At 71.9% G+C, this 57,671-nt stretch carries 45 protein-coding genes, 10 tRNA genes, 1 other RNA gene and 2 pseudogenes (1 of these 58 running past the window's edge); 34 read left to right on the top strand and 24 right to left on the bottom strand.

All coding sequences use genetic code 11. From position 1 onward, the window contains the following. The 5 genes from ABZT03_RS00290 to ABZT03_RS00270 all read left to right on the top strand — a co-directional run. Window positions 1-1,939 carry the 3' portion of a penicillin acylase family protein gene (locus tag ABZT03_RS00290; RefSeq protein ID WP_356031382.1) on the top strand. 164 nt of this gene lie to the left of the window's left edge, so 1,939 of the gene's 2,103 nt are visible here — the last part of the coding sequence; the start codon falls outside the window, past its left edge; its stop codon occupies window positions 1,937-1,939. After that, on the top strand, window positions 1,932-2,549 hold the full coding sequence (locus ABZT03_RS00285; RefSeq protein WP_356031379.1) for a GNAT family N-acetyltransferase: 618 nt from the start codon (window positions 1,932-1,934) through the stop codon (window positions 2,547-2,549). Before ABZT03_RS00290 ends, ABZT03_RS00285 begins: the two co-directional genes overlap by 8 nt. Beyond that, complete coding sequence (locus tag ABZT03_RS00280; protein ID WP_356031377.1) at window positions 2,546-3,025, top strand: cupin domain-containing protein; 480 nt, start codon at window positions 2,546-2,548, stop codon at window positions 3,023-3,025. Before ABZT03_RS00285 ends, ABZT03_RS00280 begins: the two co-directional genes overlap by 4 nt. Further along, window positions 3,022-3,822: a glucose 1-dehydrogenase gene (locus ABZT03_RS00275; RefSeq protein ID WP_356031374.1), complete on the top strand. Its 801-nt coding sequence runs from the start codon at window positions 3,022-3,024 to the stop codon at window positions 3,820-3,822. Before ABZT03_RS00280 ends, ABZT03_RS00275 begins: the two co-directional genes overlap by 4 nt. A 230-nt stretch (window positions 3,823-4,052) precedes the next feature. Continuing rightward, complete coding sequence (locus tag ABZT03_RS00270) at window positions 4,053-5,954, top strand: copper resistance protein CopC (protein ID WP_356031939.1); 1,902 nt, start codon at window positions 4,053-4,055, stop codon at window positions 5,952-5,954. Between the two features lie 23 nt (window positions 5,955-5,977). Here the strand turns inward: ABZT03_RS00270 and ABZT03_RS00265 are convergent, their stop codons facing one another. Beyond that, a complete protein-coding gene (locus ABZT03_RS00265; RefSeq protein WP_356031937.1) occupies window positions 5,978-6,844 on the bottom strand; it encodes a DUF72 domain-containing protein in 867 nt (288 codons plus the stop codon). Window positions 6,845-7,160: 316 nt separating this feature from the next. On the opposite strand from ABZT03_RS00265, the gene ABZT03_RS00260 reads away from it, so the two are divergent. Then, the gene (locus ABZT03_RS00260) at window positions 7,161-7,631 is read left to right on the top strand and encodes a VOC family protein (RefSeq protein ID WP_356031372.1); all 471 of its coding nucleotides are present in this window, start codon (window positions 7,161-7,163) and stop codon (window positions 7,629-7,631) included. 457 nt (window positions 7,632-8,088) lie between these two features. After that, on the top strand, window positions 8,089-8,283 hold the full coding sequence (locus ABZT03_RS00255) for a hypothetical protein (RefSeq protein ID WP_356031369.1): 195 nt from the start codon (window positions 8,089-8,091) through the stop codon (window positions 8,281-8,283). Window positions 8,284-8,698: 415 nt separating this feature from the next. On the opposite strand, the gene ABZT03_RS00250 is transcribed toward ABZT03_RS00255, so the two are convergent. Further along, window positions 8,699-8,998, bottom strand: coding sequence for a hypothetical protein (locus ABZT03_RS00250; protein WP_356031367.1), 300 nt, complete (start codon window positions 8,996-8,998; stop codon window positions 8,699-8,701). 463 nt (window positions 8,999-9,461) lie between these two features. On the opposite strand from ABZT03_RS00250, the gene ABZT03_RS00245 reads away from it, so the two are divergent. After that, a complete protein-coding gene (locus tag ABZT03_RS00245; protein WP_356031364.1) occupies window positions 9,462-9,923 on the top strand; it encodes a hypothetical protein in 462 nt (153 codons plus the stop codon). Window positions 9,924-10,244: 321 nt separating this feature from the next. Here ABZT03_RS00245 and ABZT03_RS00240 read toward each other — a convergent pair whose 3' ends face one another. After that, window positions 10,245-10,538, bottom strand: a complete 294-nt coding sequence (locus ABZT03_RS00240) for a hypothetical protein (protein ID WP_356031361.1) — start codon at window positions 10,536-10,538, stop codon at window positions 10,245-10,247. A 426-nt stretch (window positions 10,539-10,964) separates the two neighbouring features. Between ABZT03_RS00240 and ABZT03_RS00235 the strand changes: the two are divergent. Further along, a pseudogene (locus tag ABZT03_RS00235) lies at window positions 10,965-11,989 on the top strand (tyrosine-type recombinase/integrase); the annotation flags it as partial. Between the two features lie 79 nt (window positions 11,990-12,068). Here the strand turns inward: ABZT03_RS00235 and ABZT03_RS00230 are convergent. Then, window positions 12,069-12,156: transfer RNA gene (locus tag ABZT03_RS00230), tRNA-Ser, on the bottom strand. Between the two features lie 72 nt (window positions 12,157-12,228). Here ABZT03_RS00230 and ffs point away from each other — a divergent pair. The 6 genes from ffs to ABZT03_RS00200 all read left to right on the top strand — a co-directional run bounded on the left by ffs (window position 12,229) and on the right by ABZT03_RS00200 (window position 21,163). After that, window positions 12,229-12,323: signal recognition particle sRNA small type (gene ffs / locus ABZT03_RS00225), an RNA gene on the top strand. A 62-nt stretch (window positions 12,324-12,385) separates the two neighbouring features. Next, window positions 12,386-14,794, top strand: a complete 2,409-nt coding sequence (locus ABZT03_RS00220) for a DNA polymerase III subunit gamma and tau (RefSeq protein ID WP_356031359.1) — start codon at window positions 12,386-12,388, stop codon at window positions 14,792-14,794. 135 nt (window positions 14,795-14,929) lie between these two features. After that, window positions 14,930-16,195, top strand: a complete 1,266-nt coding sequence (gene purD, locus ABZT03_RS00215) for a phosphoribosylamine--glycine ligase (RefSeq protein ID WP_356031356.1) — start codon at window positions 14,930-14,932, stop codon at window positions 16,193-16,195. Between the two features lie 300 nt (window positions 16,196-16,495). Continuing rightward, on the top strand, window positions 16,496-18,325 hold the full coding sequence (locus ABZT03_RS00210) for a hypothetical protein (RefSeq protein WP_356031934.1): 1,830 nt from the start codon (window positions 16,496-16,498) through the stop codon (window positions 18,323-18,325). Window positions 18,326-18,676: 351 nt separating this feature from the next. Then, on the top strand, window positions 18,677-20,179 hold the full coding sequence (locus ABZT03_RS00205; RefSeq protein ID WP_356031353.1) for a N,N-dimethylformamidase beta subunit family domain-containing protein: 1,503 nt from the start codon (window positions 18,677-18,679) through the stop codon (window positions 20,177-20,179). A gap of 84 nt (window positions 20,180-20,263) precedes the next feature. After that, on the top strand, window positions 20,264-21,163 hold the full coding sequence (locus ABZT03_RS00200; RefSeq protein ID WP_356031351.1) for a phosphoribosylaminoimidazolesuccinocarboxamide synthase: 900 nt from the start codon (window positions 20,264-20,266) through the stop codon (window positions 21,161-21,163). Window positions 21,164-21,211: 48 nt separating this feature from the next. Here the strand turns inward: ABZT03_RS00200 and ABZT03_RS00195 are convergent. The 8 genes and pseudogenes from ABZT03_RS00195 to ABZT03_RS00160 all read right to left on the bottom strand — a co-directional run bounded on the left by ABZT03_RS00195 (window position 21,212) and on the right by ABZT03_RS00160 (window position 25,967). Beyond that, window positions 21,212-21,284, bottom strand: a tRNA-Gly gene (locus ABZT03_RS00195). A gap of 23 nt (window positions 21,285-21,307) precedes the next feature. After that, window positions 21,308-21,919: a response regulator transcription factor gene (locus tag ABZT03_RS00190; RefSeq protein WP_356031348.1), complete on the bottom strand. Its 612-nt coding sequence runs from the start codon at window positions 21,917-21,919 to the stop codon at window positions 21,308-21,310. Continuing rightward, entirely contained in the window at window positions 21,916-23,142 is a 1,227-nt protein-coding gene (locus tag ABZT03_RS00185; RefSeq protein ID WP_356031346.1) for a histidine kinase, read from the bottom strand. The genes ABZT03_RS00190 and ABZT03_RS00185 overlap by 4 nt, the downstream gene beginning before the upstream one ends. A 17-nt stretch (window positions 23,143-23,159) precedes the next feature. Then, a complete protein-coding gene (locus tag ABZT03_RS00180) occupies window positions 23,160-23,936 on the bottom strand; it encodes an ABC transporter permease (protein WP_356031343.1) in 777 nt (258 codons plus the stop codon). Window positions 23,937-24,223: 287 nt separating this feature from the next. Then, window positions 24,224-25,150, bottom strand: a pseudogene (locus tag ABZT03_RS00175) (ABC transporter ATP-binding protein); the annotation flags it as partial. A 149-nt stretch (window positions 25,151-25,299) separates the two neighbouring features. Beyond that, a tRNA-Gly gene (locus ABZT03_RS00170) sits at window positions 25,300-25,372 on the bottom strand. Between the two features lie 80 nt (window positions 25,373-25,452). Beyond that, window positions 25,453-25,524, bottom strand: a tRNA-Gly gene (locus tag ABZT03_RS00165). A gap of 125 nt (window positions 25,525-25,649) precedes the next feature. Beyond that, window positions 25,650-25,967, bottom strand: a complete 318-nt coding sequence (locus ABZT03_RS00160) for an Lsr2 family protein (protein ID WP_356031341.1) — start codon at window positions 25,965-25,967, stop codon at window positions 25,650-25,652. Between the two features lie 340 nt (window positions 25,968-26,307). Here ABZT03_RS00160 and purS point away from each other — a divergent pair, with 340 nt between their 5' ends. From purS to purM, 7 genes are all read left to right on the top strand, one after another. Further along, on the top strand, window positions 26,308-26,571 hold the full coding sequence (gene purS, locus ABZT03_RS00155) for a phosphoribosylformylglycinamidine synthase subunit PurS (RefSeq protein WP_266399704.1): 264 nt from the start codon (window positions 26,308-26,310) through the stop codon (window positions 26,569-26,571). Next, window positions 26,568-27,248, top strand: a complete 681-nt coding sequence (gene purQ / locus ABZT03_RS00150; RefSeq protein ID WP_356031337.1) for a phosphoribosylformylglycinamidine synthase subunit PurQ — start codon at window positions 26,568-26,570, stop codon at window positions 27,246-27,248. The genes purS and purQ overlap by 4 nt, the downstream gene beginning before the upstream one ends. Beyond that, on the top strand, window positions 27,245-29,503 hold the full coding sequence (purL, locus tag ABZT03_RS00145) for a phosphoribosylformylglycinamidine synthase subunit PurL (RefSeq protein WP_356031334.1): 2,259 nt from the start codon (window positions 27,245-27,247) through the stop codon (window positions 29,501-29,503). The genes purQ and purL overlap by 4 nt, the downstream gene beginning before the upstream one ends. 155 nt (window positions 29,504-29,658) lie before the next feature. Further along, window positions 29,659-30,456: a sterol carrier family protein gene (locus tag ABZT03_RS00140; RefSeq protein ID WP_356031331.1), complete on the top strand. Its 798-nt coding sequence runs from the start codon at window positions 29,659-29,661 to the stop codon at window positions 30,454-30,456. Between the two features lie 40 nt (window positions 30,457-30,496). Beyond that, complete coding sequence (locus ABZT03_RS00135) at window positions 30,497-31,315, top strand: META domain-containing protein (protein ID WP_356031329.1); 819 nt, start codon at window positions 30,497-30,499, stop codon at window positions 31,313-31,315. 73 nt (window positions 31,316-31,388) lie between these two features. Next, window positions 31,389-32,918, top strand: a complete 1,530-nt coding sequence (gene purF / locus ABZT03_RS00130; protein ID WP_356031326.1) for an amidophosphoribosyltransferase — start codon at window positions 31,389-31,391, stop codon at window positions 32,916-32,918. A gap of 44 nt (window positions 32,919-32,962) precedes the next feature. Then, window positions 32,963-34,063, top strand: a complete 1,101-nt coding sequence (gene purM / locus ABZT03_RS00125; RefSeq protein WP_356031324.1) for a phosphoribosylformylglycinamidine cyclo-ligase — start codon at window positions 32,963-32,965, stop codon at window positions 34,061-34,063. A 100-nt stretch (window positions 34,064-34,163) separates the two neighbouring features. Here purM and ABZT03_RS00120 read toward each other — a convergent pair whose 3' ends face one another. Together ABZT03_RS00120 and ABZT03_RS00115 are read right to left on the bottom strand one after the other, a co-directional pair. Next, window positions 34,164-34,415, bottom strand: a complete 252-nt coding sequence (locus tag ABZT03_RS00120; protein WP_356031320.1) for a DUF3073 domain-containing protein — start codon at window positions 34,413-34,415, stop codon at window positions 34,164-34,166. A 298-nt stretch (window positions 34,416-34,713) separates the two neighbouring features. After that, on the bottom strand, window positions 34,714-35,808 hold the full coding sequence (locus ABZT03_RS00115) for a Glu/Leu/Phe/Val dehydrogenase dimerization domain-containing protein (RefSeq protein ID WP_356031317.1): 1,095 nt from the start codon (window positions 35,806-35,808) through the stop codon (window positions 34,714-34,716). A gap of 223 nt (window positions 35,809-36,031) precedes the next feature. Between ABZT03_RS00115 and ABZT03_RS00110 the strand changes: the two genes are divergently transcribed. Beyond that, window positions 36,032-36,883 carry a hypothetical protein gene (locus tag ABZT03_RS00110; protein WP_356031314.1) on the top strand — a complete coding sequence of 284 codons (852 nt, stop codon included), beginning with the start codon at window positions 36,032-36,034 and terminating at the stop codon, window positions 36,881-36,883. A 516-nt stretch (window positions 36,884-37,399) separates the two neighbouring features. Beyond that, window positions 37,400-37,606, top strand: coding sequence for a developmental transcriptional regulator BldC (bldC, locus tag ABZT03_RS00105; protein WP_003949541.1), 207 nt, complete (start codon window positions 37,400-37,402; stop codon window positions 37,604-37,606). 461 nt (window positions 37,607-38,067) lie between these two features. Here bldC and ABZT03_RS00100 read toward each other — a convergent pair whose 3' ends face one another. From ABZT03_RS00100 to ABZT03_RS00065, 8 genes are all read right to left on the bottom strand, one after another. Next, window positions 38,068-38,259: a DUF6274 family protein gene (locus ABZT03_RS00100; RefSeq protein ID WP_356031311.1), complete on the bottom strand. Its 192-nt coding sequence runs from the start codon at window positions 38,257-38,259 to the stop codon at window positions 38,068-38,070. 248 nt (window positions 38,260-38,507) lie between these two features. Continuing rightward, a tRNA-Asp gene (locus ABZT03_RS00095) sits at window positions 38,508-38,582 on the bottom strand. Between the two features lie 94 nt (window positions 38,583-38,676). Then, the gene (hrpA, locus tag ABZT03_RS00090) at window positions 38,677-42,633 is read right to left on the bottom strand and encodes an ATP-dependent RNA helicase HrpA (RefSeq protein WP_356031308.1); all 3,957 of its coding nucleotides are present in this window, start codon (window positions 42,631-42,633) and stop codon (window positions 38,677-38,679) included. Between the two features lie 82 nt (window positions 42,634-42,715). Next, on the bottom strand, window positions 42,716-43,210 hold the full coding sequence (locus ABZT03_RS00085; protein WP_356031306.1) for a hypothetical protein: 495 nt from the start codon (window positions 43,208-43,210) through the stop codon (window positions 42,716-42,718). A 119-nt stretch (window positions 43,211-43,329) separates the two neighbouring features. Then, window positions 43,330-43,403: transfer RNA gene (locus tag ABZT03_RS00080), tRNA-Phe, on the bottom strand. A 24-nt stretch (window positions 43,404-43,427) separates the two neighbouring features. Then, a tRNA-Asp gene (locus ABZT03_RS00075) sits at window positions 43,428-43,502 on the bottom strand. Between the two features lie 40 nt (window positions 43,503-43,542). Beyond that, a tRNA-Glu gene (locus ABZT03_RS00070) sits at window positions 43,543-43,615 on the bottom strand. Between the two features lie 209 nt (window positions 43,616-43,824). Further along, on the bottom strand, window positions 43,825-45,318 hold the full coding sequence (locus ABZT03_RS00065; protein ID WP_356031304.1) for a metallophosphoesterase: 1,494 nt from the start codon (window positions 45,316-45,318) through the stop codon (window positions 43,825-43,827). A 93-nt stretch (window positions 45,319-45,411) separates the two neighbouring features. Between ABZT03_RS00065 and ABZT03_RS00060 the strand changes: the two genes are divergently transcribed. The 8 genes from ABZT03_RS00060 (at window position 45,412) to ABZT03_RS00025 (ending at window position 54,981) form a co-directional block, all read left to right on the top strand. Further along, a complete protein-coding gene (locus tag ABZT03_RS00060) occupies window positions 45,412-45,762 on the top strand; it encodes a metallopeptidase family protein (protein ID WP_356031301.1) in 351 nt (116 codons plus the stop codon). A 189-nt stretch (window positions 45,763-45,951) separates the two neighbouring features. Continuing rightward, window positions 45,952-46,488, top strand: coding sequence for a hypothetical protein (locus tag ABZT03_RS00055; RefSeq protein WP_356031298.1), 537 nt, complete (start codon window positions 45,952-45,954; stop codon window positions 46,486-46,488). A 214-nt stretch (window positions 46,489-46,702) separates the two neighbouring features. Next, window positions 46,703-48,889 (top strand): DEAD/DEAH box helicase, encoded by a 2,187-nt coding sequence (locus ABZT03_RS00050; RefSeq protein ID WP_356031295.1) that lies wholly within the window; start codon window positions 46,703-46,705, stop codon window positions 48,887-48,889. 189 nt (window positions 48,890-49,078) lie between these two features. Then, window positions 49,079-51,178 (top strand): VCBS repeat-containing protein, encoded by a 2,100-nt coding sequence (locus ABZT03_RS00045; protein WP_356031293.1) that lies wholly within the window; start codon window positions 49,079-49,081, stop codon window positions 51,176-51,178. A 48-nt stretch (window positions 51,179-51,226) separates the two neighbouring features. After that, window positions 51,227-52,762, top strand: coding sequence for an amino acid permease (locus tag ABZT03_RS00040; protein ID WP_356031290.1), 1,536 nt, complete (start codon window positions 51,227-51,229; stop codon window positions 52,760-52,762). A 108-nt stretch (window positions 52,763-52,870) separates the two neighbouring features. Next, a tRNA-Lys gene (locus ABZT03_RS00035) sits at window positions 52,871-52,943 on the top strand. A gap of 248 nt (window positions 52,944-53,191) precedes the next feature. Beyond that, window positions 53,192-54,343, top strand: a complete 1,152-nt coding sequence (locus ABZT03_RS00030; protein ID WP_356031287.1) for a histidine kinase — start codon at window positions 53,192-53,194, stop codon at window positions 54,341-54,343. Beyond that, window positions 54,331-54,981: a response regulator transcription factor gene (locus ABZT03_RS00025; protein ID WP_356031285.1), complete on the top strand. Its 651-nt coding sequence runs from the start codon at window positions 54,331-54,333 to the stop codon at window positions 54,979-54,981. The genes ABZT03_RS00030 and ABZT03_RS00025 overlap by 13 nt, the downstream gene beginning before the upstream one ends. A 7-nt stretch (window positions 54,982-54,988) precedes the next feature. Here ABZT03_RS00025 and ribA read toward each other — a convergent pair whose 3' ends face one another. After that, window positions 54,989-55,615: a GTP cyclohydrolase II gene (gene ribA, locus ABZT03_RS00020; protein WP_356031282.1), complete on the bottom strand. Its 627-nt coding sequence runs from the start codon at window positions 55,613-55,615 to the stop codon at window positions 54,989-54,991. Window positions 55,616-55,752: 137 nt separating this feature from the next. Beyond that, window positions 55,753-56,268: a MarR family transcriptional regulator gene (locus ABZT03_RS00015; RefSeq protein WP_356031280.1), complete on the bottom strand. Its 516-nt coding sequence runs from the start codon at window positions 56,266-56,268 to the stop codon at window positions 55,753-55,755. Window positions 56,269-56,374: 106 nt separating this feature from the next. Here ABZT03_RS00015 and ABZT03_RS00010 point away from each other — a divergent pair, with 106 nt between their 5' ends. Next, window positions 56,375-57,502 carry a dihydrofolate reductase family protein gene (locus ABZT03_RS00010; protein ID WP_356031277.1) on the top strand — a complete coding sequence of 376 codons (1,128 nt, stop codon included), beginning with the start codon at window positions 56,375-56,377 and terminating at the stop codon, window positions 57,500-57,502. Between the two features lie 82 nt (window positions 57,503-57,584). Further along, window positions 57,585-57,658 (top strand) — tRNA-Met (locus ABZT03_RS00005). The last annotated feature ends 13 nt before the right edge of the window (window positions 57,659-57,671 follow it).

Here is a 57,671-nt window from a genome sequence, read left to right as displayed (position 1 = left end):
CACCGTCGCCCTGCCCTGGGACCGTTTCGCCAGACGGGCCCGCCTCGACGACACCGCGCGACGCTGCTTCGCCGCCCTGGCGGAGCGGGACCCGCAGACGGCGGACTGGGTCCGCGCGTACACCGACGGCGTCAACGAGGGCCTGGCCGGCAACGCGGCCCCCGAGTTCTCCCACCTGGACCTCGCCCCCGGCCGCTGGGAGCCCTGGACCCCCCTCGCCGTCTGGCTCGGCACGCACATCCTGTTCGCCGGTTTCCCCGCCAAACTCTGGCGCGAGCGGGTCGCCGAGCACCTGGGCGAGGAGGCCCTCGGCCTGTTCGCGGCCGACGGCCCCGCCACCGCCGGCAGCAACGGCTGGCTGGTGAGCGGCGAGCGGACCACCACCGGGCAGGCCCTGATCGCGGGCGATCCGCACCGCTTCATCGAGGACCCCGGCGTCTACCAGCAGATCCGCCTGTCCTGCCCGGAGTTCGACGTCGTCGGTCTCGCCGTCCCCGGCGTCCCCGGCATCGCCCACTTCGGCCACACCGGCACGGTCGCCTGGGCCATCACCAACGCGATGGCCGACTACCAGGACCTCTACCGCGAGCGGCTGCGGCGCACCGGCGCGGGCGTCGAGGCGCTCGGCCCCGACGGCCGCTGGCGGCGCGCCACCCGGCACACCGAGACCGTGGAGGTGGCGGGCGGGGAGCCGGTGGAGGTCGAGGTGATCGAGACGGAGCGGGGCCCGGTGATCGCCGGCGGCCCCGAGGGCCTCGACGACGGCACCCCGGTCGCGCTCAGCCTCCGGCACCCGCCCCGCGTCACGGCCGACCTCGGCTTCGGCGCCCTGCTGCCGCTGCTGCGGGCCCGCCGGGTCGCCGACGTCGACCGCGCCTTCGACGCGTGGGCCGAACCCGTCAACGTGGTCCAGGCCGCCGACACCGAGGGCGGCCTGCTGCACCGGGTCGCGGGCCGGGTGCCGGTACGCGCCGAGGCCAACCGCGTCCGGCCGGTGCCCGCCTGGGAGCCGGGCCACGCGTGGACGGGCTGGCATCCGATGCCCCGCGCCGGTCTGACCGACGGCGTCGCCGTGATGGCCAACCAGCGGGGCCCGGCCGGCCCCCTCGGCGTCGAGTTCGCCGCGCCCCACCGCGCCGGCCGGATCACCGCGCTGCTCGCCGGGAAGGACCACTGGTCGGCCGGTGACATGCCGGCGATCCACACCGACACGTATCTCGCCTCCGCCGCCCCCCTGCTGGACCACCTGGCCGCGCTCGGCCGGCTGTCCCCGCCGGCCGCCCGGCTCCGGGAGTCCCTGCTGCGCTGGGACCGCCACATGGACGCGGGCAGCGCGGACGCGGCGGCCTACGCGGCGGTGCGCGGCGCGGTCGTACGCCGTCTCGCCGCGCACCCGGCGTTCGCCGCGCTGACCGCCCCGCCCGCCTGGCCCGAGGTTCTCCTGCCCTGGCTCGCCCTCGTCCCGCGGATCGGCTTCGCCCTCGAACACCTGCTGCGCGCCGAGGAGTTGTACGGCGTCGACCGCCCCGCCGCGGTCCGCGCCGCCGTGGAGGAGGTGGCCGCCGCACCGCCCGCCGGCACCTGGGGCGACACCCACCGCCTGGTCCCCTGGCGGGCGCTCACCGGCCCGTCGTACGACGCCTACCGCGCGCGCCACGCGCACCCCGCGGCCGAGGACCCGCCGCTGTCCGGCGACCACGACTGCGTGCTGTGCACCTCCGCCGTGCCCGGCCTGACCGACCTGGCCGCGCGCGGACCCGCCGCCCGCTACGTCTGGGACCTGGCCCGCCGCGAGGACAGCCGGTGGGTGGTCCCCCTCGGCGCCTCCGGGCTGCCCGGCTCGCCCCACCACCGCGACCAGCTCCCCCGGTGGCTCCGGGGAGACCTCGCCCCCGTGGTCACCGACTGGAACCTGCTCACCAAGGAGACCGATGTCTGACCGCCGTCCGCAGCCCGCCGCCCGCGAACCCGTGCACGAGCGGTTCGCCGAGGGCTTCGGCATCCTCCGCGTCCTGCCACTGGACCCGCACGCCGACGCCCGCATGGTCCACGCCTGGGTCAGCGAGGAGCGGGCCTCCTTCTGGGGCATGAACGGCCTGACCGAGGACGAGGTCGCGGAGATCTACGCCCACCTGGACACCCTCGACACCCACCACGCCTTCCTGCTGACCCGGGACGACGAACCGGCCGGCCTCCTGCAGACCTACGAGCCGGAGGCCGACCGCGTCGGCGAGTCTTACGCCGTCCGGCCCGGGGACATCGGCGTCCACGTGCTGCTCGCGCCCGCCGCGGCGGACGGCCCGCGACCCGGCTGGTCGTCGGCGCTGCTCACCACCGTCGCGTCCTACGTGCTGCTGGGCCTGGACCGCACCCGGATCGTGGTCGACCCCGACGCGCGCAACGAGAAGGCGATCGCCCGCTTCCTCAAGCAGGGCTTCGAGGCGGGACCCGCCGTCGTCCTGCCCGGGATCGACCTCCCGGACGTCCAGCTGCCCGAGAAGCACGCCCAACTGGCCTTCCTCAGCCGGGAGGTAGCCTTCCCCGGGTGACCCCCGAAGACCTCGTCGCGCACTACGACCTGGAGCCGATCCCGCGCGAGGGCGGGCGCTTCCGCCGCACCTGGGCAGGGCCCCCGGGCCCCGACGGACGCCCCGCGGGCTCGGCCGTCGTGGTCCTGCTCACCGCGGAGCCCGACGACTTCTCGGCCCTGCACCGCCTGCCCGACGACGAGATCTGGCACTTCTACCTGGGCGACCCGCTGCACCTGCTGCTGCTCGCCCCGGACGGCACGTCGAGCTCGCCCGTCCTCGGCCCCCACGTCCTCGGCGGCCAGCAGCCGCAGCTCACCGTGCCCGCCGGCACCTGGATGGGCGCGCGGGTCGCGGCGGGCGGCGCGTGGACGTTCTTCGGCTGCACTTCGGCACCCGGCTTCACGTACGAGGGCTACGAGCACGGGGACGCGGCCCGGCTGACGGCGCGCTATCCGGCCGAGGCCGCCCGGATCGTGGCACTGTGCCGGCCATGACACAGCCGACGGCACGGCCGCCGCGAACGCCCGCGGGACTCCTCGAAGGACAGGTCGCCCTGGTCACGGGCGCGAGCGGCGGCCTCGGGCGCGGGATCGCGCTGCGCCTGGCCGCCCAGGGCGCGGACCTCGCCCTGCACTGCCGTACGGCGGTGGCGGCGGCACACGAGGTCGCCGCACGGGTCCGGGCGCTGGGCCGCCGGGCCGTCGTCCTGCCGGCCGCGGACCTCACCGACGAGGACGCCGGCCGGCGGCTGGTCGCCGAGGCGGCCGAGTGGGGCGGCGGCCGGCTGGACGCGCTGGTCAACAACGCGGGCGTCCAGCCGACGCGGGACCTCGCCGGGATGACGGCGGCCCACTGGCGGGCGGTCGTCGACACCAACCTGTCGAGCGTCTTCGCCTGTACGCAGGCGGCGGCGGAAATCATGCGGGAGCGGGGCGGGGGCACGGTCACCCACATCGCCTCGATCGAGGCGAGCCGCCCGGCCCCGCTGCACGCGCACTACAGCGCGTCCAAGGCCGCCGTCGTCATGCACGCCCGCTCCGCGGCCCTGGAGTACGGCCCCTACGGCATCCGCGTCAACACGGTCTCCCCCGGCCTGATCGACCGCGAGGGCCTGGCGGAGACCTGGCCCGACGGCGTCCGCCGCTGGCGGGAGAACGCGCCGGCGGGACGGCTGGGCAGCCCCGAGGACGTGGGTGACGCCTGCGTGTTCCTCGCCTCGCCGCTCGCCGCCTGGATCACCGGACACGACCTGGTGGTGGACGGCGGCATGTCGGCGCGGCCGGGATGGTGAGGCTTTCGTCCGGCACCGGCACCGGCCGCGGTGGTGGTGCTCGGGGCGTGGCCGGGGCGGGGCGGGTTTCGTCCGGCCGTGCCGGACCGGGTGAGCAGCGGAGGGCCACCGTCCGTACGTATTCCTCAGAGGCGAGCCGAAGACGGGAAAGCGACGTGCAGCGACGGCGGATCGAGGGACGGGACGATGCCCGGAGAGAGAGCCGGGGACGACGCGGACTCCAAGGGGTGGTGCTGCTGGGCGCCGTGCTGGTCTTGCTCGTCCTCGGCGGCGCCGCGCCCGCGTCGGCCCACGCCGCCCTCCGCGGCACGGACCCCGGGGACGGAACCGTACTCAAGTCGGCCCCCCGCTCGGTCACCCTGACCTTCACCGAGTCCGTCGGCCTGCTCGACGACTCCTTCCGCGTCCTGGACCCCGACAACCGGCGGCTGCGCATCGGCGAGGCGCGGCACGTGGAGGGCCGCGCCGACACCGCAGGCGTGCGCCTGCCCACGAAACTTCCCCAGGGCACGTACGTGGTGGCGTGGCGCGTGGTGTCGGCGGACAGCCACCCGGTGTCCGGGGCCTTCACCTTCTCCGTCGGCAAGGCATCCCCCACGGCGGCGGTCCTCGACACGGGCCCGTCCGAGGACCCGGCCACCACCAGCCTCTACAACATCGCCCGCTACCTGGCCTACCTCGCCGCGGCCCTGCTCATCGGCACCGCCGCCTTCGTGGCACTGTGCCGCCCACCGGACCCGGGCCCCCTGCGCACCCCCCTGGTCGCGGGCTGGTGGACGCTGCTCGGCACCACCCTCGCCCTGCTGGTGCTGCGCGCCCCGTACGAGACGGGCACCGGCCCGGGAAGCGCCTTCGACGTCTCCGCCCTCGGCCACACCCTCACCACCCGGCCGGGCACGGTCCTGCTCGCCCGCCTGGCGCTGCTGCCCCCGGCGGCCCTCTTCCTGGTACGGCTGTCCCGGCACCGCGAGGCGGAACGCCCGCCCCGCCCGCTGCTGGCGGCGGGCGCCGTCCTGGCCGTGTGCCTGGCCCTGACCTGGGCTGCGGCGGAGCACGCGTCGGCGGGCATCCAGGTACCGGTCGCCCTGACCTCCGCGGTCCTGCACGTGCTGGCGATGGCGGTCTGGCTGGGCGGCCTCACGGCCCTGCTGACGACGCTGTACCGCTCGTCGTCCGCTCCGGCCGCCATGGTCACCCGCTTCTCCCGGCTGGCCTTCACCTCCGTGGCCGTCCTGGTCGTCACCGGCGTCTACCAGTCCTGGCGCGGCCTCGGCTCCTGGAACGCGTTCACCGACACGTCGTACGGCCGTCTCCTGACCGCCAAACTCGCCGCGGTCGTCCTGCTGTTGGCGGCGGCGGCCTGGTCCCGGAGGTGGACGGCACGGCTGGTGGCTGCGGAGACGGGGACCGAGTCGGAGTCCGGGCCGGAGTCCGGGTCGGAGCCTCAGTCGGAGGCGGTGGGGGAGCGGGTCCCGGAACAGGCGTCCGCGTCCGCGTCGGTGTCCGCGTCGGCGACTGCCTCGGCGCGGAGGCCGGTGCGGAAGTCGGTGACGGTGAAGGAGAGGGCGACGGAGCCGGAGACGGAGCCGGCGCCCGTGCCCGCGGAGACGGGTGCTGAAGCGGGCGGGGGTGCGGGCGGGGACGCGCACCGCCGCGGTCTGCGCCGTTCCGTCCTGGCCGAAGTGGCGGTAGGCGTCGCGGTGTTGGTGATCACGACCGTGCTCACCGGCACACTGCCCGGCCGCGCGGCGGCGGAGGCGGCCGAGACCGCGCCCGCGACAGGGATGCCCGCCGCGTCCGTCACCACGATCCCGTTCGACGTCGGCGGTCCCGGCGGCCACGGCAAGGTGCAGATCACGCTCGACCCGGGCCGGGTCGGCGACAACTCGGTGCAGGCGGTGGTCTTCGGCGCCGACGACGGCCTGGCGGCCGTCCCCGAACTCCGGCTCTCCTTCACCCTCCCCGCCCAGCAGATCGGCCCCCTGGACGCCAAGGTGACCGACAAGGGCGGCTATTGGGCCGCGAACGCCTTCACCCTGCCCATCGCCGGCGACTGGACGATGAAGGCGACGATCAGGGTGTCGGACCTGGACCAGGTGAGCGTGACCCGGACGGTACGGATCGTGCGCTGAGGGCCGTTGCCGGGAAGGCGCTCCTAGGACGTCTCCTCCGGGGACAGCAGCCCGGCCATGGTCTCGGCGGCCCTGACGGCCGCGTCCCCGCAGCAGTTGTTGAACAGGACGTGCACCTGCCCGCGGGGTCCGACCCGCTCGGCCAGGGCCCGCACCCGCGGCACCCACTCCCGCAGTTCGGCGGGCCGGTAGTCGTGCCGGAAACGGTCCTCCTTGCTGCCGGTGCCCCAGGCACTGCTGCGCCCGTGGAACCGCACGACCGACAGCCGGGGGGAGGTGACGGGGGTGACGGGCGGCACGGAGGAGGGCAGCGTCTGCGCCATGTCGACGGCGACGGCGGCCAGCCCGTACCCGGACAGCAGCGCACCGGTCGCCTCCGCCCGCTCCGCCCGCCACCAGTCCGGATGCCGGAACTCCACGGCGACGGGCCAGCCGGCGGTCCGGACCGCGCACTGCTCCAGGAACTTCTCGGCCCGCGTCCCCGGCCGGAACCACGGCGGGAACTGGAACAGCACACTCCCGAGCCGCCCGGCCGCACGCAGCGGCTCGATCCCGGCGCGGAACCGGTCCCACACCTCGTCCAGCACCGCCGGGTCACCGGCGTCGGCGGGCAGCCCGGCGGGGACGGCGGCGTCCCGGGTCGGATGCCCGGTGAGCAGCGAGAAGGCCTTCACGTCGAACACGAACCCGTCGGGCGTCCGCTCCACCCACAGACGGCTGTTGCGCTCGCTCGGCAGGGCGTAGTAGCTCGCGTCCACCTCGACCACCCCGAACCGCTCGGCGTAGTACCGCAACCGCCCCTCGGCGTCCCGCCGCCCCGCCGGATACCACCCACTCCCGACCAGCGCCCGATCGGTCCACGAACACGTCCCCACCAGAACCCCGCCCAACACGTCACCCATGCGCAGCGGTTACCCAGGCGAGACAGGCGCTCACGACACCGGCGGCCTTCGGCCCTTCCCGCGGTCGGCGCGCAGTCGGACGCCTTCGACCGGGAGGTCGTCGGCGAGGCGTGGGGCGGCCTCAGCACCGCCGTCCGGAACGGCCACAACCCCGCGCGTGGGGGGCATCGGCTCGGCGGGGGGCCCGGAGCAACGCGTTGAACGCGTCGAACGCGTACCCGGCCGGCGGAGCCCACCGATGAGTTCCGCCGACCGCGCCGGTCTACCAGGACGTACGCCATCGAACGCCGACTGGAGACCCACCATGACGACTCCCGCACACCCCGGCCGCATGCTGTTCGTGAACATCCCCGTCGCCGACCTGGAGCGCAGCAAGGCGTTCTTCGCCGGTCTCGGGTTCGGTTTCAACCCGAAGTTCACCGACGAGACCGCTGCCTGCATGCCGGTCGGCGAGCACGCCTTCGTGATGCTGCTCAGCCACGAGAAGTTCGCGCAGTTCTCGAAACTGCCGATGGCCGATCCCACCACGCACACGCTGGCCCTGTACTGCTTCAGCGTGTCGTCCCGCGACGAGGTCGACGCGGTCAGCGCCGCCGCACTCGCGGCGGGCGGCTCCGAGGCGGACGGCGCCGAGGACTACGGCTTCATGTACTCACGCAGCTTCTTCGACCTCGACGGCCACGGCTGGCAGGTCATGTGGATGGACCCGGCCGCGGTGGAGCAGGGCCCCGAGGCCTTCGCGGCCTCCACCCAGAACGCCGACACGCCGGCCTGACCCACCACCGCGATCCCGCGCCCAACGACGAAGGGCCCCGCCGCGAACGGTGGGGCCCTTCGACATCGTGCCCGGTGAGGCACTGGCGGAGGATACGAGATTCGAACTCGTGAGGGGTTGCCCCCAACACGCTTTCCAACTGTGGGGGTGGGGCGGTGGTTCGCATACAGGGGCGTTCACCTGCGTTCACGGGTGGTTGAGCACTCTCTCACCGACGGCCTCCGGTCTCCCCTGCACGTCCGTGAACGGTGCTGAATGAGACGGAAATTGAGACGGACGACGGAGCCGGACTCGCTAGCATCGCTGCCGTGGAGGAGGGGCCATGGCACTGAGCCGTAAGGGATCACGGCCCATCGTCGTAGGCGGCACGCCCTACCGGTGGCGGCTCCGACGTAGGCCGACGTACTTTCAGGCGCTGGCCTGGATGCCGTGCACATTCGCGGTTGAGCATGCAGACGTGCGGGGCGCGACACTCGTGGTCACCACCAACCAGCCGCATCCGAGCAACTGGTTCGGGCGGGACGCCAGGCCCGTTCTGCCCTCCGACGTTGCCCACGCCATCGAGCTGGCCCTTCAGGAGGGGTGGACCCCAACAGAGCCTGGCTCCCCGGTCTGCCTCGACCTGTCCGCCGGCTTCACGCCCTCACCCTGAGCAAGCCAACGAGACCTGAGCTTGGGAAGCTGAGGTGATCAAGGGGGCTCTGGTGGATTGACCTGCGGCGGAAGCATGTCGCGGCTTGGTGGGCGTGCCGTTGGGTTCCCCGGTGTTCCCCGTGGTTCCCCGTACGATCTGCCACGCGTCTGGCACGGCCTCTTGCGAGCGCCGCTGTCCCAAGCCAGCGATGTGCCTGGGACCTGCTAACCACCCCCAAGGCACTACATGGCGCCCGATGCCGGGTTTCCGGCACTGCTCCGTGGAGCGCATCCGTGGCGCCGGCACCAGAGGGTGTCCTGGGGGTGGCGGCTGAACGAAGGGCGCGAACGTGGGCTGATGCGGCATAGGAGACCGTGGATCAGCCAAGCACCTCGGGAAGCTCACGAGTGCGCCAAGCCTTGCGCTACGGGCTTCAGGACGAGGTCCACCCGTTTTGCGCCCGATCGAACTTGAGCTGTCTGTCTACCTCTTCGTTGGCTGCGCTCATGTTCCTGTTGGGTTCCGTGACTCTGTCGCTGCCGAGGACGTAGAACGTGGACTCGCGGTTGTATGCCGGGCTGAAGAGCTTGACCGCATACAAGTTCTGATCACCGTTCACGCATTCGACCGATCGGACCATCCCGTCGTAGTACACACCGTTCTTGCTCTCGCGGAAGCTTTGGATGCGAATCGCGTTGTTGGGGTCCGGCTGAAGCTCTGCGACCGTGGTCATGACAGTCTCCCTTGGTGATGAGTGAGTTCCGGCTTCGCGGCTGCTTAGGCCCATCGCACCCGGCCCCGGTGTCGGCTGCCATCGGGAAACGCCCGGACGGGTGATATTCCCTTGATCGCCAGTGCTTGCCGAGGCCCCTGTTGACGCGGACGCGACCGGCGCGCCCCTGCTTGGTTGTGATGGCGGTCGCGGGGGATTCAGCCCACCTACCCCGGCTGTACGCGCTGTTGGTCTCAGCGACCTAACAACTCCGGGAGATTTCGCTTGCTGGTGTTGCATGTGTCAAAGCAATATCTACCGGTCACTCACACAAGTGAATGCAGTTCGCGTCATGTCGTCGGCTTCACCCCGCCAATCCATGCACGGCCGGACTGGCTGGTTCTTCCGTAAACGCGAATTTATGGACAACAGGTGCGAGTGCTCCACTGTCGAGGCTGCTGCTGCCAGACCTAGCGTGACAGGTATGACCACCTCAAACACCGCCGTGCCCCAGCAGGGCGGCTCCTGGGTCCAGACTGGTCCACTCGCCTTCAGCCACAGCCTCGCCGGTGCCGACGGCGCCTACGAGCAGATCTCCGAGGTTCCGACTCTCACCATTCCCTACGCCGGGGTCTGGGAGATCGCGTACCACGCCCACGGGAACTTCGCTCTGCCCTCGAACGGCGGGGTACTGCTGATCCGCACGGCGCTGTACAAGAACGGTGTGCTCATTGAGGGCAGTGAAGCGGTGTCCGGCATTCAGTCAGCCGCGGGATTCGGCTTCCAGTCCACCGCCGGGCAGACGTTCCTGCACACCTTCGCTGCCCAGGACCAAGTGGCCCTCTACGCGCACCGCCAAGGGCCCGCCGCCGCCGTCGCTGGCGTCAGCAGCGGTGGCGACGGACGAACCGGAATCGTGGCCCACTGGGTGAGCCCGGGGTTCTGAGCTGCTATTGGGTCGACTCCTCGGCCTGAATAGCGGAGATCGGGGCGTTTCAATCACTCATTCGAGCTGTCGATGCGCCGCCCGTCAGCGAGGGCGGCGCATCGCATTCCGCAGGTTTCGGGTTCGGCCTCATCCTTATCAGGTCGATCACTGGACCTCGTAGCCCATAGAGAACTCCCTCACCTGGGTGGTGTGGTGGTCACGAGGAACCGCCGTGGTCCGGCTCTGTTCGTCGCTGTTGGTGTCAGTCATTGGTGTCAGACATCAACAGTCCCCTTGGCATGAGCGTGGCTCGGGTTCGCCACTGAGTCGCGGTCCTGGCTAGCTGCGCGCTGCCCTGATGCCGTTGACCAGGTTGATGACCACGCCCAAGACCAGGAACCAACCAACGAAGAGATACACCCGGCCCGTCACTCGCTTGCTCTTGCGGGGCGGCGCTTCGGGGAGCAGGGCATTGGCTACGCGTACGGGCCTGTCCGGATTTATGATGCTGCGCCCTGTCCGGCGCTGATGACGACCAACCGCAATGAGCGTCACCGCCACGACAAGGCAGAAAGCCGCTGTCTGAAAGTACGTGCTAGGTGACGACAGTTGCGCTGCCGCGTACCACTGCATCAAGTGGTTCCCCCTCCAAGATCCGAACTTGCGAGTGATTTCCTCACGAGGGACGACAGCACGTCAACCAGCAACTTGCTCGGCTCGAGGCGCGGTCGGCCGAAACCGTGACTGCCTTCATCACCCACCACTCACCCCCGCTTCCATCCCGTCCGCCGTCGACGCACACACCGTGGAGCGGGCGTGGTTCATGGCGTCCAGGTGGAGCGCGCCATTGTACGAACGACCTGGACGCCATGGGCCGCGTCTGCTCGGCTTTGCCTGGGTCGATGGTGGACGGGATGGGAGCTCCCCGCGCACGCCACTACGGACCCGCAGTCGGGAGCCGCGCCCCCCTCCATCCCGGTGCCGGCCGATGCCCCGCCGGAGGCATCGTCTTGACCGCTGGCCGCTCTATACGGTGATCGGCTCATGGCCACCGGTCCTACGCTCCAAGCCTGGCTTGAGCACTGGGTCGAGAACATCGCCAAGCCGTACGTCTCCGAGAACACGTACGACGGCTACGAGGTCGATGTCCGCGTCCACCTCGTCCCCGGCCTGGGCGCCCACAAGCTCGACCGCCTGGAGCCCGAGCACCTCGAACGCTTCTACGGGAAGATGCAGGCGTCCGGGAGCTCGGCCGGCACCGCCCACCACGCCCACCGGACGATCCGGGTCGCTCTCGGTGAAGCCGTCCGGCGCGGGCACGTCGCCACCAATGCGGCCGAGATCGCCAAGGCTCCGCGCCTTGAAGAGGAGGACATCGAGCCGTACACGATCGAAGAGGTGCGGAGCCTCCTCGTCGAGGCGGCCAAGCTCCGCAACAGTGCGCGCTGGGTCGTCGCCCTGGCGCTCGGTCTCCGTCAGGGGGAAGCGCTCGGCCTGCACTGGGAAGACGTTGACCTCGCCGCCGGGTACGTCCGGATCCGTAAGAACCGGCTGCGCCCCAAGTACGCGCACGGCTGCGGCCCCAACCCATGTGGTCGGAAGGCGGGCTACTGCCCCAAGCGGGAGCAGACCCGTCGCGAGCACAAGTCGACCAAGTCCCGGGCCGGACGGCGCACCATCGGCCTGCCCGATCCGCTGATCAAGATTCTGCGCCAGCACCAGGAAGCCCAGGAGCGTCAGCGGATCGCGGCCGGTGTCGACTGGGAGGGCAAGGGGTACGTCTTCGCCTCGCCGGTCGGCGGGCCGCTGAGCCCCAACACCGACTTCCACACCTGGAAGCGGCTTCTGCGGGACGCGGGCGTACGAGACGGCCGTCTCCATGACGCTCGCCACACCGCCGCGACCGTCCTGCTGATCCTCGGCGTCCCGGACGTCGTGATCGACTCGATCATGGCCTGGGAGCCTGGGAGCCTGGGGGAGCGGCCCGGATGCGCGCCCGGTACATGCATGTGACGGGGACCATGCTCCGCAAGGTCGCGCAGCAAGTCGGCGACGCTCTTTGGGAGCTCCCGAACACGAACTGAGACGGAAACTGAGACGGCCAACGACGAAGGGCCCCGCCGCGAACGGTGGGGCCCTTCGACATCGTGCCCGGTGAGGCACTGGCGGAGGATACGAGATTCGAACTCGTGAGGGGTTGCCCCCAACACGCTTTCCAAGCGTGCGCCCTAGGCCACTAGGCGAATCCTCCGCGGCAAACAATACAAGACGTTGAGGAGTGCTCGCGAACTCGTTCCTCCCGTTCAGATCCTGTAGCCTGTGCGCAGCCCCTCACGCGGCGCTATCTGACTGAACTCCCCCAGGGCCGGAAGGCAGCAAGGGTAGGTCGGCTCTGGCGGGTGCGTGGGGGGCGCCTTCGTAGGCGGGCCCGGTTCCTCGGGCGGGGCTGGTTGTCAGTGGGCGCCTATAACCTCGTATGCGTGTCGTCTCTCGCGCTGTACCGCCGCTATCGCCCGGAGTCGTTCGCCGAGGTCATCGGGCAGGAGCATGTCACCGACCCGCTGCAGCAGGCGCTGCGGAACAACCGGGTCAATCACGCGTACCTGTTCAGTGGTCCGCGCGGCTGCGGGAAGACGACGAGCGCGCGCATCCTGGCCCGTTGCCTGAACTGCGAGCAGGGGCCCACGCCGACGCCGTGCGGTGAGTGCCAGTCCTGCCGCGACCTCGCGCGGAACGGGCCGGGTTCGATCGACGTCATCGAGATCGACGCCGCTTCGCACGGTGGTGTGGACGACGCCCGTGACCTGCGGGAAAAGGCGTTCTTCGGGCCCGCGGGCAGCCGCTACAAGATCTACATCATCGACGAGGCCCACATGGTCACGTCGGCCGGCTTCAACGCCCTGCTCAAGGTCGTCGAGGAGCCGCCGGAGCACCTCAAGTTCATCTTCGCCACCACCGAGCCCGAGAAGGTCATCGGCACCATCCGGTCGCGGACCCACCACTACCCGTTCCGGCTGGTGCCGCCCAGCACCCTGCGCGAGTACCTGGGCGAGGTGTGCGGGCGGGAGAAGATCCCCGTCGAGGAAGGTGTGCTGCCCCTGGTGGTCCGGTCGGGCGCCGGGTCCGTGCGTGACTCCATGTCCGTGATGGACCAACTGCTCGCCGGCGCCGGCGAGCAGGGTGTGACATACGCCATGGCGACCTCCCTCCTCGGATACACCGAGGGGCCCCTCCTCGACTCCGTCGTGGAGGCTTTCGCCACGGGGGACGGCGCCGCCGCCTTCGAGGTCGTCGACCGGATCATCGAGGGCGGCAACGACCCCCGTCGCTTCGTCACCGACCTGCTCGAACGGCTGCGGGACCTGGTGATCCTCGCCGCCGTGCCCGACGCGGCCGAGAAGGGCCTCATCGACGCGCCCGCCGACGTCATCGAGCGCATGCAGGCCCAGGCTGGCACCTTCGGCGCCGCCGAGCTGAGCCGCGCCGCCGACCTGGTCAACGAGGGGCTCACCGAGATGCGGGGCGCCACCTCGCCCCGGCTCCAGCTCGAACTCATCTGCGCGCGCGTGATGCTGCCCGCCGCCTACGGGGACGAGCGGGCGGTCATGGCCCGGCTCGACCGCCTGGAACGCGGCGTGAACTTCGCGGCGCAGGCGGGAGCAGGAGCGGGAGCGGGGGTGGCTTCCGGAGCCGGCGGTGGCGCGGGTGCCGGCGTCATGCCGCCGGTGGGGTACGTGCCCGGCCCCGAGGCGCACAGTGGCGCGCCCGTTCCGCCCGTTCCGCCCGGTGGTGGGGCTGCCGCCGCCCGCGCGGCGGTGCGCACACCGGCTGCCGGGCCGGGCACCCCCGCACCGGTCACCCCCTCTCCGCCGACGGCCGCCGCTCCCGGCATGGGTGCGGCACCCGCCGCCGACCACCCCGCCGGTCCCTCCGCGGGCCACGGGCAGCAGGAACCCCGACAGCCCCAGTCCCAGCAGGCCCCGGCCCCCGCAGCCCAGCCCGCTCAGACCGCCCCTACCCCGGCAGCCCCCACCCCGGCCGCCTCCCCCGGTGCCTGGCCCACCGCCGCACCCACCGGGGGCGCCCGCCGCACCGGTGGCTGGCCCACGGCTTCCCCCGCCGGTGGCGGAAACCCCGCCGCCGCACAGCCCACGCCCGCCGCTGCGCCGGCACCTGTGGCCGCGACGCCCGCCGCCGCGCCCGCTCCCGCCCCGGCCCCCGTCTCCCCGCCGCCGAGCGGTGGACTCGATCCCCGGATGCTGTGGCCCAACATCCTGGAGACCGTCAAGAACCGCCGCCGCTTCACCTGGATCCTGCTCAGCCAGAACGCGCAGGTCACCGGCTTCGACGGGACGACGCTGCAGATCGGTTTCGTCAACGCCGGCGCGCGCGACAACTTCGCGAGCAGCGGCAGCGAGGAGGTGCTCAAGCAGGCGCTGGCCGAGCAGTTCAGCGTGCAGTGGAAGATCGAGGCGATCGTCGACCCGTCGGGCGGCGGCTCCGCACCTGCGGCGACCGGCGGCGGCCCCTCCGGCCCCTCCGGCCCCTCCGGCTTCAGCGGCGGCCACGGTGGCGGAGGCGGCGGTGCCGCGGGCGGCACCGGTGCGTCGGGGTCGTACGGCTCGTACGGCGGCGGCGGTACGACCGCGCAACGCTCCGCGTCCGGCCCGTCCGCGTCCGGCGGCCCGGGGTCCCCCACGGCGTCGTCCTCCGGCGCCCCCCGACCCGCTCCCCAGGCCGGCCCGCCGCAGTCCCCGCCCCCGGTCTCCATCGAGGACGACATCCCCGAGGACGACGACCCCGACCTCAACGAGTCGGCACTGTCCGGCCGTGAACTCCTCGTGCGGGAGCTGGGGGCCACGGTGGTCGAGGAGTTCACCAACGAGTAGGGAGCGCGCCCTCGCGGAGAGCGGCGGCCACCAGGTCCCGCGCCCGCTCTCGGAGGAACGCACGAACGCCCGCCTCTCGCTCCTTCGGAAGCCCGCACAAACCCGCGGGGTCCCGCTCCCGTTAGGCTGACCCCCGTGAAGGTCCTTGTCATCGGTACCGGCGCCCGCGAACACGCCCTCTGCCGTTCCCTGTCCCTCGACCCCGATGTCACCGCGCTGCACTGCGCGCCCGGCAACGCCGGCATCGCCGAGGTCGCCGAGCTGCACCAGGTCGACGCCCTCGACGGCACCGCCGTGGCGGCACTGGCCACCGGGCTCGGCGCCGACCTCGTCGTCGTCGGACCGGAGGCACCCCTCGTCGCCGGGGTCGCCGACGCCGTGCGCGAGGCGGGCATCCCCGTCTTCGGCCCGTCCGGGGAGGCCGCGCAGCTGGAGGGCTCGAAGGCCTTCGCGAAGGACGTGATGGCCGGTGCCGGTGTCCCCACCGCGCGGTCCTACGTGTGCACCACACCGGAGGAGGCCGCCGAGGCCCTCGACGCCTTCGGGGCGCCGTACGTCGTCAAGGACGACGGGCTCGCCGCCGGCAAGGGCGTCGTCGTCACCGACGACCTCGAAGCCGCCAAGGCGCACGCGGCGGCCTGCGAGCGGGTCGTCATCGAGGAGTTCCTCGACGGCCCCGAGGTGTCCCTCTTCGCCGTCACCGACGGCGTGACCGTGCTGCCCCTCCAGCCCGCCCAGGACTTCAAGCGCGCGCTCGACGGCGACGAGGGCCCGAACACCGGCGGCATGGGCGCCTACTCCCCGCTGCCCTGGGCCGAGCCCAAGCTGGTGGAGGAGGTCCTGGAGACCGTCCTCCAGCCGACCGTCGACGAGATGCGCCGCCGCGGCACACCGTTCTCCGGCCTGCTCTACGCCGGGCTCGCCATCACCTCGCGCGGAACCCGCGTGATCGAGTTCAACGCCCGCTTCGGCGACCCCGAGACGCAGGTCGTGCTGGCCCGCCTCCGGACCCCGCTCGCCGGTGTCCTGCTGGCCGCGGCGACGGGCACCCTCGCCGACCTGGAGCCGCTGCGCTGGAGCGACGAGGCGGCCGTCACCGTCGTCGTCGCCTCGCACAACTACCCCGGCACCCCGCGCACCGGTGACCCGATCACCGGCCTCGACGAGGTGGCCGCCGAGGACGCCCCGCACGCCTACGTCCTGCACGCGGGGACCCGGCTCGACGACGGCGCCGTGGTCAGCGCAGGCGGCCGCGTCCTGTCCGTCACTGCGAGCGGCCAGGACCTGACCCAGGCCCGCGAGCGGGCCTACCGCGCGGTCACCCGTATCCGCCTCGACGGTTCCCAGCACCGTACGGACATCGCGGCGAAGGCCGCCGCGGACGCCCTGCGACGACCCTGAACCGGGGGCCGGACCCGGCCCGCGATGAACCCGGAGGGCCCCGGATCCGTCTTCGGATTCGGGGCCTGGTCTTTGCCCACCGTCATCCACCTTTCCCCAAAGCCATTCCATCGAGTGACCGATGGCCTATACGGCTGACGGGGACGGGGGCCCCAACTATGGTGCGGCGCAAGCGTTCCGGCACTTGGCCCACCGGCATTGCGATGTCAGTCGTCGGTGCCACAGTGGGGGAGTGAGCAACCCCAGCAGGGCCAGGCAGCCAGGACAGCAGGGAGGGGGTGAGGTCAGGTCGTGACCGGTATGGGTGTGGAGGCAGGGGCGCAGGCCGCGCGGGCGCGGGCACTGGCCGTGCTGCGTGTCCGCAGCCGGGCCCTGGCCGTGGCGCTGCTGCCCGCGGCGGTCGCCGTGGTGCTGTTCGCCGGCGACTGGACCGGTCATCTCGTCGGTCCGGGCTGGCACACCGCCCGCTGGGTGATGGCCTGGGCCGCCGTCCTCGTGCTGCTCGCCGCGGCCGGGGTGGCGCTGGTCGTGGCCCGCGCCCGTCCCGCCGTCAGCCCCACGGTCCAGATAGCCGAGGAGTCCGCCCCCGACCTGTACCGCATGGTGCGCGACCTCGCCGACCGGCTGGACGTTCCCGCGCCCTCCGCCCTGGCCCTCACCCCGGACTGCGACAGCTGGCTGGAGGACCGCACCCACCCGGCCCACGGCCCGCCCCCGACCGAGGCCCGCGACGAGATCGCGGGTGTCCGGGGCCTCGGCGCCCCCCGGCCGCGCCGCACGGTGGCCGCGCCCGTCCTCGTCATCGGCTCCCCGTTCCTGTGGTGGATGCGCGTCGGTGAGCTGCGCGCGGTCCTCGCCCCGGTCGTCGCCGGCACGGGGCCCTCCGCGCACCCGGACATAGCCGCGGCCCGCCGTTTCGTACGCGGGCTGGACGCGGCCGTGGCCGTGGCCTCGGCGCCCGGACGCGATCCCCTCTCCCGCGCGGTCCTCGCCGGCGTCGGCCGGGTCGCCCGGCTGATGCTGCGCGGCTGCCGGGTCCACGCGGCCGAGATGGAGCGCGGGGTCGCCGCCGCGGCCGCCGAGCGCGCCCAGGCCGTGGACTACGGCCTGCGGATCGTCGCCCAGGAGCAGGTGGGGCTGGCGTACGCGGGCTGGGACCGGCTGCTGACCCGCGTCGCGCTGCCCGCCTGGCGCATGGGCCGCTGGCCCGCCCGGCTCGACGCGGGCGTCGTCGCGGCCCTCACCGAGCTGTCCCGCCGGGACCGGCTGGCCGAGGGGTTCACCTCCCGGCTGGGCGAGCGCCCCGCCTGTGACCTGCTCGAAGAGCCCGGCGCGATCGACGAGGCCGCCTCGCTCCTGGCCGCCCGCCTCTTCCACGGCGGCCCCGCCGAGACCGGTCCGGACTGGTCGCCGGTGGACTGGCAGGAGTATCCCGACGAGGTGGTCGACCGGAAGTGGCGTGTCGACGCGGCCCGGCTCCACCGGGTCCTCGACACCCTGGGTGTCCGCCGCAGCCCCGGCCCCGCCGCACCCAACCCCGTCGGCCCCACTCTGGCCCGCGTTCTCGACCATCTCGCGGCGCCGCCGGACCTCGGTGCGGACCACGCACCCCCCGCCGGAGCCACCCCCGCACCGGACGGCCCGCAGCCCGCCCGGTCCCGCGTCCCCGTCGCCTACGAGGCCATGGGCCGGGACGACGAGGACGACACGGCCTGCGGAAACGAACGCAGCTCCGCCCTCGCCGCCGGTCTCACCGCGGAGCTCGCCCGCGAGGAGGCGGCCGCTCCGGCGGACCCGGGCACGTCGGCGGGGGCGGCCGGTCAGGTCCCCGACACCGCGCTGTGGGATGTCGGCGCCCTGCCCCTGTTCCCGCTCCAGCCGCCCCGCACGGCCCGGGAGCTGCTCGCCGACCACGTCACCGCGATGGTGTGCTGCGCCGCCATGGACACGGCCGGGGCGATGCCGGGCCTCGACTGGCTCGACGGCCCCTCCCTCCTCATCAACGGCGAACGGGCGGTCGACCTGACCCCGCGCGTCCTCAGCCTCGTCGAGGACGGCGATCCGGCCCCGCTCCAGGCGTGGCTGATCGAGTCGGGGATACGTCCGGAGAAACCGGTACGACTCGTCTGACGTCGGGTGCCGACGGGACCGCCGTACCGGAGGAGCCGATTCCACTTTCGGCCAATTCGCGACGAATAGTGACCGCCTGCGTGCGGCATGTGATGTGCTGGGACCGTTCGCGCACATGGCAGGGGACTAGGCCAGGTGACCGTCCCGTCCCTGCCACCCCGGCGCGGGCGCCCCGGCACGGCACCACCGCGCCGACCGCACACCACGGCGGACAGACCCACACCAGCAGACCCACCACCAGCAGACCCACCAGCCACCAATAGATCCACCAGCCACCACCAGACCCACAACGCACCGCCGGACCACCACTCAAGACGCATTACCACGGGGGCGAGAGGGAGGGGAGCGACCATGGGCACGGGATCGGAGCACAGCCGCCGCTGGGAGTCGGGAGCCCTGGCCCACGCGGTGACGGACCCCTTCGGCCAGGGCCCCGTTCCCTGGCTCCGGGGCAGCGAGACGTACTTCGGCGACACCGGACACATGGTCCCCTGGTACGTCGAGGCGGACCCGGCCGCCGACCCGCGGGCGGACAGGCCGAGGATCCCGGCCCCCCGTGCGGCCGGAGGCCCCCGCGCCGCCGACGACGTCCGGCGCCAGATCAAGGGCTTCACCTCGACCGGCGCGGTCCAGCCCGGCGAGGCCGTCGACTTCCACATCACCGTCGACCCGCCCCAGCAGTTCAGCGTCGACGTCTACCGCATCGGCCACTACGGCGGTGACGGCGCGGCCAAGATCACCACCAGCCCCCGGCTCTCGGGGATCGTGCAGCCGCCGCCGCTCACCGCGGACCGCACGGTCTCCTGCCACCACTGGTGGCTGTCCTGGCGGCTCCAGGTCCCGAGCTACTGGAGCGCCGGCGCGTACGTCGCCGTCCTCACCACCGCTGACGGCCACCGCTCCCACGTCCCCTTCACCGTCCGCGACCACCAGCCCGCCGACCTGCTCCTGCTGCTGCCCGACATCACCTGGCAGGCGTACAACCTCTACCCGGAGGACGGCCGCACCGGGGCCAGCCTCTACCACGCCTGGGACGACGACGGCCGGCTGCTGGGCGAGTCCGACGCGGCGACGACGGTCTCCTTCGACCGGCCGTACGCGGGGGCCGGCCTCCCCCTGCACGTCGGTCACGCCTACGACTTCATCCGCTGGGCCGAGCGCTACGGCTACGACCTCGCCTACGCGGACGCCCGCGACCTGCACGGTGGTCACGTCGACCCCACCCGCTACCGCGGCCTGGTCTTCCCCGGGCACGACGAGTACTGGTCGACGGCCATGCGCCGCACCGTGGAGGACGCCCGCGACCACGGCACGTCCCTGGTGTTCCTGTCTGCCAACAGCCTGTACTGGCAGGTCGAGTTGAGCCCCTCGCCGTCCGGCGTCCCCGACCGGCTGCTGACCTGCCGCAAGCGCAGGGGTCCTGGCCGCCCGCTGCTCTGGCGGGAGGTCGACCGCGCCGAACAGCAGCTGATCGGCATCCAGTACGCGGGCCGCGTCCCCGAACCGAGCCCGCTGATCGTCCGCAACGCCGACCACTGGCTGTGGGAGGCCACAGGGGCGCACGAGGGCGACGAGATCGCCGGGCTGGTCGCGGGCGAGGCCGACCGCTACTTCCCGCGCGTCCCGCTGCCCGAGCACGACGACCGCATCCTGCTCGCGCACTCGCCGTACACCGACGCCGACGGCACGCTCCGCCACCAGGAGACCTCCCTGTACCGGGCCCCCTCCGGCGCGCTGGTCTTCGCATCCGGGACGTTCGCCTGGTCGCCGTCCCTGGACCGGCCCGGCCACGTCGACGCGCGGGTTCAGCGGGCCACGGCGAACCTCCTGGACCGCATCTGCAAACGTGACTGACCGGTCACTCCCCGGTCCCCGTGTCCGCGACGTTCCCCGCATACGGGAGAATCGAGCCACGTGACAGAACCACGGGGAGGAACCGTGTCCGGATTCGTCGAAAAGCCCGAGCCGCTCCAGGTTCCGGGCCTGGTGCACCTGCACACCGGCAAGGTGCGCGATCTGTACCAGAACGAGGCGGGCGACCTCGTGATGGTCGCCAGCGACCGCCTGTCCGCCTACGACTGGGTGCTGCCCACCGAGATCCCCGACAAGGGCCGCGTCCTCACGCAGCTGTCCCTGTGGTGGTTCGACAAGCTGCGGGACCTGGCACCGAACCACGTCCTGAGCACCGAGCTGCCCGCCGGCGCCCCCGCCGACTGGGCCGGCCGCACCCTCGTCTGCAGGTCGCTGCGGATGGTCCCGGTCGAGTGCGTGGCCCGCGGCTACCTCACCGGTTCGGGCCTCGCGGAGTACCAGGAGTCCCGCACCGTCTGCGGCCTCGCCCTGCCCGAGGGCCTGGTCGACGGCTCGGAGCTGCCCGGCCCGATCTTCACCCCGGCCACCAAGGCGGCGGTCGGCGAGCACGACGAGAACGTCGCCTACGAGGAGGTCGCCCGCCAGGTCGGCGCGGAGACCGCCGCCCACCTGCGGCAGACGACCCTCGCCGTCTACAGCCGCGCCCGCGACATCGCCCGCGACCGGGGGATCGTCCTGGCGGACACCAAGTTCGAGTTCGGCTTCGACGGAGACACCCTCGTCCTCGCCGACGAGGTCCTCACCCCGGACTCCTCCCGCTTCTGGCCGGCCGACCAGTGGCAGCCGGGCCGGGCGCAGCCGTCGTACGACAAGCAGTTCGTCCGTGACTGGCTGACCTCGGCGGAGTCCGGCTGGGACCGGGCGGCGGAGCAGCCCCCGCCGCCGCTGCCGGAGCAGGTGGTGGAGGCGACCCGCGCCAAGTACGTGGAGGCGTTCGAGCGTCTGACGGGCACCAGCTGGAGCTGACCCGCACGACGAAGGCCCCGGTCGACGACCGGGGCCTTCCTTCACACGAGCGGACGACCAGGTTCGAACTGGCGACCTCAACCTTGGCAAGGTTGCGCTCTACCAACTGAGCTACGTCCGCGCTGCGCCGTGGCGCGAGAGCAACTATACCCAACCTCGCTCCCGGGCGAGCCGCACCGCCGCATGACGGTTGTCCGCCCCGAGCTTGGAGACGGCCGACGAGAGGTAGTTCCGCACGGTTCCCTGCGACAGCGCGGCCCGGCGCGCGATCTCCGCGACCGGCGCCCCGTCGGCGGCCAGCTCCAGTACCTCGGCCTCCCGCGAGGTCAGCGGCGAGGTGCCGGCGACGATCGCGTCGGCGGCCAACTCCGGGTCGACGTAACGGCTCCCGGCGTGCACCGTGCGGATGATCTCCGCGAGCCGTCGTGCGCTGACCGTCTTCGGCACGAATCCGCGCACGCCCGCCTCCAGGGCCCGCTTCAGGTGGCCGGGCCTGCCGTGGCTGGTGACGATCAGCACCCGGCAGCCGGGCAGTTCGGCGCGCAGCGATGTGGCGACCTTCACACCGTCCGCGCCGGGCATCTGCAGATCGAGGACGGCCACGTCGGGGGCGTGGGACAGCGCCATCGCCAGCGCCTCGGGCCCGCTGGCCGCCTCCGCGACCACCACCAGGTCGTCCTCCAGCGACAGGAGCGCGGCGAGCGCGCCCCGGATGAGGTGCTCGTCGTCGGCGAGCAGCAGCCGTACGGGGTTCATGCGAGGACCTCGCTCACGGTGCGGGGCGCCGGCAGCGGCACCGTGGCCACCACCCGGAACCGGTCCTCTGCGACGGCCCCCGCCTCCAGCGTCCCGTCCACCGCCGTCAGCCGCTCCCGCAGCCCCGTCAGCCCCGAGCCACCCACTCCGGCGGGTTCGCGGGCCCCGTCGTTCTCCACGGTGAGCATGACGTGTTCCGGCGTCACCAGCAGGGCCACCGCGCACCGCTCCGCGTCCCCGTGCCGCAGCACGTTGGTCGTCGCCTCCCGGACCACCCAGCCGAGCGCCGACTGCACCTCGGTGGGCAGCCCGGCGCTCTCCCCGCTCACCTCGCACCGGATGCCCGCAGCCGTCAACACCCCCTGCGCACCGGCGAGTTCGACACCGAGATCGGCCTCCCGGTATCCCCGTACGACATCCCGGACCTCGCGCTGCGACTCCCGCGCGATGCGCTGCACCTCGGTCATCTGGTCCACGGCCTCGGGCCGCCCGCGCCGCGCCAGCTGCACGGCCAGTTCGCTCTTGAGCGCGATCACGGCCAGGTTCCGTCCCATCACGTCGTGCAGGTCGCGTCCGAACCGCAGCCGTTCCTCGGCGACGGCGAGGCGGGCGCGGGTCTCGCGGGCCTCGTCGAGCGCGTAGACCGCGTCCAGGAGCCAGACGGAGAACAGGGACGTGACGGCGAGGAATCCAGCGCCGACCAGCACGGCGAGCAGCATGCCGAACGCGCCGGGCGCGGAGAGCCCCAGCGGCAGCGCCAGGATGCCGGCGGCTGCCGCGAAGCCGCCCACGACGGCGAGCGCGCGCCACCGGTCGCGGACGCCGAGCGTGACGCCACCGGCGCCGAAGCTGAGCACGCCCATGAACAGGGCGTCGGCCGTCGAGCCGGTCACGTCGCCGGCCGGACCCAGTTCCCTGACGGCGATCGCCGTCGCCGCGATCACCAGGGTGAGTGCGGTGAGCCCCCACAGCAGACGCGTGGGCCGCTCGCGTCGTCCGCGTGTCCAGTCCAGTGCCCGTGACGCGGTGACCGCGCAGACCACCGCGTGCACGCCCACCGTCAGGAGCGGCCAGATTGCCTGCCGCGCCGGCGCCTGGCTCAGGGCCGGGAGCCCGAACGTGGCGACCTCGACCAGCATGAAGAAGTGAAACGACCACCGCGTGTACGTCTCGACCTTCGCCGGCGTGCTCTTGCCCCGCCACCATCCCACCGGAGCGCGCACCTCGCTCCCCCCGTCCGTCAGCGTCGCGGCTCCCACCGGAACCACCGCCGTACAGCAAACACTCCCGCGGCGGTCCAGGCCAGGGCGGTGAGCAGCGGTCCGAGCGTCTCGTACGCGGAGAGGTCGCCGCTCCAGCCGCCGCGCACGAGGGTGATCACCGGAGTCAGCGGCAGCAGTTCGCACAGCACGGCCGTCCGGTGGGGCAGCAGTTCCAGGGGGACGACGACCCCGGAGCCCGTCAGTGAGACGAGGACCAGCGGAAGCGAGGTGACCTGCGCGCTCTCCGCGGTCCGTGTGAAGCCGGCCGTGACCGCGGCGAGGACCGTGCACAGCACGAGGCCCGACAGGATTCCCAGCACGGCGAGTTGGGGCGCCCTGGGGGCGGGCACGTCGAGCAGGACGGCGCAGCCGACCGCCAGCAGCAGCGACTGGGCGAGACCGAGGGCGGCGGCCGGCAGGGCGGCTCCGCAGAGGATCTCCGGGTCGCGCAGCTCACCGACGCGCAGCCGCTTGAGGACGAGTTCCTCCCGGCGGGCGGCGAAGACTCCCACGAGCGTCGTGTAGACGGCGAAGAGCAGCGAGAAGCCGATGGCGGCGGGCAGCAGGACCAGGCCGACGCTCAGGCCGGCGTCGCCGAGGTCCATCCCGTCGGCCAGCGACCGCACGCTGAACGGCAGCGCCAGCGGCACGAACACGGCCGACAGGAGCGCGGTTTGGTTGCGCCCGAGGAGCGTCAGCTCGGCCCGCGCCAGCGCCACCATCCGGCCCGCGGGGGTGGTCAGCACGTCGCTCATGCCGCGTACTCCTGGTTCGTGCCCGCGCCGGACCGTTCCGCGGCGCCCGGCCCCGACGCCCCGGACCGCTCCCGTTGCTGGGCGTGCCGCCCCGGCGTCCCGGACCGGTCTCGTTCTGGGGCGTCTCGCCCCGGCGTCCCGGACCGGTCTCGTTCTGGGGCGTCTCGCCCCGGCGTCCCGGACCGGTCTCGTTCTGGGGCGTCTCGCCCCGGCGCCCCGGACCGGTCCCGTTCCCGGGCGCCTCGCCCCGGCGCCCCGGACCCGTCCCGTTCCGCGGCGCCCCGCCTCGACGCCTCCCGTGCGATCCGCAGGAACGCCTCCTCCAGCGAGGCCGAGCGCACGTCCAGCCGGCGCAGTTCCACACCCGTCTCCTCGGCCCACACCAGCAGCCGGGTGGCCGTCCGCTGGAGCTGCCCGGTACGCAGCCGGACCAGGCGGCCGTCGACCTCGTGTCCGCTCACGCCCAGCTCGCCGAGCGGCGGCAGGTCTCCCACGAAGTACCCCTCGGGCAGTTCGAAGGCGATCCGGGAGGGCTGTCCGGCGGTCACCTCGGCCGGCGTCCCGGCCGTCGCGATCCGCCCGTCGTGCAGGATGGCGAGCCGGTCGGCGAGGTCCTCCGCCTCCTCCAGATAGTGCGTGGTGAGCAGCACCGTCGTCCCCGCGTCCCGCAGGGCCCGCACCAAGTCCCAGGTGGCCCGGCGCCCTTCGGCGTCCAGCCCGGTCGTCGGCTCGTCGAGGAACAGCACCTCGGGCTCACCGAGCAGGGCGAGCGCCAGGTCAAGGCGCCGCCGCTCGCCCCCGGACAACTGCTTGACCCGTACACCGGCCCGGCGTTCCAGCCCGACCAGCGCGAGCGCCTCGCGTGCGGGGCGCGCCCCGCTGGTGCAGCCCGCCCACAGGCGCGCGGTCTCGGTGACGGTCAGTTCGGAGGGGAAGCCGCCCTCCTGGAGCATGACGCCGGTGCGGGGCCGTACGGCGGCACGGTCGGTGCGGGGGTCGTGGCCGAGGACCCGCACCTGTCCGCCGGCCGGCCGGGCCAGCCCCTCCAGGAGTTCGACCGTCGACGTCTTGCCCGCGCCGTTGGTGCCGAGCAGGGCGAAGACCTCGCCGCGGCGCACGGAGAACGTGATTCCGCGCACCGCCTCGAACCCGCCCCCGTACACACGCCGCAGGTCGGTGACCTCAATCACGTGTTCGCGTTCGCTGGTGTCCATGCCTTCAGCGTCCCGGCGCCCCGGTCCCGGCAGCAGTGCGCGCTGTCATCACTCGGCATGACAAATGTCAGACGGTCACCGGGATCGACAGGGCGACAACCGGGAGCACGACAAAGGCCCCGGTCGATGACCGGGGCCTTCATTCGCGGAGCGGACGACGAGGTTCGAACTCGCGACCTCAACCTTGGCAAGGTTGCGCTCTACCAACTGAGCTACGTCCGCATTGCCTCCGACCGGCTCTCACCGATCGGCGCGAGCACCAGCCTACCTGATCCACCACAGTGGTCAGATCGGCGGTGCAGAGCGGGTGACAGGAATTGCACACTGCGCCTTCCCCCTGGAAGGGGGATGTTCTACTACTGAACTACACCCGCGTGTACTCCGTGAGGTGGGCTTTTCGGCCTTGCCCCTCGGCGTGCTCCAGACTCTAGCTGACCAGGAGGGGTGCAGCGCAAGTCGGGTCGTCCGAGGGGCGGGTGACCGGCCGTCGGCCCACGGCTCACTGCGCCTCGGCGAACGCCTCGTAGACCTTCTTGGGAATCCGGCCGCGTGCGGGGACGTCCATCTTGTTCGCCTGGGCCCAGGCCCGGACGGCCGCCGGGTCGGGCGCGACCTCCGTCTGCCGGTACGCCTTGCCGGACCGCGAGCGCTTGCGGCCCGCCTCCAGGTATGGCTCGAGCGCCTTACGCAGTTTCTTGGCATTGGCTTGGTTCAGGTCGATCTCGTACGACTTGCCGTCGAGCCCGAAGGCGATCGTCTCCGCCGCTTCCGAGCCGTCGATGTCGTCAAAGAGAGTGACCACGACACGCTGCGCCACGAATAATCGGTCCCTTCGTGCGGCATCTCTGCGATGACGTGCCAGGACGTCTCGGAGATGCCGACTGTCCGCCTGATATTGGGCAAAGTATCGGCTATTGCTAATTCATTTGTACAGGGCCCGGCAATGCATTGTGAAGCCCGACTAAATCTGCCCGCGTGTCCTGGCGCAATGGGTATGCCGGTGTGATCCGGGATCTTTCCCTGAACTTTTCGTGAAGGCACCCCTTCGATGCCGGATCGTGATCGCCGTCACGTAGATTCCTCCAACTCTACCCGCGTAGAAATTTTGTGCGGGTAGTCTGAAGGAACCTGCTCAGCACCACACACCGGGAGTGCCAGTGGCACGCGTCGTAGTCGACGTCATGCTCAAGCCGGAGATCCTCGACCCCCAGGGCCAGGCGGTGCAGCGCGCACTGCCGCGGCTGGGTTTCGAAGGCATCTCCGACGTACGTCAGGGAAAGCGATTCGAACTGGAAGTTGACGGGCCGGTCGACGAGGCCGCGCTCGCCCGCATCCACGATCTTGCGGAATCCTTCCTCGCCAACACCGTGATCGAGGACTTCACCGTCAAGGTGGAGGAAGTCGCGGGGGCCGCGAAGTGACCGCTCGTATTGGCGTCGTCACTTTCCCCGGCAGCCTCGACGACCGGGACACCCAGCGCGCGATCCGCGTCGCGGGCGCCGAACCGGTCGCCCTGTGGCACAAGGACAAGGACCTCAAGCAGGTCGACGCCGTGGTGCTGTGCGGGGGTTTCTCCTACGGCGACTATCTGCGGGCCGGAGCCATCGCGCGCTTCTCGCCGGTGATGGAACCGCTTCTGGAGCAGGCGAGGGCCGGCCTTCCGGTCCTCGGCATCTGCAACGGATTCCAGATCCTCACCGAGGCGCACCTGCTGCCCGGCGCGATGCTGGGCAACGACCACCTGCACTTCATCTGCCGTGACCAGAAGCTGCGGGTGGAGAACGCGGACACCGCCTGGACCGCCGACTACGCGGCCGGCCAGGAGATCCACATCCCGCTGAAGAACATGGACGGCCGGTACGTCGCCGACGAGCGCACGCTCGACATGCTGGAGGCCGAGGGCCGGGTCGCCTTCCGGTACCTGGACGTCAACCCCAACGGCAGCCTCCGTGACATCGCCGGCATCACCAACGAGGCCGGCAACGTCGTGGGCCTGATGCCGCACCCGGAGCACGCCGTCGAGTCGCTGATCGGTACCGGTCGTACCGACGGTCTGCCGTTCTTCACCTCGATCCTCAAGAAGCTGGTCAACGCATGAGCCGGACTCCGCTGGACACGGTCGAGCACGCGGCCGCGACGCCGGACGTGGAGCTGCCCTGGGCCGAACTCGGCCTGAAGAAGGACGAGTACGAGCGGGTCGTGGAGATCCTCGGCCGCCGGCCCACCGGTGCCGAGCTCGCCATGTACTCCGTCATGTGGTCCGAGCACTGCTCGTACAAGAGCAGCAAGGTGCATCTGCGCCAGTTCGGCGAGAAGGCCCCGCAGTCCGACGCCCTGCTCGTCGGCATCGGTGAGAACGCGGGCGTCGTGGACGTCGGCCAGGGCTACGCGGTCACCTTCAAGGTCGAGTCGCACAACCACCCCTCCTACGTCGAGCCCTACCAGGGCGCGGCCACCGGCGTGGGCGGCATCGTGCGCGACATCATCGCGATGGGCGCGCGACCGGTCGCGGTCGTGGACCCGCTGCGCTTCGGCGCGGCCGACCACCCCGACACCAAGCGCGTCCTGCCGGGTGTCGTCGCCGGCATCGGCGGCTACGGCAACTGCCTGGGCCTGCCGAACATCGGCGGCGAGGTCGTCTTCGACGCCTGCTACCAGGGCAACCCGCTGGTCAACGCGGGCGCCATCGGTGTCATGCGGCACGAGGACATCCACCTCGCCAAGGCGTCCGGCGCCGGCAACAAGGTCATCCTGTACGGGGCCCGCACGGGCGGTGACGGCATCGGCGGCGCCTCGATCCTGGCGAGCGAGACCTTCGACGACGCCAAGCCCTCCAAGCGCCCCGCCGTCCAGGTCGGCGACCCCTTCCAGGAGAAGCTCCTCATCGAGTGCACCCTGGAGGCGTTCAGGGAGAAGCTGGTCGTCGGCATCCAGGACCTCGGCGCGGCCGGCCTGTCCTGTGCGACGTCCGAGCTGGCCTCCAACGGCTCCGGCGGCATGAGCGTCACCCTCGACGACGTGCCCCTGCGCGACTCCACGCTCTCGCCCGAGGAGATCCTCATGAGCGAGTCGCAGGAACGCATGTGCGCGGTCGTCGAGCCGGCGAAGGTCGAGCGGTTCCTGGAGATCTGCGACAAGTGGGACGTCATCGCCACCGTCATCGGTGAGGTCACCGACGGCGACCGGCTGGAGATCTTCTGGCACGGCGGCAAGATCGTCGACGTCGACCCGCGCACGGTCGCCCACGACGGCCCGGTCTACGAGCGCCCCTACGCCCGCCCGTCCTGGCAGGACGCCCTCCAGGCGGACGACGCGAACAAGCTGCCCCGGCCGGCGACGGGCGAGGAGCTGCGGGACCAGGTCCTGCGGCTGGTGTCGTCGCCGAACCAGGCGTCCAAGAAGTGGATCACCTCGCAGTACGACCACTTCGTGCAGGGCAACACGGTGCTGGCCCAGCCCGAGGACTCCGGGATGATCCGGATCGACGAGGAGACCGGCCTCGGCGTCGCCATCGCGACCGACGGCAACGGCCGGTACGCCAAGCTCGACCCGTACGCGGGCGCCCAGCTGGCCCTCTCGGAGGCCTACCGCAACGTCGCGACGACCGGCGCCAAGCCGCTCGCCGTGTCCGACTGCCTGAACTTCGGCTCGCCCGAGGACCCGGCCGTCATGTGGCAGTTCGCCGAGGCCGTCCGCGGCCTGGCCGACGCCTGCCGGCAGCTGGGCACCCCGGTGACCGGCGGCAACGTCTCGCTGTACAACCAGACCGGCGAGGCCGCCATCCACCCGACCCCGGTCGTGGCGGTCCTGGGCGTCATCGACGACGTGGCCCGGCGCACGCCGGTCGCCTTCCAGGAGGAGGGGCACCTGCTCTACCTCCTCGGCGACACCCGTGAGGAGTTCGGCGGCTCGGCCTGGTCCCAGGTGATCCACGACCACCTCGGCGGCCTGCCCCCGAAGGTCGACCTGGAGCGTGAGCGGCTGCTCGCCGAGATCCTCATCTCGGCCTCCCGCGACGGCATGATCGACTCCGCGCACGACCTGTCCGACGGCGGTCTGGTCCAGGCCGTGGTCGAGTCGGCGCTGCTCGGCGGGAAGGGCGCCCGGCTGGTCGTACCGGACGGGCTCGACGCGTTCACCTTCCTCTTCTCCGAGTCGGCGGGGCGCGCGGTCGTCGCCGTACCGCGCTCCGAGGAGCTGCGCTTCACCGACATGTGCGGGGCGCGCGGCCTGCCCGCCACCCGCGTCGGTGTCGTCGACGGTGACACGGTCGACGTCCAGGGCGAGTTCACGCTCTCCCTGGACGAGCTCCGGACGGCCCACCAGGACACCATCCCGGCGCTGTTCGCGTAACGCCCCTGCCCGGCCCCCGCCCAGCGGGCCACCGGGACGGTCCTACGACGCCGAAGGCCCCGCCCGCTGTGACGGCCGGGGCCTTCGCCGTGCCGGCCCACGGACACCGCCGGCGCGATCCGGGGGCCGGCGGGGCGGGCGTTAGGCTCACCGCCATGCCCCCGGCCAAGAAGCGCGCCCGCGTCTACGCCCCCGCCAAGATCCGGACCGCCGTGCTCGCCCAGTTCGGGAACGTCCGTACGGCCGTCCGCACCCTCACTCCCGAGCAGCTGGAGCTGCCCACCCGCCTCGCGGGCTGGAGCGTGCGGGACCTGGCGGCGCACGTGACGATGGCGGTGGAGACCGTGAGCCGCAACCTCGACCGGCAGGCACCGCCGAAGGCCGAACTCACCCTGGTCCAGTGGCCGTTCGCCACCGCGGACCGGGCCGCCGACATCGCCGACGGCACCCGTGAACTCGCCGCCGCCCACCCCGACCTCGACGCGCTGTACGAAGGCGCCGGGCAACGGCTCGCCGAGTGCCTGGCCGACGCCCCGGACACCCGGCTCCTCGCCGCCCGCACCGGCGCCATGACCCTGGCCGACTACCTCGTCACCCGTACCGTCGAACTCGTCGTCCACACCGACGACCTCAACGCCGCCGTGCCCGGCCTCGACATCCCGCAGGACCGCCAGGCCCTGGCCGCCTGCGTCCGGCTGCTGGCCGACGCCCTCGCCGCCAGGGCGCCCGGCGGCTCGACGGAGGTGCGGATCCCGCCGTACGCCGTCGTGCAGTGCGTGGAAGGTCCGCGGCACACCCGCGGCACCCCGCCCAACGTGGTGGAGACCGACCCGCTGACCTGGGTCCGGCTGGCGACCGGGCGGCTGGCGTGGCGGGACGCGGTGGAGGACGGCTCGGTCCGGGCGAGCGGGGAGCGGGCGGACCTGGCCGGACTGCTGCCGCTGATGGGGTGACACGCGGGAACCGGTCGTCGGGGCGGCCCGTCGAACCGGCATGGACACGTACACGGACAAGGAGCGACCGAACCCCTCCGGACACCGGCGGCGACCGGCGGTGACGGCGACCGCCCTGGCCGCCCTCCTCCCGCTCGCCGCCGCGTGCGGCAGCCAGCGGGCCGGCGACAGCGGCAGCGCCTCCGCCGCGGCGGATCCCCCCGTCACCGGCGTCCGCTGGGCCGTCGACGCACTCACCGTGAACGGCCGCACCAGCCGCGCACCCGGCCGGGCCTATCTGCGGATCGCCGAGAACGGCCGGGTCGAGGGCAACCTGGGCTGCAACGGCTTCACCTCCACGGCCGCCTTCACGGGCGACCGGCTCTCCCTCGGCCGCATCGAGTCGACCGCCATGGCCTGCGAGGACGTCCCCCCGGCCTTCGAACGCGGCCTCACCACCGCCCTCGCCGCCCACCCCCTCACCCCGCGGGTCGAGGGCGGCCGGCTCACGCTGACCACCGGCGACGGCGACCGCGTCACCCTCACGAAGCGGGCCGCCACCCCGCTCGACGGCACGACCTGGGTCGTCACCTCCCCCGACACGGACGGCCGCGCCCACCTCGTCTTCGACGAGAAGGGCGGAAAGGTCTCCGGCAGCCTCGGCTGCAACAAGGTGAACGCGACGGCGACGGTCCACGACGGACATATCACCCTCGGCGCCCCCGCCACGACCCGAATGATGTGCGAAGCCTCACTCATGACGTCGGAGAGAAGGCTCCTGCGGCTCTTCGGTGCGACGGTGTCCTTCACGCTCGATCACGAGCACCTCGCGCTGACCAGCGAGAACGCCGACACGGTCCACGCGGTCGCCCATCGCTGACGCCCGCCCGCGGTCCGTTTTGGGGCCATTCCCCAATTCGGACCAGTGGTCGATCTCGCCTACACTCGGTGGCGTGCCACGTGGTGACGGTCGACTCAGTCATGATCTGCTCCCCGGCGAGAAAGGCCCCCAGGACGCTTGCGGCGTCTTCGGTGTCTGGGCTCCCGGCGAAGAGGTCGCCAAGCTCACTTACTTCGGGCTCTACGCCCTCCAGCATCGAGGCCAGGAATCCGCGGGTATCGCGGTCAGCAACGGCTCCCAGATCCTCGTCTTCAAGGACATGGGCCTCGTGTCCCAGGTCTTCGACGAGACCTCGCTCGGTTCGCTCCAGGGTCACATCGCGGTCGGTCACGCCCGCTACTCGACCACCGGCGCCTCCGTGTGGGAGAACGCCCAGCCGACGTTCCGGGCCACCGCGCACGGTTCCATCGCGCTCGGCCACAACGGCAACCTGGTCAACACGGCGCAGCTCGCCGAGATGGTCGCCGACCTCCCCAAGGACACCAACGGCCGGTCCACCCGCGTCGCGGCCACCAACGACACCGACCTGCTGACCGCGCTCCTCGCGGCCCAGGTCGACGACGACGGCAAGCCGCTGACCATCGAGGAGGCGTCCGCCCGGATCCTCCCCCAGGTGCAGGGCGCCTTCTCCCTCGTCTTCATGGACGAGCACACCCTCTACGCCGCCCGCGACCCGCAGGGCATCCGCCCGCTGGTCCTCGGCCGGCTGGAGCGCGGCTGGGTCGTCGCCTCCGAGTCCGCCGCCCTCGACATCTGCGGCGCCGCCTACGTCCGTGAGATCGAGCCGGGCGAGTTCGTCGCCATCGACGAGAACGGCCTGCGCACCTCACGCTTCGCGGACGCGAAGCCCAAGGGCTGTGTCTTCGAGTACGTCTACCTGGCGCGCCCCGACACCGACATCGCCGGCCGGAACGTGTACCTCTCCCGCGTGGAGATGGGCCGCAAACTCGCCAAGGAAGCACCGGTCGAGGCCGACCTGGTGATAGCGACCCCGGAGTCCGGCACCCCCGCGGCCATCGGCTACGCGGAGGCGTCCGGCATCCCGTTCGGCGCCGGACTGGTCAAGAACGCCTACGTCGGCCGTACGTTCATCCAGCCCTCGCAGACGATCCGCCAGCTGGGCATCCGGCTGAAGCTGAACCCGCTGAAGGAAGTCATCAAGGGCAAGCGCCTGGTCGTCGTCGACGATTCGATCGTGCGCGGCAACACCCAGCGGGCCCTGGTGCGGATGCTGCGCGAGGCGGGGGCGGCCGAGGTCCACATCCGGATCTCCTCCCCGCCGGTCAAGTGGCCCTGCTTCTTCGGCATCGACTTCGCCACCCGCGCGGAACTCATCGCCAACGGCATGACGATCGACGAGATCGGCACCTCGCTGGGCGCCGACTCGCTCTCGTACATCTCCCTCGACGGCATGATCGAGGCGACCACCATTGCCAAGCCAAACCTGTGCCGCGCCTGCTTCGACGGCGAGTACCCGATGGAGCTCCCGGACCCCGAGCTCCTCGGCAAGCAGCTCCTGGAGACCGAGCTGGCCGCCGGGCCCGCCGCCACGGCCGCGGCCGACGCGATCCGTCGCCCGTAACGCGCCGCAGAGCCCCGTTTCACCAACCCGAAAGATCCCAGGCAATGTCTTCTGCGTCTGATCAGTCCCTTCCGGCGACGGGCGGTGCTCCCGGTGCCTCCTACGCGGCTGCCGGCGTCGACATCGAGGCGGGCGACCGCGCCGTCGAGCTGATGAAGGAGTGGGTGAGGAAGACGCAGCGCCCCGAGGTCCTCGGCGGCCTCGGCGGCTTCGCCGGCCTCTTCGACGCCTCGGCCCTCAAGCGCTACGAGCGCCCGCTGCTGGCCTCCGCCACGGACGGCGTCGGCACGAAGGTCGACATCGCGCGCCGGCTGGGCGTCTACGACACCATCGGCCACGACCTGGTCGCCATGGTCATGGACGACATCGTGGTGTGCGGCGCCGAGCCGCTGTTCATGACCGACTACATCTGCGTCGGCAAGGTCCACCCCGAGCGGGTCGCCGCCATCGTCAAGGGCATCGCCGAGGGCTGTGTCCTGGCCGGCTGCGCCCTGGTGGGCGGCGAGACCGCCGAGCACCCCGGCCTGCTGGGCCCGGACGACTTCGACGTCGCCGGCGCCGGCACGGGCGTCGTGGAGGCCGACCGGCTGCTCGGCGCGGATCGCATCCGTACGGGTGACGCGGTCGTCGCCATGGCCGCCTCCGGTCTTCACTCGAACGGGTACTCGCTCGTCCGGCACGTCCTGCTGGACCAGGCCGGTCTGGCCCTGGAGGCGCACGTCGAGGAGTTCGGCCGCACCCTCGGCGAGGAACTCCTGGAGCCGACGAAGATCTACTCGCTCGACTGCCTGGCCCTGACCCGCACGACCGACGTGCACGCCTACAGCCACGTCACCGGCGGCGGCCTCGCGGCCAACCTGGCCCGGGTGATCCCCGACGGGCTGCACGCCGTCGTGGACCGCTCCACGTGGACCCCGGGCCCCGTGTTCGACCTCGTGGGGCGCACGGGCCGGGTCGAGCGCTTGGAGCTGGAGAAGACGCTGAACATGGGCGTCGGCATGATCGCGATCGTGCCCGGGGACTCGGCGGACGTGGCGCTCGCGACGCTCGCCGACCGCGGGGTCGAAGCCTGGGTCGCCGGTGAGATCACCGAGCGCGGCGACCACGCGACGGGCGCCGAACTGGTCGGCGACTACGCCGTGTAGGACCGCGGGACAGCACAAAACCCGGTCCGGCGCTGCTGCCCTGGACCGGGTGAAGTGCGGTTACTGCGAGAACCGCGGGACACGCCGAACGCGCACTGCGTCAAGCGCCGCGACGTTGAGACGTCGGACCGGACTGGTCGTCCTCGTCCTCGTCGTCGTTGTACAGATCCGCGTACTGCGCGTACGGGTCGTCTTCTTCGTCGTCGTCCTCGAACGGCTCGCCATTCGGCGGCTGACTCGAAGTCGAAGCGCCCAGCTCATTGGCCAGACGCGAGAGGTCAGTCCCGCCGCTGCTGTACTTCAGCTGGCGGGCGACCTTCGTCTGCTTGGCCTTTGCCCGGCCGCGCCCCATGGCTCGACCCCCTCGGATACGGGGCTCGACGGCCCCAGAGTCTTGACACGCGTTCATGATCTGGAACGGGCTCTCCGTGGAGAGACCGGTCCGTAGGGCTTCCACGGTACCTGAGCCCGCGCCCATACGGTACGTCGCCCACAGGACGTGCCCGTTCGCAGAGCCAGAGGGGTGCCCTTTCCCCGCTGGTCAACCGCGATTTTAACCACTTATCCGCGGGCGACCCGCCGACGAACGTGAGAGTTCTCTCGAAGTGCCCGCCGACGGGTACCGGTCCGAGGTGCGACCGGGGGGCGGATCAGCCCGCCCGGCGGCCCTCCGCCATCCGCTGCTCCGCGATCCGGTCGGCCGCGGCGGCCGGCGGAATCCCGTCTGCCTTCGCACGTGCGAAGATCGCCAGCGTGGTGTCGAAGATCTTCGCCGCCTTCGCCCTGCACCGCTCGAAGTCGAAGCCGTGCAGCTCGTCGGCGACCTGGATGACACCGCCGGCGTTCACCACGTAGTCCGGCGCGTAGAGGATCCCGCGGTCGGCGAGGTCCTTCTCCACGCCCGCGTGGGCGAGCTGGTTGTTGGCCGCCCCGCAGACCACCCGGGCGGTCAGCACGGGGACGCTCGCGTCGCTGAGGGCGCCGCCGAGCGCACAGGGCGCGTAGATGTCGAGCCCTTCGACCCGGATCAGCGCCTCGGTGTCGGCGACCACCGCCACGGACGGATGCCTGTCGGCGACGCGCCGCACCGCCTCCTGCCGTACGTCGGTGATCACCACCCGCGCGCCCTCGCCCAGCAGGTGCTCGACCAGGTGGTGGCCGACCTTGCCGACGCCCGCGACGCCGACCGTGCGGCCGCGCAGCGACGGGTCGCCCCACAGGTGCTGGGCGCTGGCCCGCATGCCCTGGTAGACGCCGAAGGCGGTCAGCACGGAGGAGTCGCCCGCGCCGCCGTTCTCCGGGGAGCGGCCCGTCGTCCAGCGGCACTCGCGTGCCACGACGTCCATGTCGGCGACGTAGGTGCCGACGTCGCAGGCGGTCACGTAGCGCCCGCCGAGCGAGGCCACGCAGCGGCCGTAGGCGAGGAGCAGCTCCTCGGTCTTGTCCCGGTCCGGGTCGCCGATGATCACGGCCTTGCCGCCGCCGTGGTCGAGACCGGCCATGGCGTTCTTGTACGACATCCCGCGGGCGAGGTTCAGCGCGTCGGCGACGGCCTCCTGCTCGCTCGCGTACGGGTAGAAGCGCGTACCGCCGAGCGCGGGGCCCAGCGCGGTGGAGTGGACGGCGATGACGGCCTTGAGTCCGCTGGCGCGGTCCTGACAGAGCACGACTTGCTCATGACCCCCCTGGTCCGAATGGAACAGGGTGTGCAGTACATCAGCAGGCGCGCCGGTTACGTCGGTCACGGTGGTGACTCCCGGGTAAGTAGCGGCGGTCGGACACGGGCTCCCGTACGGGTGGCGGGGCCTGTGGCCATGAGATTAGAGCCTGGGTGCGCCCGCCGACCGCCCCGTGTTCAGGATCACCTGTCGGCGGCGTGGGGCCGTGCGACGATTTGCATGGATTTCCCGCGCGTTCGTCGTGGGGTCCGGCAGGTTTTCCCGGTGGTGGGAGGGGGAGGGAGCAGGCGTGCCCAAGGTGTCCTCGGTGATGGTCCCGTACGCGACCTATCTGCGCGTGTACGAACCGCTGGCCGCCTTCCCGGAAACGGAACGCGCCCACTGGGAGCGCTACGCCCGCCGCACCGACCGCCCCTCCTACCAGGACGAGCTGCGCCGCTCCCTGACCGACCTGCTGCCCACCCCGCCCGTCCCGGTACCGGTGCACGAGAGCGGCGACGCGTTCGTGGCCGAGGTCGACGGCGTGGTGTGCGTGTGCCCCTGGCGGACCCGGCTGCGCGGCTGGCAGGCCCTGGGCGAACTCGGCGGTGAACTCCCGGCGCCGGTGCTGGACGCGGTGCTGCCCCCGGTCGTGCGCGGACAGGCCGCCAAGGACTACGAGCGCTGGCTGATCCGCAACCCGGACGCCCGCCCCTGGATCCGCACGGCGACCTGGCAGGTGCCCCTGCACTGGTTCGTGCTGGTCTCCGACGAGGAGCGGGAGCACGGCAGGGGCGCGGGCGAGGGGGATGGCGAGGCGCCGGTGCTGCGCTACCGGACACCCATGGTGCAGGCCCGGCGGCGGGTGGCGCGGGCGCTGCGGACGCTCCGGGAGACCCTCGACGAGGGACCGCTGATCGACGGCCTGGTCGACGTCGGGCGCTGGCTGGAGGAGTTCCACCCGCGCTCGCTGGTGGAGCTGGACTACGGCGGCCTGGTGCACGTGCTGCCGGCCGACGAGCTGGCCGGGGACCACTCGGCGACGGACGTGGCCGAGGGCATCGCGGCGCTGCGGCAGGGCGACGGGGCGGCCGCGGGCGAGGCGTACGGGCGGCTGGTGGAGCGGTGGCGTGCGGTGCGGGACCGCCGCTCTGCGAACTGACGTTTGACCTGACGCCCTTTTTGGGGTTTCGTCCTCGCACCGGGTTCCGGTTCCTGAGGTTTCGTCAACAAGGGGCGTAGATCCCGTACCGGGCGATTGTCGGCAAGCGTGACGGACCGCACGTACGCGGCCCTTGCGCCGCTTGCCCCCCCTCATGCCAAAATAGGACAAGGAGTCCGGGGGAGACTCCGTCTGCCCATGTATGGGTGGAATCTCAGCATTGCACGCTATGGGGGGTCTGATGACTCCCGATCACCCCTGTGACTGATCGTCACAGGGGTGTGACTGTCCGCTATGGCATGGTCCATCGGCTTCCGTCGCTGATGAACACCTGGGAGGGCAATTCCATCGGTTTGGCCGACGCGGCTGGACGGATGGTGTAGTTGTAGTGCCGAGGACAAGCCGTTCGTCCTATAACCGACTCGACTCGCGTCCGCCATTTCGGGCAACGCGGGTCAAGGTGCAGAATTTAGAGGAAAGAACCGAGATGGTTCGGTTCTCCCGAGGAGGCCGCTCATGACCGCTCGCACCCCTGATGCCGAGCCGCTGCTGACCCCGGCTGAGGTCGCCACCATGTTCCGCGTCGACCCCAAGACGGTCACGCGGTGGGCGAAGGCCGGCAAGCTGACTTCGATTCGCACGCTCGGCGGTCACCGCCGGTACCGCGAAGCCGAAGTCCGCGCTCTGCTCGCGGGCATCCCGCAGCAGCGCAGCGAAGCCTGAACAACTGAATAACCGGACAAACCGGCAGGTCCCCCCACTTGTCGACCGTCCGGGACCACAGCTCCAAGCGACGCGGGTCCTGCCCCAACAGGCCCCACGCCCAAGCACTTCCAAGCTTTGCGAGCAACACACAGGGTGCGTCGTAGATCGCGCTGGACTCCGCCGGGTCCAGCGCGATCTTTTTTGTGCGCGCAGCCCGGCCGGTGCGGGGGTCTGTGAGCGCCCTTGTCGGACTCTGGGGAGGGGTGTCGGATCTCCTGTGGAGAACGCCTGCGGACCGGTGCAATTGCACATATTAAATTGACCAGTTGTAGGTCAGGCGTAAGTACCGTACTTTCAAAAACTCATGCGGTGACACCCGTCACACGTCGGGCCGCTTGTTGCACCGGGGGCGGGTGCGCTAAAGGGAGCTCTGATTCCCAGCTCCCCACCGGGCAGCGGGTGTTGGGCGCGGGCGGCCCTCACGCGGTGGCCGCGCTCTCGTCCTCCGCGGCCTCCCGAGGGGTCTGTGCGCCCCGTGGCCCGGAGTCCAGGGCCAGCCGCAGCAGTCGGTGGCAGATCGTGCAGTGACGCGTCAGATGGCCGTAGGAGGAGGCAGCCGACAGGTGCGCGCGGAGCAGTGCCCGCGTCTCGTGCCTGACCGTCTCCGCCATGCGCCACCTCCGGGGCCGTACGGGAGCGAACGGGCCCTGGTCCCTGGTTACCGAGCGAACGGGACGGCGTCAAGACGGCCTCGGGCCCCGCAGGCGTCTTCCGGGCTCCGGGAACGCCCCGCAGGGCGGCGGGAAGGCGGTCGCGGCCGGCACCGGAGGGTCGGGCCGCGAGGGGCCGGAGGGCCGGCCGCGGACAGGCCGGGACACGAAGAAGGCCCGCCCCTTGCGGGACGGGCCTTCCTGCACTGCGGTCCTGACGGGATTTGAACCCGCGGCCTCCACCTTGACAGGGTGGCGAGCACTCCAAACTGCTCCACAGGACCAGGTTTCGCGGCACTTGATGTTGCGCTGTGCTGCGAGAAGAGACTGTACAGGAGGGGGAGCCCCCGGTCGAACTCACCCAGGGTGGGGGCGCTGTTACGGGACAGCCGCGTCGATCGCCTTCACGATCCGCTTGTCGGAGACCGGGTACGCGGTGCCCAGGGCGTGGGCGAAATAGCTGACCCGCAGCTCCTCGATCATCCAGCGGATGTCCCGCACCGCCGGGGGCACCGGGCGGCCCTGGGGCATCTGTTCCAGCAGCCACGCGTACTCGTCCTGCATCTCGTGGACCTTCTCCATGCGGCTGGTGTCCCGCTGGGCGTTGGTCGGCATCTGCTGGAGCCGCCGGTCCGCGGCCACGAGGTAGCGCATCAGGTCCGGCAGCCGGCGCAGTCCCGTACCGGTCACGAAGCCCGGCTTCACCAGGGCGTCCAACTGCGTGCGGACGTCCGTGAGGTTCGCCAGCAGGGAGGGGCTGCGGACGCCCTTCAGACGGCGCTCACAGGCCTGCCAGGCGGCCAGCACCTGCTCCACCTGCCCCACCGTGCGGACCGTGGTGTCGACGATCTCCGCGCGCACCTTGTCGAACAGCTTGCGGTACGACTCCTCGTCCCACGCCGGGCCGCCGAGGTCACCGATCAGCCGGTCCGCCGCGGCGGTCGCGCAGTCGTCGAACAGGGCCTGCACGGAACCGTGCGGATTCGCGGACAGGGCGAGCTTCTGGGCGTTCGTCAGCCGGTCGGACGCGAACTTCCCCGGGTTGACCGGAATGTTGCGCAGGATCAGCCGCCGGGTGCCCTTCCACATGGCCTCCGTCTGCTCGGCCTCCGTGTCGAAGAGCCGCACGGACACCGTGTCGCCGTCGTCGACGAGCGCCGGGTACGCCTTCACCGGCTGGCCGGCCCGGCGGGTCTCGAAGACGCGGGTCAGGGAGCCGATCGTCCAGTCCGTCAGCCCCGCGCGCTCCAGGGACTCGCCGCCCTGCCGCTCCGCCGTGGCCGCCGCGGCCTGCGAGAGCGCCTGGCGGGCCTTCGGCTTCAGCCTGATCTTCAGCGCCTCCAGGTCCTTGTCCTCGGCGAGCGTGCGGCGCCGCTCGTCGACGATCCGGAAGGTGACGCGCAGATGCTCGGGGACCTTCGACCAGTCGAAGTCGTCCGCCTCGAAGGGGACACCGACCATCCGCTTCAGCTCGCGCGCCATGGTCACCGGCAGTGGCTCCTGGAGCGGCACCGACCGCTCCAGGAAACGTTTCGCGAAGTTCGGCGCCGGCACGTAGTGGCGGCGGATCGGCTTCGGCAGGGAGCGGATCAGCTCCGTGACGACCTCTTCCCGCAGGCCGGGGATCTGCCAGTCGAAGCCCTCACCGGTGACCTGGTTCAGGACCTGGAGCGGCATGTGGACGGTGACACCGTCCGCGTCCGCGCCCGGCTCGAACTGGTAGGTCACCCGGAACTTCAGCGGGCCCTGCCGCCAGGTGTCGGGATAGTCCGTCTTGGTGACCGCCTCCGCGGACTCGCGGATGAGCATCTCCCGCTCGAAGTCGAGGAGGTCCGGCTGCTCGTGCCGCTTGTGCTTCCACCACGAGTCGAAGTGGGCGCCCGACACGACGTGGTCGGGCACCCGCTGGTCGTAGAAGTCGAACAGCGTCTCGTCGTCGACCACGATGTCCCGGCGCCGCGCCCGGTGCTCCAGCTCCTCGACCTCGCTGAGGAGCCGGCGGTTGTCGGCGTAGAACTTGTGGTGGGTGCGCCAGTCGCCCTCGACGAGCGCGTTGCGCAGGAACAGCTCACGGCTGGTCTCCGGGTCGATCCGGCCGTAGTTCACCTTCCGCTGGGCGATGATCGGGACGCCGTACAGCGTCACCTTCTCGAACGCCATCACCGCCGCCTCGTCCTTCTCCCAGTGCGGCTCGCTGTACGTGCGCTTCAGGAGGTGCCCGGCCAGCGGCTCCACCCACTCGGGCTCGATCCTCGCGTTGACGCGGGCCCAGAGCCGGGACGTCTCCACCAGCTCCGCCGACATCACGAACCGCGGGGGCTTCTTGAAGAGGGCCGAACCCGGGAAGATCGCGAACTTGGCGCCGCGGGCCCCGAGATAGTCGTTCTTCGCGCCGTCCTTCACGTCCTTCATGCCGACGTGCGACAGCAGTCCGGCCAGCAGCGAGACGTGGACGCGGTCCGCCGGGGCGTCGTCCTCCGTGAGGTGGATGCCCATCTGCTTGGCGACGGTCCGCAACTGCGAGTAGATGTCCTGCCATTCGCGAATGCGCAGGAAGTTCAGGTACTCCTGCTTGCACATCCGCCGGAACGACGAGGAGCCGCGCTCCTTCTGCTGCTCACGGACGTACCGCCAGAGGTTGAGGTAGGCGAGGAAGTCACTCGTCTCGTCCCGGAAGCGGGCGTGCTGCTGGTCGGCCTGCGTCTGCTTGTCGGCGGGCCGCTCCCGCGGGTCCTGGATCGACAGCGCGGCCGCTATGACCATGACCTCGCGCACACAGCCGTTCTTGTCGGCCTCCAGGACCATCCGGGCCAGCCGGGGGTCGACGGGCAGCTGGGCCAGCTTGCGGCCGGTGTCGGTGAGCCGCTTGCGGGTGTCCTTCTGCGCCGGGTCCAACGCGCCCAGTTCCTGGAGCAGTTGGACGCCGTCGCGGATGTTGCGGTGGTCCGGCGGATCGATGAAGGGGAACTTCTCGATGTCGCCGAGGCCGGCCGCCGTCATCTGCAGGATGACGGAGGCGAGGTTGGTGCGCAGGATCTCCGCGTCGGTGAACTCCGGGCGGGCCAGGAAGTCGTCCTCGCTGTACAGCCGGACGCAGACACCGTCGCTCAGCCGGCCGCAGCGGCCCTTGCGCTGGTTGGCGCTCGCCTGGGAGATCGCCTCGATGGGCAGCCGCTGCACCTTGGTGCGGTGGCTGTACCGCGAGATGCGGGCGAAGCCGGGGTCGATGACGTACTTGATGCCCGGGACGGTCAGCGAGGTCTCCGCCACGTTGGTCGCCAGCACGATCCGGCGGCCGGTGTGCGGCTGGAACACGCGGTGCTGCTCGGCGTGCGACAGCCGTGCGTACAGCGGCAGCACCTCGGTGAACCGGTACTGCTTCTTCGTCAGCGCGTCGGCCGTGTCCCGGATCTCCCGCTCACCGGAGAGGAAGACCAGGATGTCGCCCTTGCCCTCCCCCATCAGCTCCTCGACGGCGTCGGTGATCGCCGTGATCTGGTCGCGGTCGGCGTCCTCGCCGTCCTCCTCCAGGAGCGGCCGGTACCGCACCTCGACCGGATAGGTCCGGCCGCTGACCTCGACGATCGGCGCCTCACCGAAATGCCGGGAGAACCGCTCGGGGTCGATGGTCGCGGAGGTGATGACGACCTTCAGGTCCGGCCGCTTGGGCAGCAGCTGGGCGAGGTACCCGAGCAGGAAGTCGATGTTGAGGGACCGCTCGTGGGCCTCGTCGATGATGATCGTGTCGTAGGCGCGCAGCTCGCGGTCGGTCTGGATCTCGGCCAGCAGGATGCCGTCCGTCATGAGCTTGACGTAGGTGCCTTCCGGATTCACCTGGTCGGTGAACCGCACCTTCCAGCCGACGGCCTCGCCCAGCGGGGTGTCCAGCTCGTCCGCCACCCGCTCGGCGACGGTACGGGCGGCGATACGGCGGGGCTGGGTGTGCCCGATCATGCCGCGCACCCCACGCCCCAGTTCGAGACAGATCTTCGGGATCTGCGTCGTCTTGCCGGACCCGGTCTCACCGGCGACGATGACGACCTGGTGATCACGGATGGCGTCCGCGATCTGGTCCTTCCTCTGGCTGACGGGCAGCTGCTCGGGGTAGGTCACGGCGGGCACGCGGGCGCGCCGCTCCCCCATCCGGGCCTCGCCCCGGGCGACCTCCGCCTCGATCTCGGCGAGCACGGCGGCACGGGCCTCCGGCTTGCGGATCCTGCGCGCCCCTTCGAGCCTGCGCCCGAGCCGGTGCGCGTCGCGCAGGGACAGCTCGGTCAGGCGGGGGGCGAGGGCGCCGAGGGCGGCCGGGGTTTCGGGGGCAGATTGCGTAGACATACGCGATCCAGGATCTCATCCCGGGGAAATTCGTGGCGAACGCTTTTGTCCCGGGGCCGGGGACGCCCTTCCGGACGGCGGTTCAGGGGCTGCGCGGGGCGGGCGGCGCGGGTGCGGCGGCGGAGGCGGGAGCGGCGGGTGCCGCGGGTGCGGGTGCGGGTGCGGGTGCGGAGGCCGGCACCGGATCGGTCGCTGTGGAGGGTGCGGAGGCCGCCGCCGGGTCGGTCGCCGGGGCGGGTGCCGTGGTGGGCGCGCCGGCGGGTGCGGAGGCCGGCACCTGCAGCGGCGCCGGCAGGGGGGCCGCCTCCCGCCTGATGCCCTCGCCCAGCGCGATGGACCGGGCCGTGTTGGACACCGCCTTGATGCCGAGGTAGGCCGTGGTCGTGCCGCTCACCGCGGTGAACGCGGCGGTGAGCACTCCGACGATCACCGCCTTGTCGCCTCCGAGCCGCCAGACCCCGAAGGCGGCCACCCCGGCGATGGCCACGTTGCTCACCACCACCGCGAGTAAGCCGTAGCGCGCGCGGGTCTTCTCCAGCTCGACGTCCTGACCGGTTCCGGCCTTGTCCCGGCTCATCGTCTCCCCGCCCTCGACCCCTGTGCCGACCAGCCAGAACGTAGCGGCACCGGGGAACGCTGCCAAGCGGAACGCACGAAGACGAAGGCCCCGTCCACAGGGACGGGGCCTTCGGGATGTGGCTGGGGCCGGGGTCGAACCGGCGACCTATCGCTTTTCAGGCGATCGCTCGTACCAACTGAGCTACCCAGCCACGAGATCTCTCGCGAGATCTCAGCGGTCCTGACGGGATTTGAACCCGCGGCCTCCACCTTGACAGGGTGGCGAGCACTCCAAACTGCTCCACAGGACCAAGCTGTTGTGTGCGAAACACTCTCACACACCGTACCGCGTACCCCCAACGGGATTCGAACCCGTGCTACCGCCTTGAAAGGGCGGCGTCCTAGGCCGCTAGACGATGAGGGCGAGAGGCCGAACCGCTCTGCTTCGTCTTCGCGTTCCCGATACCGAAGGGGACGTGAGAAGCATGTGACTTTGCTTTCCCCCGAAGGGTTCCGCTTCTCCCTCGCTTCGACGGAAGCTCAAGACGGTCAAGCCCTGACCGGCGCCCTTGGGCACGAACAGACTGTACTACGTGGCCCGGATGCGGGCCAAACCAGATGGGGGCGGGTGCCTCAGGGCTGGTTCCCCTCGGGGAGATGACGGCTCACCTCCGCCGTCGTCAGGCCCAGCCCGCCGAGTTTGATCTCGTCCCAGGCCTGGAGGCGGTGGCTGGCCCGGTCCATGTAGAGGATCGACGCCTCGATCGGGTCGGGGTACTTGCCCTCGACCGCGCGCAGACCGCTGCCGCCGGTCGAGCCCTCGACGCGCAGCCGGGTGCCCCGCTTCAGGATCTCCGTCTCCTCGTGGTGGAGGTGCCCGGACAGGACCAGCGGGACCTCGCCGTCGACCCGGCGGGCCGCCGACGGTTCGTGGACGACGGCCAGGTCCGCGGGGGTGCCGGCAGCGCGCTGGTCGCGAAGGGCGGCGGCCAGCCGGTCGCCCGCCAGTTCCTGGGTGGCGGCGGCGCCCGGGACGGTCGAGCGGTCCGGGGTGAACTGGGGGTCGCCGATGCCGGCGAAGCGCAGCCCGGCCACCGTCTCGGCGCGGCCGTCGTCGAGGACGTGCACGTTCTTCATGCGCTTGAGGTAGCGCTGGGTGGTGGGCGAGTCGTGGTTGCCGCGGACCCACACATAGGGGGCGCCGAGGTCCGCGACGGGGTCGAGGAAACCGTTCTCGGCCGCCGAGCCGTGGTCCATGGTGTCGCCCGAGTCGACGATCACGTCGACCTTGTACTGCTCCACCAGCGAGCCGATGATCTTCCAGCTCGCCGGGTTCAGGTGGATGTCGGAGACGTGCAGGACGCGGATCGTGTTCGGGTCCGGCTGGTAGGCGGGCAGCGTGGAGGTGACGTCGTAGAGCTTGGTGACGTTGGTGACCAGGCGGGCCAGTTCCTTCTGGTAGACGTCGAACTCGGTGACGATGCTGCGCGCGTTGCCGACCAGGGACGGCGCGGAGGACAGCAGGCCGGAGAACTTCGGTTCGAGGACGGACTCGGGGTTCCAGGTCGCGTATGCGCAGACGCCGGAGGCGGTCAGCAGGGTCAGGGCGAGGCCGCCGGCGGCGAGGGCGCGGCGGGGGCGGCGGTAGACGGCGAGGCCGAGGGCGGTGGCGCCGGAGACTACGGCCACGCAGGAGCGCAGGGCCAGGTCGAGCGTGCCGTGCTCGACGTCCCGGCTGACCTCGTCCTGGAGGCCGGCGAGACGTTCGGGATGGTCGACGAGGGCCTGGGAGCGGACGGGGTCGAGCTGGTCGACGTTGACGTCGAGGCGGACGGGCGCGTGGTGGCTGTCGAGCTGGAGCGCGCCCAGCGGGGAGACGTTGATCTTCGTGCCGCCGGTGAGCGAGGGCCGCAGCGTCATGGTGGTGTTCATGGGGCCCACCGGAACCCGCACGTTGCCCACGACCAGCAGGCCCAGCCAGGCACCCAGCACGACGACGGCGACCAGGCCGAACCCCCGGACCCAGGGGCGGGGCCGGGGTACGAGTTCGAGCACCGGGGGGCGGTGGCGGGGGGACCTTCGTAGGGAGTGGAGGGCTTTCCGGGCGGCGGCGGGGACGCGGACCATTGGTCGCGTATGCCCAAGTCCGGGGGTCGCCATGCGGACGGGCCGGTGCGTCTCGCCGGGTGCCGTCGGGGCGCCGTACCGGACAATGGGGTGGTGCTGGAGATGACGCGCGAGGAGTTCGAGGAACTGGTCGCCGAGGCGCTGGACCGGATTCCGCCGGAGTTGACGCGGTTGATGGACAACGTCGCGGTGTTCGTCGAGGACGAGCCACCGGCCGACGACCCGGAGCTTCTCGGGCTGTACGAGGGGACGCCGCTCACCGACCGGGGGGAGTGGTACGCGGGTGTGCTGCCGGACCGGATCACGGTCTACCGGGGGCCGGCCCTGCGGATGTGCGGGACGCGGGAGGAGGTCGTCGCGGAGACGGAGGTGACCGTCGTGCACGAGATCGCCCACCACTTCGGGATCGACGACGCGCGGCTGCACGCCCTCGGGTACGGCTGAGTCCGCCGGCCCGGCCGGGGACGAACGGCGCGGTGGGGGACGGCCCTGCGCGGCCGGCGAGGGCCCGCGCGGCCGGACCGGGCCGTGGCGTGAACGGGCCGCTCCGAAAGCGGGGCGCGTGTCCTCTTGTGGGCGGCGGGAGTTGAACGGGTCGACTGCTTCACCCGCCCGCCTCCGGAGGTGGCTTCCGTGCCCCCCTTGTACGTTCCCGTTCGTCTGGCCGTCACGGTCGTGGCCGTCGCCGCCGCAGCCGGCTGCATGAGTGTGGGCGCGGACGACGGGGGCGGCGGCGCGAAGCCCTCGCACTCCGCCGGGCGGCACGGCGGGCAGGCACCCGGCGGCGGACAGGCCGGTCCGGGCGAGGCCGCGGGCTTCGGCGCGGCGGCGGTCGACGGCAAGCGGGGGAAGGCCAGGGCCGGGGGAAAGCCGGGGAAGTCGGCGTCCGCCTCGGCCTCGGCGCCCGCGGGCGCCGGCAAGTCCCCCTCGGCGGCGGCGACGCCGGGCGGTCCGGTGCCGCCGGGGATGCCGTCACCGACCAGGGCGCAGCCCACCGCGACGCTTCCGGCGCAGCCCGAGCCGGAGCCGTCCCCGCCGGCGCCCCCGACCGTCTCGGCGGAGCCGACGGTCGCCGAGCCGTCCTCGTCGGCTCACGAGGAGCCGGGGCCGCAGCTGGTGGACCGGCGGCCGGCACCGGCCGCCGGCTCACCGGTCTGGGCCGGAGTGTGACCTGCGTCCCCCTGGGTGGTTTTGGTTTGCCTCCGAGGCCGACGGGTGCGTATGGTAGTAGATCGTTTAACCCCATTGCCCGGCGCCGCACAAGAGCGCGCCGCGTGGCGCGTACTCTCCCTTGCCGTGGCTGACCGCACTGAGGCGGTCGAATTGCGAAATCACGGAGTTGACGGGCGCGTGCCGACGAGACTCCGGAAGGTTTCGCATTCGCATGTCCATTTCCAGTACTGATCACGTCGTCGTGCCCGAGAACGGCGAGAACAACGACGAGACGACCGCGGCTCCCGAGATCACCTTCTCGGCCCTCGGTCTCCCCGAGGGCGTGGTGCGCAAGCTCGCCCAGAACGGCGTGACCGCCCCCTTTCCGATCCAGGCCGCGACCATCCCGGACGCCCTGGCCGGCAAGGACATCCTCGGCCGTGGCCGCACCGGCTCCGGCAAGACCCTCTCCTTCGGTCTGCCGCTGCTGACGCGACTGTCCGCCGGCCACACCGAGAAGAAGAAGCCCCGCGGCATCATCCTCACGCCGACGCGTGAGCTCGCGATGCAGGTCGCGGACGCCCTCCAGCCGTACGGCGACGTCCTCGGCCTCAAGATGAAGGTCGTCTGCGGCGGCACGTCGATGAGCAACCAGATCTACGCCCTGGAGCGCGGCGTCGACGTCCTCGTCGCCACCCCGGGCCGGCTGCGCGACATCATCAACCGGGGCGCCTGCTCCCTGGAGAACGTCCAGGTCGCCGTCCTCGACGAGGCCGACCAGATGTCCGACCTGGGCTTCCTGCCCGAGGTCACCGAGCTGCTCGACCAGATCCCCGGCGGCGGCCAGCGCATGCTGTTCTCGGCCACGATGGAGAACGAGATCTCCACGCTGGTCAAGCGCTACCTGACCGACCCGGTCACGCACGAGGTCGACAGCGCCCAGGGCAACGTCACGACCATGTCGCACCACATCCTCATCGTGAAGCCCAAGGACAAGGCGCCGGTCACCGCCGCGATCGCCTCCCGCAAGGGCCGCACGATCATCTTCGTCCGCACCCAGCTGGGCGCCGACCGTATCGCCGAGCAGCTCTGCGACTCCGGTGTGAAGGCCGACGCGCTGCACGGCGGCATGACGCAGGGCGCGCGCACCCGGGTGCTCGAGGACTTCAAGAAGGGCTACGTCAACGCGCTCGTCGCGACCGACGTCGCCGCCCGCGGCATCCACGTCGACGGCATCGACCTGGTCCTGAACGTGGACCCGGCCGGTGACCACAAGGACTACCTGCACCGCTCCGGCCGTACCGCCCGCGCCGGCCGCTCCGGCACCGTCGTGTCGCTGTCGCTGCCGCACCAGCGCCGCCAGATCTTCCGGCTGATGGAGGACGCGGGCGTCGACGCCGCGCGTCACATCATCAACTCCGGTACGGCGTTCGAGCCCGAGGTCGCCGAGATCACCGGCGCCCGGTCGATGACCGAGGTGCAGGCCGAGTCGGCGGGCAACGCGGCTCAGCAGGCCGAGCGCGAGGTCGCGCAGCTCACCCAGGAGCTCGAGCGGGCGCAGCGGCGCGCGACCGAGCTGCGCGGGGACGCCGACCGCCTGGTCGCGCGTGCGGCCCGTGAGCGCGGCGAGGACCCGGAGGCGGCCGTCGTCGCTGCCGCCGAGGCGGTCGTGGAGCAGGACGCCGCGGTGGAGGCGCCGGCCGAGGCCGTGGCCGCCGAGCAGACCGCCGAGCGTTCCGCGTACGAGCAGCCGCGTCAGCGCCGTGACGAGCGGGGCAACTACGAGCGCCGTGACGACCGTCGCGACGACCGCGGTGGCCGTTCCTTCGAGCGTCGCGACGACCGTGGCGGCTTCAACCGCGACCGTCGTGACGGTGACCGCGGCGGCTTCCGCCGTGACGACCGCCGTGACGACCGTGGCGGCCGTTCCTTCGAGCGCCGTGACGAGCGTCCCTCGGGTGGCGGCTTCAACCGTGACCGTCGTGACGAGCGCCCCTCGGGCGGCTTCCGCCGCGACGACCGTCCCTCGGGCGGCTTCAACCGCGACCGTCGTGACGAGCGCCCCTCGGGTGGCGGCTTCAACCGTGACCGTCGTGACGAGCGTCCCGCGGGTGGCGGCTTCAACCGCGACCGTCGTGACGAGCGTCCCTCGGGCGGCTTCCGCCGCGACGACCGTCCCTCGGGCGGCTTCAGCCGTGACCGTCGTGACGAGCGTCCGTCGACCCACCGGGGCAGCGACCGCCCCTTCAACCGCGACCGTCAGGGTGACCGTCCCACCGGCGGCGGCTTCCGCGCCGGCGGCCACGACCGTCCGACCGGCCGTCGTGACGACCACCGTGGCGGCACCACCGGCACCGGCACCGGCACCGGCTCCTTCGGCCGCCGCGACGACAAGCCGCGCTGGAAGCGCAACGGCTGACGTCGGCTGAGCTGATTCCGGAAGGGCCCGTACGACTCCGGTCGTACGGGCCCTTCCCCGTTTCAACAACCGACTACCGGTTCCCGTACGGCAGTTGTTAGCATCCGAGGGCTTGCGCGGCGGACGGTGGCCCTGGGGAAATCGACGGGCCTGCCGCCGCGCCTTTCTGACTTCCCCTGGGAGGGACCCTTGACCCGGCGTGCCCGGATCGCTTGCACTCTCATCGGCCTGGCCGCCCTCGGCGCCGGCCCACTGACCACCGCGGGCCCGGCGGCCGCGGACACCACCCCGACGCCGATCACGACGGACGGCGTGTGGGGGATCGACTACGCGGGCGGTTTCCTGACGACCGTGGAACACCGCCCGAACGGCGACCAGTACGTGGTCGGCCGGCACATCTCGCCCGACGGCTCCACCGTGCTGGAGCAGACCACCCGCGGTTTCGCGGGCACCTACGCGGACGGCACGCACCTGGAGCGGGTGCCGTGCGACGCCGGCGGCTGTGTGCCGCTGCGCTCCACCGGCAACGGGAACGTCGGCTACTTCCAGGTCGACGAGTACGACAAGGAGCGCGCGCAGGTCTGGGACTCGGCCACCTCCTACCGCGCGGGCGAACCGGCGGTGACCGGCGGCGGATTCGTGGACGCCACCGGCCGTTTCTACGTCTACCAGGCGGCCTCCACCGGCAAGCAGTACGTCGACGCCGTCAGCCCCTGGTACGTCGAGCACGTGCGACTGGTCCGCAACGCCACCGCGGCCTCCGTGTGGGGTGCGGCGCTGTGGACGCCCGGCTCGGGCGACGGGACGGTGACCGCCTACGACCTGGAGGCGGGAAAGACCGTCGGGACCGTCTCCACGGGCGCGCCCTGCACGGTCAAGGAGCTCCAGGTCGTGGGCCGCTGGATCTACTGGAACTGCGGACCCACGGGCGTCGCGGGCGTGTACGACCGTACGGCGAAGAAGAACATCACGGTGCCGTCCGGGCCCGTGCTCGTGGGCGACGGCTACCTCGTCCGGCACGACCGCACCGCCGGCAAGCTGATGCTGACGGACTACCACTCGGGAACGGCCGCCGCGGCACGCCCCGTCGCCGACCTCCCGGCCGGGACCACGGCCGACCAGCGGCGGCAGACCTGGGCGGTGGACAAGATCGGCGGCGACATCGCCTACGTCGGCCAGGACCACACGATCCGGATCGTGCGGAGCGGGGTGCCCGCCCAGTCGCTCGCCAAGGTCGAGTCCGAGGTGGACGACACCACCGTCAACGCCAAGAACGACGCGTGGCACAGCTCCTGGCAACTGAACAAGCCGGCCTCCTGGACCTTCACGGTGAAGGACTCCGCGGGGCGGACCGTGCGCACGCACACCGGTGTCGGAACCGCGATCGACGCCACCTGGGAGGGCGACACCGACGCGGGCGGGTACGCGTACAACGGCCACTACACCTGGACGCTGACCGCCACGGCGGCCGACGGCGCGGGTACGTACGGCACGAGCGGCAGGCTGGGGCTGACCGGCGGACTGCAGGGCCACCACGACCAGGGCGGCTACGGCTACGGAGAGCTCGTCACGCTCAACTCCGCCGGCGCCCTGACCCTGCAGTACACCGAGGGCAACGGCACCTTCGACTCCAAGGTGTCGGAGCCCGGCTGGCCGGCCGGCACCGTCGCCGTCCCCTTCGGCGACATGGGCAGTGACCGCTGCGCCGAGATGCTGATGCGCATGCCGAACGGCGAACTGCGCCGCTACGCGGGCAAGTGCGGAGTGTCGTACAAGCCGGCGAGCAGCCACACCTCGCTGGGCACGGGCTGGAACGCGTACAACGTCCTGACCTCTCCCGGTGACCTGACCGGCGACGGCCGCGCCGACCTGCTGGCCCGCAGGGCGTCGACCGGTGACGTCTACCTGTTCGCCAACGACGGGGCGGGGAAGCTGAAGGCGGGCGTCAGGATCCGCTCGTGGTCGGGGTACAAGAAGATCGTCGGCGCGGGTGACCTCGACGGCGACGGCTTCGGCGACGTGCTGGCGCTGGACCGGGCCGGGACGCTGTGGCGCTACGACGGCACGGGCACCGGGCAGGTCGAGGAGCGGGTCAAGGTCTTCTCCGGCTGGGGTGCCGGCTACAACGCGGTCGTCGGAGTCGGGGACATCACCGGGGACGGCAGGAACGACCTGGTCGCCCGGGACACGGCCGGCAATCTCTACCGTCAGACCGGCACCGGCAAGGGCTCGTTCGCCGGCCGGCAGAAGATCGCCACGGGCTGGGGCGGGTACAAGGGCCTTTTCTAGCCAAGTTGTGACGTGTGTCACGCCCCCGGGATGGGAATCGCTGGGGGCATGACAGATGACGCCATAGCGAGTGGGCTCACGGACGAAGAACGGCTCGCCCAGCTCGGCTATACGCAGGTTCTCGCCCGCCGCATGTCGGCGTTCTCCAACTACGCGGTGTCGTTCACGATCATCTCGGTCCTGTCGGGCTGCCTGACGCTCTACCTGTTCGGCATGAACACCGGCGGCCCGGCCGTGATCACCTGGGGCTGGGTCGTGGTCGGCCTGATGACCCTGTTCGTCGGCCTGTCGATGGCCGAGATCTGTTCGGCCTACCCGACCTCGGCGGGCCTCTACTTCTGGGCGCACCGGCTGGCCCCGCCCCGCACGGCGGCCGCCTGGGCCTGGTTCACGGGCTGGTTCAACGTCCTGGGCCAGGTGGCGGTCACGGCCGGCATCGACTTCGGGGCGGCGACCTTCCTCGGCGCCTACCTGAACCTGCAGTTCGACTTCGAGGTGACCCCGGGCCGCACCGTGCTGCTGTTCGCGGCGATCCTGCTCCTGCACGGCGCGCTGAACACCTTCGGGGTGCGGATCGTCGCCCTCCTCAACAGCGTGAGCGTGTGGTGGCACGTGCTGGGCGTCGCGGTGATCGTCGGCGCGCTGACCTTCGTCCCCGACGAGCACCAGTCGGCGTCCTTCGTGTTCGGCAAGTTCGTCAACAACACCGGCTGGGGGAGCGGCTTCTACGTGGTGCTGCTCGGCCTCCTGATGGCCCAGTACACCTTCACCGGCTACGACGCCTCGGCCCACATGACGGAGGAGACCCACGACGCGTCGACCGCCGGCCCCAAGGGCATCGTGAGATCCATCTGGACCTCGTGGATCGCCGGCTTCGTCCTCCTGCTCGGCTTCACCTTCGCGATCCGGTCCTACGACGACCAGCTCGCCTCCCCGACCGGCGCGCCGCCCGCCCAGATCCTGCTCGACGCGCTCGGCGCCACCTCCGGCAAGCTGCTCCTGCTGGTGGTCATCGGCGCGCAGCTGTTCTGCGGAATGGCGTCGGTCACCGCCAACAGCCGCATGATCTACGCCTTCTCGCGCGACGGCGCCCTGCCCTTCTCGCACGTCTGGCACACGGTCAACCCGCGCACCCGCACGCCGGTCGCCGCGGTGTGGCTCGCGGTGGTGGCCGCGCTGCTCCTCGGCCTGCCCTACCTCATCAACTACACGGCCTACGCGGCGGTGACCTCGATCGCGGTGATCGGCCTCTACATCGCGTACGTCGTCCCGACCCTCCTGCGGCTGCGCAAGGGCGACGCCTTCGTCCCCGGCCCCTGGCACCTGGGCCGCTGGTCCAGGGCGATCGGCGTGGTCTCGGTGGTGTGGGTCGGCGTCATCACCGTCCTGTTCATGCTGCCGCAGGTCTCCCCGGTCACCTGGGAGTCCTTCAACTACGCGCCGATCGCGGTCCTGGTAGTCCTCGGCTTCGCCGCGGCGTGGTGGTTCGCCTCGGCCCGGCACTGGTTCCTCAACCCCGGACACGCCCGGACGATCGCCCGCGAGGAACGCCGCAAGGGCGCCCCCGAACCGGTCGATCCGTAACACTCCGGGCAGCGCCGCCCCCCTCGCTCCGACTCGCGCGGCCGGGTCCCCGATACCCGATCGGAGACCCGGCCCGCTCCGGCTATGCTCGGGGAGGCAACATCGCCTGGGCCCTTAGCTCAATTGGCAGAGCAGTGGACTTTTAATCCATTGGTTGTGGGTTCGAGTCCCACAGGGCCTACCGCATCGCCCCCGGTTTCGAGCAGATTCGAGCTGGGGGCGTGTCCGTCTCCGGACCACCGACGCCTGAACGGGCCGCGCCCCGCGGTCCGTTCAGGCGTTCGGTCCGCGCTCTTCGCGGGCGTCGCCAGGCGGCTGCTGGGCGACGAGGGAACCCTTGCGTCGCACGGTGACGGGTGCAGCCCGCTGCACCCCCGTACGGGTGCCCCCTCCCCCGCGCCCCGCCGCCGCGGAGCCTAGCGTTGCCCCATGCGGAAGACGGTGCGGCAGGCGGCGCGGGCGACGGGCCACCTCGCCGTGGCCGCCGCGATGGCGTTCGGGACGTACCTGTTCGTCACCGTGTTGCTGATCACCGCCGTGGGCACGCTCGCCGTCGTCGGCGCCTGGATGCTGCCCGAGACGGTGCTGCTGATCCGGCGGATCGCCGGCGCCAAGCGCGGTCTGACGGCGGCCTGGACCGGACGCGAGGTGCCCGAGGCGTACCAGCGGATCACCGGCCCGCTGCGGGAGCGGCTGCGCACGGCGGTGCGCGATCCCGGCACGCACACGGACCTGCGCTGGATGCTCGCCTACTACGTCTACGGTCCGTTGGTCCTTCTCGCGCTGCCGTTGTGGCCGGCCGGGCTCCTCGTCGACGGCGTGTGGAGCGGGCTGCTGCGCCGCCCCGCCGTCGTCCTGCCGCTGATCGTGCGGCTCGCGGACCTGGAGGCCCACTGGTCGACCGTCCTGCTGGCCCCCTCGCCGAAGGCGCGGCTCGCCGCCCGGGTGGCGGAGCTGACCGAGACGCGGGCCGACGCGATCGCGGCGCACGGCGCCGAACTGCGCCGGATCGAACGCGACCTGCACGACGGCGCGCAGGCCCGGCTGGTCGCCCTCTCGATGCGGATCGGTCTCGCCAAACGGGCCTACGACCGTGACCCCGCCGGCGCGCGCAGGCTCCTGGACGAGGCCCAGGACCAGGCCGAGGAGGCCCTGGCCGAACTGCGGCAGGTCGTCCGGGGCATCCACCCGCCGATCCTCACCGACCGCGGCCTCGCCGGAGCCGTACGGGCACTGGCCGCGAGCGGCGGTCTCGCGGTGACCGTGACGGACGGCGGCCTGGACGAGGGGGTGCGGGCGCCCGCCGCGGTGGAGGCGGCCGCCTACTTCGTCGTGGCCGAATCGCTGACCAACGCCGCGAAGTACAGTGGGGCGGCCCGGGCCGAGGTCCGACTCGCCCGGTTCCCGCGCGGTCTGCGGGTGCGGGTGAGCGACGAGGGCCGGGGCGGCGCCGACGAAGGCCGGGGCTCCGGGCTGCTCGGCATGCGCCGCCGCGTGGCCGCGCTCGACGGGACCTTCCACGTGAACAGCCCGGCCGGGGGTCCGACCGTGATCGAAGTGGAGCTGCCGTGCGTGTGGTGATCGCCGAGGACAACGCCCTGCTGCGTGAGGGGCTCGTGATGCTGCTGAGGTCCTCCGGGCACGAGGTCGTGGGCGTGGTGGGCACCGGCCCCGAGATCCTGCCCGCACTCCTGGAACACCGCCCGGACGTGGCGGTGCTCGACGTGCGGATGCCGCCGGGCTTCCGCGACGAGGGGCTGCGCGCGGCACTCCTGGCCCGCCAACAGCTCCCCGGACTGCCGGTGCTGGTGCTCTCGCAGTACGTGGAGGAGTCGTACGCCGCCGAGCTGCTCGGCGGTGGCGGCGGCGGGGTCGGCTATCTGCTCAAGGACCGGGTGGGCCGGGTCGACGAGTTCCTGGACGCGCTGGAGCGGGTCGCCGCCGGCGGTACCGCGCTGGACCCCGAGGTCGTCACCGAGCTCCTCACCCGCCGCAGGGACACCCCGCTGGACTCGCTGACCCCGCGCGAGCGCGAGGTGCTGAAGCTGATGGCCGAGGGGCACGACAACGCGACGATCGCCCGGACCCTCGTGGTGAGCGAGCGCGCGGTCAGCAAGCACATCGGCAACGTCTTCCTGAAGCTGGGCCTGCCGCCGAGCGACAGCGGCCACCGCAGGGTCCTGGCCGTGCTGGCCCATCTGGCGCACACTCCCCGCTAGTTCAGGCTCAGCTCACACCGAGCTCCGCCAGCGGCAGCGTGTGCTGGGTCTGGAGCACCTTGGCGCGCAGGTAGCGGACGTTGTGGGCGGTGGTGAAGACGCCGGTGGGTACGCGGTCGAGGACCTCCATGCCCAGATCACGCAACTGGCCGGCCTTGTCGGGGTTGTTGGACAGCAGGTCGAGGCTCTCCACCCCCAGTGCCCGGAGCATCTGCGCGGCGGCGGTGTAGTCGCGGGCGTCCTCGGGCAGGCCGAGCGCCGTGTTGGCGGCGTAGGTGTCGAGGCCCTGGTCCTGGAGGGCGTACGCGTCGAGCTTGTTGTAGAGGCCGATGCCCCGCCCTTCCTGGCGCAGGTAGAGCAGGATCCCGCCGCGGCCGGCGATGCGCTCCACCGCCTCGCGCAGCTGGGGTCCGCAGTCGCAGCGGGCCGAGCCGAGAACGTCACCGGTCAGGCACTCGGAGTGCAGCCGGACCAGGGGCACGGGGCCGGGGTCGCCGAGGACGATCGCGAGGTGTTCCCGGCCGTCGGTCAGGCCGTGGAAGGTGACCAGGTCGGCGTCGACGGCGTAGCCGTCGTGGAAGCGCAGCGGTACCCGGACGCGGGAGCGCTGCGTGGCGGCGGGAAGGTCGGGCATGGGGGTCTCCCGGGTCCGGAGGTCCAGATCTGCTTCAGATTTGAAGCAGATCCATGGTCCGGGACCCTACCCCATGCTTTAAATTTGAAGCAACAGGTTCCGGAGGGCGGGATGCGGAGGGCGGGATGCGGCGGGGTTCAGGAGCAGGGCGGGGAGGACCGCCGCCGCCACGGCACCTCGTCGGCGGCCGGGTGCTCCCCGTCCCCCTCCAGAGCCCGCGCGACGCCGGTGCAGATCTCCTCCAGCTGGGCGACCTGCTCCCCGGTGAGCCGGTCGAACAGCAGCGTCCGTACGGTGTCGACGTGCCCCGGCGCCGTGCGCTCCAGGACGGCCATCCCCTCGTCGGTCAGTGCGGCGACGCTGCCGCGCTTGTCCCACCGGCAGTTCTCCCGCCGGACCAGCCCGTCCTTCTCCAGGCGCGTCACCGCGTACGTCAGCCGGCTGCGGGTGATCTTCGACCGCTCGGCGAGGTCGGTCATGCGCAGCCTGCGCTCCGGCGCCTCGGAAAGATTGGCGAGGATGGAGTAGTAAAGGTGGGGCATGCCGGCGTCCTGCTGGAGCTGCCGGTCGATCGCGTCCTCCAGGAGGTGCGTCGCGGCGATGTACGCGCGCCAGGCGCGCTGCTCCTCCGGAGTGAGCCAGCGAGTCGTCATGGAGCCAGTGTAGTTTTGTTTCAAACTTGAACCAAGCCCGGCCGTCACCACCGGACCGGACCCAGCCCGCCACCGTCCCGTCCCACCCAGCCGGGGAGCACACCCGATGGCCCACCCGTACGTCCTGCTGTCCGCCGCCGTCTCCCTCGACGGCTACCTGGACGACACCGGCCCCGAGCGCCTCCTGCTCTCCGGCCCGGCCGACTTCGACCGGGTCGACGAGGTGCGCGCCTCCGTCGACGCGATCCTGGTCGGCGCCGGCACGATCCGCGCCGACAACCCCCGGCTCCTGGTCAACTCGCCCGACCGCAGGGCCGCCAGGGTCGCCGCCGGCCGGCCCGCCTACCCGCTCAAGGTCACGGTCAGCGGCTCCGGCGACCTCGACCCGGCCGCCCACTTCTGGCACACGGGAGGCGAGAAACTCGTCTGCACGACCGACAAGGGCGCCGAACACCTGCGCCGCGCGCCCGTCGCCGCCGACGTCGTGGCCCTGGGCCCCGAGCTCGACTGGCGCCGCCTCCTGGAGCACCTGCACGACGTGCGCGGGGTCCGGCGCCTCATGGTCGAGGGCGGCGGACGCGTCCACACCCAGCTGCTCCAGCAGGACCTCGCCGACGAACTGCAGCTGGTCCTGGCCCCCCGGTTCGTCGGCGACCCGGACGCGCCCCGGCTGTTCGGCCCCGGCCCTTACCAGGGCGGACGGCTGCGCCTGGTGGAGACGCGGCGGATCGAGGACGTCGTCCTCACCCGGTACGAGCCCACCGCCCCGGGCGCCGGTGACGTGCCCGCCCCGGCCGACCGGCACTGGCTGGCCCTGGCCTGCGAGCTCGCGGCGCTGTGCCCGCCGTCGGCCACGGCGTTCAGCGTGGGCGCGGTGGTCGTGGCGGCCGACGGCACCGAACTCGCGCGCGGTCACTCCAGGGAGGGCGGCGACCCGGTGGTCCACGCCGAGGAGGCGGCCCTCGCCAAGCTCGACGCCGACCCGGGGCTGGCCGGCGCCACGGTCTACAGCAGCCTGGAGCCCTGCGCCCGCCGCGCCTCCCGCCCGGCGCCCTGCGCCCGGCTCATCCTCGACGCCGGGGTCCGGCGGGTGGTGACGGCCTGGCGGGAGCCGGACACCTTCGTCGAGGGGGCCGACGGGAACGGGCTGCTCGCGATGGCGGGCGCCACCGTGGTCGTCCTGCCGGAGTACGCGCAGCGGGCCCAGGCGCCCAACCGTCATCTGCTCGGCTGAGACGTCCCGGCCGGTGGTCCGCGGGGCCCGGAACAACGCATGTGCTTCGGGCCCCGCGCATGACGTACACTGGTTTCAACGACGCGGGGTGGAGCAGCTCGGTAGCTCGCTGGGCTCATAACCCAGAGGTCGCAGGTTCAAATCCTGTCCCCGCTACTGAAGGCCGAGG

Origin of the sequence: Streptomyces sp. NPDC005574, assembly GCF_040605435.1 — a bacterium.
Taxonomy (GTDB): Bacteria; Actinomycetota; Actinomycetes; order Streptomycetales; family Streptomycetaceae; genus Streptomyces.
Note: the sequence above shows the minus strand (reverse complement) of the source record. Positions and strands in the feature narration are given on the sequence as shown.

Bases quoted from the DNA above. Each gene is read 5' to 3' on its own strand.
- ABZT03_RS00285 (WP_356031379.1), top strand. From the start codon at position 1,932: ATGTCTGACCGCCGTCCGCAGCCCGCCGCCCGCGAACCCGTGCACGAG.
- ABZT03_RS00275 (WP_356031374.1), top strand. From the start codon at position 3,022: ATGACACAGCCGACGGCACGGCCGCCGCGAACGCCCGCGGGACTCCTC.
- ABZT03_RS00260 (WP_356031372.1), top strand. From the start codon at position 7,161: ATGACGACTCCCGCACACCCCGGCCGCATGCTGTTCGTGAACATCCCC.
- ABZT03_RS00250 (WP_356031367.1), bottom strand. From the start codon at position 8,998: ATGACCACGGTCGCAGAGCTTCAGCCGGACCCCAACAACGCGATTCGC.
- ABZT03_RS00245 (WP_356031364.1), top strand. From the start codon at position 9,462: ATGACCACCTCAAACACCGCCGTGCCCCAGCAGGGCGGCTCCTGGGTC.
- ABZT03_RS00240 (WP_356031361.1), bottom strand. From the start codon at position 10,538: ATGCAGTGGTACGCGGCAGCGCAACTGTCGTCACCTAGCACGTACTTT.
- ABZT03_RS00210 (WP_356031934.1), top strand. From the start codon at position 16,496: ATGGGTGTGGAGGCAGGGGCGCAGGCCGCGCGGGCGCGGGCACTGGCC.
- ABZT03_RS00205 (WP_356031353.1), top strand. From the start codon at position 18,677: ATGGGCACGGGATCGGAGCACAGCCGCCGCTGGGAGTCGGGAGCCCTG.
- ABZT03_RS00190 (WP_356031348.1), bottom strand. From the start codon at position 21,919: ATGAACCCCGTACGGCTGCTGCTCGCCGACGACGAGCACCTCATCCGG.
- ABZT03_RS00180 (WP_356031343.1), bottom strand. From the start codon at position 23,936: ATGAGCGACGTGCTGACCACCCCCGCGGGCCGGATGGTGGCGCTGGCG.
- purL (WP_356031334.1), top strand. From the start codon at position 27,245: ATGAGCCGGACTCCGCTGGACACGGTCGAGCACGCGGCCGCGACGCCG.
- ABZT03_RS00140 (WP_356031331.1), top strand. From the start codon at position 29,659: ATGCCCCCGGCCAAGAAGCGCGCCCGCGTCTACGCCCCCGCCAAGATC.
- ABZT03_RS00135 (WP_356031329.1), top strand. From the start codon at position 30,497: ATGGACACGTACACGGACAAGGAGCGACCGAACCCCTCCGGACACCGG.
- purM (WP_356031324.1), top strand. From the start codon at position 32,963: ATGTCTTCTGCGTCTGATCAGTCCCTTCCGGCGACGGGCGGTGCTCCC.
- ABZT03_RS00120 (WP_356031320.1), bottom strand. From the start codon at position 34,415: ATGGGGCGCGGCCGGGCAAAGGCCAAGCAGACGAAGGTCGCCCGCCAG.
- bldC (WP_003949541.1), top strand. From the start codon at position 37,400: ATGACCGCTCGCACCCCTGATGCCGAGCCGCTGCTGACCCCGGCTGAG.
- ABZT03_RS00100 (WP_356031311.1), bottom strand. From the start codon at position 38,259: ATGGCGGAGACGGTCAGGCACGAGACGCGGGCACTGCTCCGCGCGCAC.
- hrpA (WP_356031308.1), bottom strand. From the start codon at position 42,633: ATGTCTACGCAATCTGCCCCCGAAACCCCGGCCGCCCTCGGCGCCCTC.
- ABZT03_RS00085 (WP_356031306.1), bottom strand. From the start codon at position 43,210: ATGAGCCGGGACAAGGCCGGAACCGGTCAGGACGTCGAGCTGGAGAAG.
- ABZT03_RS00065 (WP_356031304.1), bottom strand. From the start codon at position 45,318: ATGGTCCGCGTCCCCGCCGCCGCCCGGAAAGCCCTCCACTCCCTACGA.
- ABZT03_RS00050 (WP_356031295.1), top strand. From the start codon at position 46,703: ATGTCCATTTCCAGTACTGATCACGTCGTCGTGCCCGAGAACGGCGAG.
- ABZT03_RS00040 (WP_356031290.1), top strand. From the start codon at position 51,227: ATGACAGATGACGCCATAGCGAGTGGGCTCACGGACGAAGAACGGCTC.
- ABZT03_RS00030 (WP_356031287.1), top strand. From the start codon at position 53,192: ATGCGGAAGACGGTGCGGCAGGCGGCGCGGGCGACGGGCCACCTCGCC.
- ribA (WP_356031282.1), bottom strand. From the start codon at position 55,615: ATGCCCGACCTTCCCGCCGCCACGCAGCGCTCCCGCGTCCGGGTACCG.
- ABZT03_RS00015 (WP_356031280.1), bottom strand. From the start codon at position 56,268: ATGACGACTCGCTGGCTCACTCCGGAGGAGCAGCGCGCCTGGCGCGCG.
- ABZT03_RS00010 (WP_356031277.1), top strand. From the start codon at position 56,375: ATGGCCCACCCGTACGTCCTGCTGTCCGCCGCCGTCTCCCTCGACGGC.